The sequence below is a fragment of the Pseudomonas sp. NFX71 genome, from assembly GCF_048079215.1.
GTDB lineage: Bacteria > Pseudomonadota > Gammaproteobacteria > Pseudomonadales > Pseudomonadaceae > Aquipseudomonas > Aquipseudomonas fluorescens_B.
Window position 1 is genome coordinate 1,852,198 of the sequence record NZ_CP182230.1, and the last position, 56,987, is coordinate 1,909,184.

Consider the following 56,987-nt stretch of genomic DNA (forward strand, 5'->3'; position numbering starts at 1 on the left):
GTGGAAAGAACTCCACAATGGCGCCGAGGCCCTGGTGATCTTTGCCGGCGCCGACGCGTATGTCAGCCCCGGTTTTTATCCGAGCAAAGCCGAGCACGGCAAAGTCGTGCCGACCTGGAACTACGTCGCCGTACACGCGTACGGCACCGCAGAGGTTTTCACCGACGCCGACCGTCTGCTCAACCTGGTCAGTGCGTTGACCGATCGCCATGAAACCGGTCGCGCCCAACCATGGGCAGTCACCGATGCACCCGCCGATTACATCGACGGCATGCTCAAGGCCATCGTCGGGTTTGCCCTGCCGATCCAGCGCCTGGAAGGCAAACGCAAACTCAGCCAGAACCGCAGCACCACAGACATCGCCGGTGTGCGCGAAGGGCTCGCCGCCAGCCCCGATGTGCACGACCAGGCCCTTGCCCACTTGATGCGATAAGGATTGAACATGAGTCAGATTGAAATCCGCCAGGTCACCGCTGACGATCACGCTGCGTGGCTGCCTCTGTGGCAAGCCTACCTGCGCTTCTACAACACCGAACTGCCCGAGGCCGTCACCCAAAGCACCTGGCAACGCATGCTCGACTCGAATGAACCGACTCATTCAGCGTTGGCGTGGGTCGACGGCAAAGCGGTCGGCATGGTGAACTTCATCTACCATCGCTCGAACTGGAGCATCGAAAACTCCTGCTACCTGCAAGACTTGCTGGTGACGCCCGAAACCCGCGGCACTGGCGTTGGCCGCAAGCTGATCGAATTCGTCTACGCCACCGCCGAAGCGGACGGTTGCTGCAAAGTGCACTGGCTGACCCACGAAACCAACGCCACCGCGATCCAGCTCTACGAGCGTATCGCCGAACGCCCCGGTTACATCCAGTTTCGCAAAGCCATTTAAGGTTCAAGGAGAACAGCATGTCGACTTCACTCGCGGACTGGAAAGGTGTCCCGGCACCGTCCGTTAAAACCATCGAAGGTCGTTTCATCCGTCTGGAAAAACTCGACCCGGCGCGTCACGCCGACGGCTTGTGGAAAGCCCTGCAAGGCCCCGGCTCCGACCCAAAACTGTGGGATTACCTGCCTTACGGTCCATTCCCGGAGCGCAGCGCTTTCAACGACTGGCTGAACAACCACGCAGCCAACAGCGACCCGTATTTCTTCACTGTGATCGACCGGGCCAGCGGCGACGTGCAAGGCATTCTCAGTCTGATGTCGATCGTTCCGTCTCAGGGCCGCATCGAGATCGGCCACGTGACCTTCGGCGCGCCGATGCAGCGCTCGCCGAAAAGTACCGAAGCGGTTTATCTGCTGGCCAAGGAATCCTTTGCCCTGGGTTACCGGCGCCTGGAGTGGAAATGCAACAACGGCAACGCCCGCTCCAAGTACGCGGCGGAGCGGTTGGGGTTCAGTTTTGAAGGGGTGTTCCGTCAGCACATGGTGGTGAAGGGGCAGAACCGGGATACGGCCTGGTATTCGATTCTGGATTCGGAATGGCCGGCGATTGGCGCGGGGTTTGAGCGCTGGTTGAGCGATGAGAATCAGTCGGAGTCGGGACAGGTGAAAACGCTGGCTGAGTGTCGCGGGTAGATCAGCGGCGTCTGGACGAACGCCTTCGTCGAAAGGCCGCCGGAGCCAGCTCCGGGCGGCGTTCGACGATTGGCTTCACACTAATTTCTGGGCCAACACCGCAATATGCTCCGGCCCAATCCCGCAGCACCCGCCCAAATGGCTGGCGCCGCGCTTCTGCCAATCGGCCGCCCAATGCAGATAACCCGGCGGATCAAGGTCCTCACGCAACGGGTCCAGACCATCATTGGCGGTCGCCTCTTTCGGTTGCGGCGGGAAGGCATTGGCATACGCGCCGATGTGAATCTTCACCCCCAAACGCTCGAAGGTTTCCCGCGCGGCATCAATCGCCGCACCGATCACTTCCGGCTGGCTGCAGTTGAACAGCAACGTCTCGACGCCCAGCTCGGCAGCCACCGCAGCTGCTTCAGCCACAGGCTCACCGGAGCGTAAACGCGGGACTTCGTCCGTGTCTTCATCCTTCAGGGTAAACGACAGCCAGAACGGCTTGCCGTCTTTGGGCAGACCGGCGTGAATCGCTCGCGCTTCAACGATCGAACCCTGGGTTTCCGCCAGCCACACATCAACATGGGGCGCCAGGCCCTTTACCAGCGGCGTCAGCAGTTCAGCTACCCGACTGGCGTCGAACAGGTCTGGGCGGTAAGAGCCAAACAGCGGCGGCAGTGAACCCGCCACGCGGACCGGTTTGCCCGAGGCATCAACCGCGCGCCGTGCCAGCTCTCCGGCCAGCGCTGCAAGCGCCTGCCCCTCAGCAGCAAATCGCTCTTCACCAATGTGAAACGGCACCACCGCGTAACTGTTGCTGGTGATCACGTTCGCACCGCTTTCGATATAAGCCGCGTGCACCGCCTCCACGGCCTGCGGCGCTTCGCTCAAGGCCAGCGCCGACCATTCGGGCTGCCTGAATGGCGCACCTCGACGCTGCAACTCACGTCCCATGCCGCCATCCAGAATCACCGTGCTTTTTGCGCCCATATGCTTTTCACTCATATGCTTATGAAAATAACTCACTACCGGAGCCGTACTTATAACTATTTAATACGCACCATTCGGTGAATAACAACCCATTTTTATCAGGGATCGACTGTGAAACTTCAACCACTCCTGGCCTTGGGCCTGACGATTCTGACTGCCTCAACCCAAGCCTTCGGTGGCGCCACGCTGGACCGCATCGAGCAAAAGAAAGAACTGGTCGGCGTGCTGATGGAAAGCTATCCACCCTTCTCGTTCCTCAATGACCAGAACCAACTCGACGGCTTCGACGTTGATGTGGCCAAAGCCGTGGCGAACAAACTCGGGGTCAAACTGCGCCTCGAAACGCCATCCTGGGACGTGATTGCCGCCGGCCGCTGGAGCGGCCGCTACGACATTTGCATCTGCTCCATGACCCCGAGCAAGGCCCGCGCCGAAGTCTTCGACTTCCCGGTCGAGTATTACGCCTCACCTGCGGTGATCGTGGTCAACGCCAAGGACGACAGCATCCACAGTGCCAAGGATTTGAGCGGCAAGAAAGTCGGCCTCACCAGCGCTTCCAGCTATGAAAGCTACCTGAACAAAAACCTGGTGATCGAAGGCGCCGAAGACACGCAATTGCAGTACCCATTCGAGAATGTGCAAATCGCCCCGTATGACACCGACAACGTGGCGTTCCAGGACTTGGGGCTGGGTGCCGGCGTACGACTGGATGCGGTCCTTACCAACCTGGTTACCGCGCAGCCGCGACTGACCGAAGACAAACGCTTCAAGCTCGCCGGCGAACCGCTGTACTCGGAGCCAAACTCGGTGGCCATCGAAAAAGGCGACGCACAATGGGACGCCAAGGTGCGTGACGTCTTCGCGCAACTGAGACAGGACGGCACCCTGAGCAAGCTCTCGCAAAAATGGATCGGCGCCGACATCAGCAAATGACTTCCTTTCCCAACCCACCTCAGCCGCCACAACCGGCGGCTGAGTCTCGGCTGCAACGGATCTTCGGTTTTCGCACGCGGCTGTACCTGACCTGGGCGGCAATGCTGGGTCTGTTCGCCAGCTTCTTCCTGAGCTTCGACCTGAAGTTCTCGATCATCCTCGACAAACTGCCCAACCTGATCGGCCTGCACTTGGCGCCGAACGGTTTTCTGCAGGGCGCGGCGCTGACACTGTTTTTGTGCCTGTGCTCGATCCTCGCGTCGTCGCTGCTGGGCTTCATCACTGCCATTGCACGGCTGTCGAAAAGTGCTGTGGCCTTCGGGATTGCGAGTTTTTACGCCTCGTTCTTTCGCGGCACCCCTTTGCTGATCCAGATCCTGTTGATCTATCTGGGTCTGCCGCAACTCGGCATTGTGCCGGGCGCCGTCGCCGCCGGCATCATCGCCCTGTCACTGAACTACGGCGCCTACCTGAGCGAAATCTTCCGCGCCGGCATCCTCGGCGTACCCCATGGCCAACGCGAAGCCTCACTGGCGCTGGGCATGCGCGAAACCGTGATCTTCTGGCGCGTTACCCTGCCACAAGCCATGCGCACCATCATCCCGCCGACTACCAACCAATTCATCTCGATGCTCAAAGACTCGTCACTGATCTCGGTAATGGGCGTTTGGGAAGTGATGTTCCTGGCGCAATCGTATGGGCGCTCGAGCTATCGCTACATCGAAATGCTGACGACGGCGGCGGTAATTTACTGGGTGATGTCGATTGGCTTGGAGCTGATTCAGGCGCGGATGGAACGGCATTACGGGAAGGCGTATTTGAGTCGTAGCTAGGGAGGGGTTGCAGCTATCCAACCTTGCAGGAGCCCGCTTGCTGGCAATGGTGATCTCACGGACGCCATCGCCGGCAAGCCGGCCTCCTGCATGAGCTCTCGGACATTCACTGCGAATCTCTGTAAGAAAAAGCGCCTCAGCAAAAACGATAAATACAGCCACTCCCATTCGACTGTTCTTTTTCCGTTCAATCATCCGACGCCGCCCGCAATAGCTACCGGAAGCAGCCGACATCGGCGCCTGTACCCTCCCTTTTAGAGTTTGGTCTCCTGTCAACAGAGGCCAAAATCAATGCCCGTTCAACACAAATACCGACCAAAACATCTCGCCTTGGCCATAGCGCTCGCCTTGGGTTGCGCTGAGTTTTCGATTGCCGACGACAGCATTGCCGCTGCATTTGCGACACCGGTAGAAACACCGAAAGAACTGATTGCCACCCTCGACGCTTTCATGAGCGCTACCGACACTCACCCGTCCTCGATCAGGAAAGTATCTGAATGGAGCGACCTGAACCTGGACGAGCGCAATGATTTGGTCTCGGTACTGACTAAAGGGGTTTTCAAGAAGCCAGTGAATGGGGGTGCGGGCGACAACGTCCTGCAACTCAATGCAGCCAAAGGTGGCTCTGTGACTGAAACCCGGAACTTCAAGGCGCTGGAAGTCAAACAGGGTCATTGGACTGTCAGTGGTGCTGGCGCTTTCGACATCGGCACGCTGATCCGTCCCGAGGCAACGCTCATCAATAATGGACACATCATTGGCGGAGCAATCACCCAAGGCACGTTGATCAATAACCACTCGATTGGCGGCAACGTCTTCGTGGAAGAAATGGGTACATTCAGTGGCAACGGAATCGTCGGTTCGCTGAACGTGAATGGCCAGCTTATAGTCAATCGTTTGGTGGGCGCCCCAACGGTCAAGGGTGATATGAGCCTTACCAGCACTGCCGTACTGGCCTATGAGGTCAACCCTGATGGCCGTGGTGAAACGATCAAAGTCGATGGCATTGCCAGCCTTGACGATGCGACCCTGAAAATCGTCGCAGCGGGTGAATTTCCGCAAAGCAGCCAATACACACTCATTGAGGCAGGCAAAGTCGTGGGCCGTTTCGGAGACATTCAAGACAACCTGGTTTTCATGACGCCGGCATTAAATTACGACGACGAGAAAACTGTCGTCCTGACTTATGCGCGCAATGGGGTGTCTTTCGGCAGCATTGCGCCGAGCGGAAACGCTGAACGCTTTGCCGACAGCATAGAAGAACCGGCTGCCAGCCCAACCAGAGAGCAACCATCCAGCACGACAAATTCCGCCATCACCGCCCTGCTCGGCTCCGATAGGGCCACCGCCGCCTACGCCCTCGAAATTCTGGCCGGCGACAGCAACGCCAACCTCGCCAAGGCGACCTTGAACAGTGACGGTCCGATAACGGCCACTCTGCTCTCGGCTATGCGTCAGCTGGACAACGCCAGATTTTCTCACAATCAGAACAGGGCACCTCGCCTCGCCGCTGGCACCGAAACCAATGGCCGAGTCTGGCTACAGGCGTTGGGACACAGCGGAAAACTGGATCGCGACTATGACCCGTTGCAGCATTCCACCCAAGGATTGGTATTGGGCACCGACTGGCAAATCAATGAGCAGTGGCGTTTGGGCGTAATGGGGGGGCAATCCCGTACCCGCCAGAAGAGCAACGAACTCGACGGCGATCTGGACAGCTGGCACCTAGGGGCTTACGCCCTGCGCCAGAACGGACCGATGTCCCTGCGTTTGGGAGCGACACATAACAGCCACGACGGAAGCAGTGCGCGCAGGGTGGAGTTTTATGGCTTCAAGGATCGCCCCAAAGGTCGTTACGATGCCAACACCCAACAAGCCTTCGCGGAGGTGGGTTACAACTTTGGCCGCGCCAACGTCAGCATCGAACCGTTCGCCACTCTTGGATACCAACGTTACCAGCGCGACAGTTTTGCGGAAAAAGGCGGCGATGCTTCCCTGAAAGTCCACGATCAATCCGAGGAAAACGTCAACAGCACATTCGGCCTGCGTCTGGCCAAGCTCAATACGTTGCATAACGGTATGCAACTGACGCCGCGCTTGAGCGCTGGCTGGAAACACACGTATGGCAAGGTCTACACCGAAACCCGGCAACGCCTTGTCAGCGGGGGCAACGACTACAGCGTATACAGTGCGCCGCTGGATCGGAACAAACTGATGGTCGACGCGGGCATAGACCTCAGGCTTTCTGCACGCAATACACTTGGCGTGGGCGTTACGGGTGAAATGGGTAACGACACCCGAAACCACGGTATCACCGGCCAATGGCAAATGACTTTCTAACCCTCACAAACACCGGGCGAAAAAAAAAGGGGAGCACATGCCCCCCCGAGGTTTAAAGCGGTATATCGAGGCTGTTAACTCAGCCTTCGATCTCGATCAGGATTTCGCCCGGGTTCACCCGGTCGCCCTTGGCTACGTGGATGGCGGTGATCTTGCCGGCGATGGCCGCCTGGACTTCGGTTTCCATCTTCATGGCTTCGGTGATCAACACAGCCTGTCCGGCTTTGACGGTGTCACCTTCCTTGACCAGCACGTCGACGATGTTGCCTGGCATGGTGGTGCTGACGTGGCCCGGTGCAGTGGCTTGCTTGCGCTTGCTGCTGCCGCCGCTAACGAATTCGTTGAGCGGCTCGAAGACCACTTCTTCCGGCATGCCGTCGATGGACAGGTAGAAGTGACGCTTGCCCTCAGCCTTGACGCCGACACCGGTGATGTCGACGCGGTAGGTTTCGCCGTGGACGTCGATGACGAACTCGGTCGGTACGCCTTCGCCGCCGGCCGAGGCCACGCCGCCCGCTTCGGGAATCGGCAACAGCACTTCCGGGGTGAGCGTGCCTGCAGCGCGTTCTTCGAGGAATTTTCGACCGATGTCCGGGAACATGGCGTAGGTCAGCACGTCTTCTTCAGACTTGGCCACGGCGCCGATTTCGGCACGCAGCTTGGCCATTTCCGGCTTGAGCAGGTCGGCAGGACGAACGTCGATCACTTCTTCGCTACCGATGGCCTGGCGACGCAGTTTTTCATTCACGATGCCCGGCGCCTTCCCATAGCCGCCTTGCAGGTAGAGCTTCACTTCGTTGGTGATGGTCTTGTAGCGCTCACCGGCCAGCACGTTGAAGAACGCCTGGGTGCCGACGATCTGCGAGGTCGGGGTCACCAGCGGCGGGAAGCCGAGGTCTTCACGAACGCGCGGGATTTCAGCGAGCACTTCGCCCATGCGGTTCAGCGCGCCCTGCTCTTTCAGCTGATTGGCCAGGTTGGAAATCATCCCGCCCGGCACCTGGTTGACTTGCACGCGGGTGTCGACGGCGGTGAATTCACTTTCGAACTGGTGGTACTTCTTGCGCACGGCGTAGAAGTACAGACCGATCTCTTGCAGCAGTTCCAGATTCAGGCCGGTGTCGAACTCGGTGCCTTTCAAGGCGGCAACCATCGACTCAGTGCCAGGGTGGCTGGTGCCAGAAGCGAAGCTGGAGATCGCGGTGTCGATGTGATCAGCGCCGTTTTCGATCGCCTTGAGTTGGCACATCGTGGCCAGACCCGCAGTGTCGTGGGAATGGATGAAGACCGGCAGCGACTGCTCGGACTTCAATGCCTTGACCAGTTCGCCCGTGGCATACGGAGTCAGCAAGCCAGCCATGTCCTTGATCGCGACCGAGTCGCAACCCATCGCTTCCATTTGCTTGGCCTGGGCCACGAACGCGTCGATGGTGTGCACCGGGCTGGTGGTGTAGGCGATGGTGCCCTGGGCGTGTTTACCGGCGGCCTTCACCGCTTCGATGGCCACGCGCAGGTTACGCACGTCGTTCATCGCATCGAAAATACGGAACACGTCGATACCATTGACCGCAGCCTTGGCCACGAACGCCTTGACCACATCGTCACTGTAGTGGCGATAGCCCAGCAGGTTCTGGCCACGCAGGAGCATTTGCAGACGCGTATTAGGCAACGCCGCGCGCAGTTGGCGCAGACGCTCCCACGGGTCTTCTTTCAGAAAGCGTACGCAGGCGTCGAAGGTTGCGCCGCCCCAGCATTCCAGCGACCAGTAGCCGACTTTGTCGAGCTTGTCGCAGATCGGCAGCATGTCTTCGGTGCGCATGCGGGTGGCGAGCAGCGATTGGTGGGCGTCGCGCAGGATTGTGTCGGTAACGTGGATTTTCTTGGTCATTGGAATATTCCTCACAGGCCTGCGTGGGCGGCGATGGCGGCGGCGATGGCCAGGGCCAGCTCTTCGGGTTTGCGCTTGATCGAGTAGTTGGTCAGTTCAGGGTGGCTTTCAACGAAGCTGGTATTGAACTGGCCGCTGCGGAATTCCGGGTTGCGCAGGATTTCCTGGTAGTACGCGGCAGTGGTCTTGACCCCTTGCAGACGCATGTCGTCGAGGGCGCGCAAGCCACGGTCCATCGCTTCTTCCCAGGTCAACGCCCACACCACCAGCTTCAGGCACATGGAGTCGTAGAACGGCGGGATGGTGTAGCCGGTGTAGATCGCCGTGTCAGTGCGCACACCGGGGCCGCCGGGCGCGTAGTAACGGGTGATCTTGCCGAAGCTCGGCAGGAAGTTGTTTTTCGGGTCTTCGGCGTTGATCCGGAATTGCAGCGCGAAACCGCGGTGCTGAATGTCTTCCTGTTTCACCGAAAGCGGCAGGTTGGACGCGATGCGGATCTGCTCACGCACGATGTCGATGCCGGTGATTTCTTCGGTGATAGTGTGTTCCACCTGCACCCGGGTGTTCATCTCCATGAAGTACACCTCGCCCTCGGCGAGCAGGAACTCCACGGTGCCGGCGTTCTCGTAACCCACTGCCTTGGCCGCACGCACCGACAGGTCGCCGATGTAGGCGCGCTGTTCCGGGGTCAGTTGCGGGCTCGGGGCGATTTCGATGAGCTTCTGGTTACGGCGCTGGATCGAGCAGTCACGCTCGAACAGGTGCACCACGTTGCCAAAGCTGTCGCCGAGGATCTGCGCTTCGATGTGTTTCGGATTGACGATGCATTTTTCCAGGAACACTTCCGCCGAACCGAACGCCTTGGTGGCTTCGGAGATCACGCGGGGGAAAGCCTGTTCGAGTTCTTCGCGGCTGTTGCAGCGACGGATGCCGCGGCCGCCACCACCGGAAGTGGCCTTTAGCATCACGGGGTAACCGATGCGGTCGCCTTCGGTCAGGGCTTCGGCGATGTCCGCGACGTTGCCTTCGGTGCCCGGAGTGACTGGCACGCCGGCCTTGATCATGCTGCGGCGCGCTTCGGTCTTGTCGCCCATGCGGCGAATCACTTCAGCCGATGGACCAATGAATTTGATACCGCGCTCTGCACAAATGTCCGCCAGCTCGGCGTTCTCCGAGAGAAAACCGTAGCCAGGGTGCAACGCATCGCAACCGGTTTCCACGGCCAGGTTCACCAGCTTGCGCGGGTTCAGGTAACCGGCCAGCGGATCGGCACCGATGCTGTGGGCTTCATCCGCACGCTTCACGTGCAAGGCATGGCGGTCGGCGTCGGAATAGACCGCGACCGAGCGAATGCCCATCTCGGCGCAGGCGCGCACGATTCGTACGGCAATCTCACCACGGTTGGCGATCAGGATCTTTGTTATCACTTGGAGTTTCCCTTGAGCCGGTGATACCCACGACCTGCTAGACCAGGTCGACGCGTGACTAAATGTTTCGATTTAGTCGCAGCCCCACACTAGCCCTCGCAAGGGATTAACAAAAATGATTAATTATTGGGTTAGGCATAAGCAAAGACTTATAGTTGACCCATCAGCCTGGGGCGAGAGCGTGTAGAAAATGCGTAAGTCATTGATGCGTATGACATTGCGTCAATTGCAGATTTTCAATGAAGTCTGTGATTTGCGATCCTACAGCCGCGCAGCGGACGAAATGTCGCTCACGCAACCTGCCGTGAGCCTGCAGATTCGTCAACTTGAGGAGCTGATTGGTCAGCCACTGTTCGATTACGTCGGCAAAAAACTCTACATGACGGAGGCCGCCGAAGCCCTTCAACGTGCCAGCCGGGACATTTTCGGGCGCCTGGAAAACCTCGACATGCAGCTCTCGGACATGCAGGGATCATTGCAGGGCCAGTTGAAACTGGCGGTGGAATCCAGCGCCAAGTATTTCGTGCCGCACCTGTTTGCCGCGTTCAAACGCCAGCATCCCGAGGTAAACCTGCAACTGACCGTGGTTAACCGTGGGCAGGTGATTCGGCGCCTTTCCGACAACCGTGACGACCTGGTCATCATGTCCATGGTCCCGCAGGACATGGGGCTGGAGTTTCTGCCATTCCTCAACAACCCGATCGTGGCCGTCGCGCCACCGGACCATCCGCTGTGCCACATGGGGCCGCTGCGCTTGCAGGATCTCGAACCCTACACGCTGTTGCTGCGCGAACCCGGTTCGGGAACCCGACTGGCGTGCGAAGAGTATTTCAAGGAAAAACGTGTGCACTTCAACCAGACCCAGGAGGTCGCATCGGCCGAAGCGCAGCGTGAATGTGTGTTGGCGGGTCTGGGCGTTGCGCTGTTGACGCGCCACGCCCTGAACCTTGAATTGGCGACCGGTGGGTTGATCGAGCTACCGGTCGAAGAACTGCCGCTGTTTCGCAGCTGGTGCCTGGTGCAGGCCAAGGCCAAGCGGCTGTCGCCGGTGGCCCACGCATTCCTTGCGTTTATCCGCAGCGAGCGGGTGCAGATCAGCGCCCTGGTTGAGCGTTTCGACGGGAAGTTGCGGGCGCTGCCTGCCAGTAATTGAGTTCCAGGTCGGGAAAATCCCCGATCTCGGCCAGCAGCTGGCGGCGTTCGCAGCGATCTTCGATGGCGCGGCGAAATTCCATGCGGCGCTGGTCTTCTTGCTGACGACGGGTTTTGACGGCGCTGTTGCGTTCTTCGTAGGGCTGGGCCATTTCGAGTCTCCCAAGGCGAGTACGGGAGTTACAGGATGGGCGCGAGGGATGACGGTTTGGCGGCGAGCGGGTTACAAAATGATGAAGCTCACAGACTGGCGGCGAGCGCTGTGGCGAGGGAGCTTGCTCCCACTGGGCTGCGAAGCGGCCCCAAAATCATTCACAGCAACGTTCGACCCGTCGCACTGGCTCATTTACGACTGCTGCGCAGCCGAGCGGGAGCAAGCTCCCTCGCCACAGAGCCCGTGTCATCTTGAATCAATCGTCGAGCGCTTTCACCGACTTGGGTGACAGCCGCAAGCTGCGCAGGCTGCGCTTGACGCTCTTGAGGTGGTTGACCAGGCTCGGCCCGCGCGCCATGGCCACGCCCATCGCCAACACGTCGATCACCACCAGGTGGGCGATGCGCGAGGTCAGGGGCGTATAGATTTCAGTGTCTTCGTGCACATCGATCGCGAGGTTGACAGTCGACAGCTCAGCCAACGGCGTCTGGCTCGGGCACAAGGTGATCAGCGACGCGCCGCTTTCGCGCACCAGGTTGGCCGTGATCAACAAGTCCTTGGAGCGCCCGGACTGCGAAATGCAGATCGCCACGTCGGTTGGCTTCAGCGTTACCGCCGACATCGCCTGCATGTGGGGATCGGAATACGCCGCGGCCGTCAGCAGCAAGCGGAAGAATTTGTGCTGGGCATCCGCCGCCACGGCACCCGAGGCACCAAAGCCATAAAACTCGACACGCTGAGCCTGGGACATCAGCGACACCGCCCGCTGCAACTCCACCGGATCGAGCTTCTCGCGAACCTCCATCAGGGTGTGCAGGGTGGTGTCGAAGATTTTCAGGCTGTAGTCGGCGACCGAATCGTCTTCATGGATCGCAAACTGGCCAAAGCTCGCACCCGCCGCGAGGCTCTGTGCCAGTTTCAATTTCAGATCCTGAAACCCGGAACAACCGATGGCGCGGCAGAACCGCACGATGGTCGGTTCGCTGATGCCCACGCTGTGGGCCAGGTCGGCCATGGAGCTGTGCATCACCGCCGCTGGATCAAGCAGCACGTGGTCGGCGACCTTCAGCTCCGACTTGCGTAACAGGTGGCGTGACTGGGCGATGTGTTGCAGCAGATTCAAGGGGCTGGACTCTTTGTTATTGGCAGGCGCCGGGGATGTAGCAAGCTTGTAGTTATACTACATGAATTGGCTTTTTGCCTGCTCAATGCGTAACCGAATCCCTCGTTTTCAGGCGTGCGCGCTTCATGTAGCACCCATTTTCAGCGCTCCAGCGCAAACCGCAGTACACCCTTGAGACTGACAAGCCCCCCTGATCGGCCTCCTCGAAACCTTCGGAACTTAGTTACCCAAACAACAAATTTATTAAACACTCAAACTTACAAATACAACTAAGAACCTTCTTCCAAAAACAACTCCACCTAGTTACTTTGATCGTGCAGGACGCAATCAAACTTAATTACAGGAGTTACACACTATGACCATTAAAACCAAAAACTGGACCGCACAGATCGACCGCATGCCTGGCGCAGCTTCTTTCCGCGCCTCCGGTACCGTAACCGTTGCACACACGGGCATTACCCCTAAACTGGTGATGACTGCGATGCAGGATAAGTCCTTTGACTTGCGATTGGAGTTGCTTCTTGAAAACTCCAGCGAAGTTTCGCTGCAAGTTGAAACAGACAAAGTTGTCGAATATAAATCGCTGGGCAATTCCAATGTTTCGGGTGTGAGCATCTTCTATAAAGGTGAAAAAATTCACCACATCGACGACGTTCTGATTACAAACTAAGTCTATAAATACCTTCCCGTCACTTTGCGTGGCGGGAAGGTTGGATTGAGCGGCGTATTTTCAGTCGACGGATTGCGCGCGCAGCAGGTCCGCCAACCCACCCGCTTCTATCGGGCGACTGATCAGATACCCCTGCACTTCATCACAACGCTCAGCCTTCAAGAATTCAAGCTGCTCCGGCCGCTCCACACCTTCGGCGACTACCTTCAACGACAACCCGTGAGCCATCGCAATGATCGCCCGGGTGATCGCGGCATCCACACTGCCCTCCCCCAGACCGCGGATAAACGCCTGATCGATCTTCACGTAATCCACCGGAATACGCTTGAGGTAGCTCAGGGATGAATACCCGGTGCCAAAATCGTCGATGGCCAGTTTCACCCCAAGATCACGCAACTGCTGGAAGGTAGCGATGATATGTTCGACGCTGTCCAGCAACTGGCTTTCCGTGAGTTCCAGTTCGAGGTAGTGCGGCGCCAGGCCGGTTTCCTCCAAGACCTGACGCACCAGGCTGACCAGCTTGCCCTGCCGCAACTGATGCACCGACAAATTGACCGACACCCGAATCGGTTCCAGCCCCTGACGCTGCCATTCGCAGGCCTGCCAGCATGCCTGGCGCAACACAAACTCGCCGATCGGGCCGATCAGGCCGGTCTCCTCGGCCAGGCCGATAAAATCTCCTGGCGGCACGCTGCCCATGGTCGGATGATCCCAGCGCACCAAGGCCTCGGCCGCATTCAGCCGGCCCGTGGCGAGGCAAAGCTTGGGTTGATAAAACACCTTCAGCTGTTTCTCTTCGATGGCTTTACGCAACTGGTTTTCCAGCTGCAAGCGCTCGAGCGTGCTGGCTTGCAGGCTATCGGTGTAGAACTGGAAATTGTTGCCGCCCAGGTGTTTGGCATGTTGCATGGCCATGTTCGACTGGCTCACCAGCGCAGAGATTTCCCGGGCGTTGTCCGGCAACATGCTGATGCCCATGGAGGCACTGACGACCAACTCATGCCCTTCAACGGTCACCGGCACACGCAATTTGGACGACAGTCGCGTCGCCACTCGCGCCAGGCTTGAGAGGCTGCCGTAAGCATCGAACAACACCGCGAACTCATCGCCGGACAATCGCGCAATGGTGTCTGCTTCCGGCAAAGCATTGACCAGCCGTCGAGCCATCTTCTGCAACAACTGGTCGGCAATTTCATGACCCAGGCTGTCGTTGAGTAACTTGAAACGGTCCAGGTTGATGTGCAACAACGCCAGACTGCGCCCGCCCTGGCGCACGCGCTGATGGGCTTCACGCAACCGTTCGCGGAACAACGAACGATTGGCCAGGCCGGTCAGTTCGTCGTAGTGGGTCAGGTAGCGCATGCGCTCCTCGGATTCGCGCCGCGCCGATAGATCGGCGAAGAAACCGACGATATGGCTGACATTTCCCCGCATATCGCGCACGGCGTTCAATTGCAGCCATTGCGGATACAGCTCGCCGTTCTTGCGGGTTTCCACCAGTTCGCCCTGCCAACTGCCGTGCTGCTCCAGGGCCTGATGAATCGCCCCATAGTGGCGGCGGGCGTCGCGACTGCACGGCAACTCCACCACATTGCGCCCGAGCATGTCGTCGATGTCATAACCCGTTAAGCGGCTGAACGCTTGATTGACCGCGATGAGTGCGTAATTCGGATCGAAAATCATGATGCCTTCACTGGCCGCCTCGAACACCGTCGCCGCCAATTGCTGTTGCGCTTCCTGGCTCTTGCTGGCACTGATGTCGCGCCGGGTGCCGACCATGCGGAGCACCCGGCCGCTTTCGCTGCGCTCAACCGCTCGACCGCGGTCCTCGATCCAGACCCAATGACCATCGCCATGGCGCACGCGGTACTCAATCTGATAGTCCTCGCTACGCCCCTTCAGATGCTCGACCAGCGCGCGCTTCAGCGACGGTAAATCCTCGGGATGCAGGCGCGGCTTGAGGTGCCGCAGCATGGCCGTCACGAATTCCGGCTCCAGGCCGAACAATTCCTGAATATGGGTGTGATGGACTTCGTCGGTCTGCAGGTTCCAGTCCCATAGCCCCAGCTCACTGGCCTTCAACGCCAGTGCCAGGCGCGCCTCGCTTTTGCTCAAGGCCTGATTGGCCGCATCCAGCTCCAGGCTGCGCTGGGCGACGCGGCTTTCCAGCCCGATCTGAATTTCTCGCAACTCGTCTTCGGCACGACGGCGCTGATCGATTTCTTTAGCCAGATCGTGGTTCAGCTGGTCGCTACGGCTCTGAGCCTGCTGCAAGTGTTCGATCAGTGCCTGATTCTGGAAGCGGCGCAACAACCCGCGGTCAATCAGCCGATTGACCTGCCAGGCGACCACGCTCAACGCCCCCAGCAAAATCAGCCCGAACCAGCCCCAGCCCTGCTCTTGCGTGTCGCCGCCCCAGAACAGATAGGCGATGGCGGGCAACAGACAGGGCAAGGTAAAGGATAGAAACGCCGGCAGACTGACCGCGTAGGCCACGCTGGCCGAGAGGGCTGCCGCGCCGATCAGGCCGAACACCCAGGCTTGCTGGATGAAATTGTCGGCCGGCACCAGCGCAATGCCGGCGCCGGCCAGGGTCAGGCCGGTCATGGCCGAACCCAGCAAAAACATGCGTCGCCAGACCGGATGCGCCTGGCGATTGGGGATGGCGGAATCGAAGGCCGCGACCTGGATCACCCGCAATGCTACCAGCGACAACAACCATATCAGCCAGATGCTGACCAGAAAGTAGCGCCGCGGACTCCAGAGTAATCCCGCGCACACCAGGCCATTGATCAGCATGAACAGCGTCGGCAGCAGCGAGCCCTGGTAAAGCAGGCGCGTGCGCTCGACCGCCATTTCCATGGCGTACTGTTTGCGGATAACCCGGGGCTCCACGGAAGGGCCCGACAGGTCGGAGCTGAGGGTCATAGGCAATGTTCTTGTTCTTATAATGATGAGCATGAGCCCGAAACGTGAACGGAGCATACACAAGCCAATGCCCTTACCAAACTGCTCCAGATCATAATTTTTACGAAAGCCCGGACCCCTTTTGCCCCCTGAAAACGCTGGAAGCGAGCCCCGCCAGCGCTTGCAGCCAGTGACCGACCGGTCGTCTTGCGCGTATCTTTCATCGGCTAAAGCAAAGCGGGGTTTGCCCGGTGTGACCTGGCCCCCTAGAATGCCCCGATGCGCGATGATCTCTCCCTTCTGCTGAACTCCCTCAACGATGCCCAACGCCAGGCCGTAGCTGCCTCCGTGGGTCGTCAGTTGGTCCTGGCCGGTGCTGGTTCCGGTAAAACCCGAGTGCTGGTGCACCGTATCGCCTGGTTGATCCAGGTCGAGAACGCCTCGCCCCACTCAATCCTGTCGGTGACCTTTACCAACAAGGCCGCTGCCGAGATGCGTCATCGCATCGAGCAACTGATGGGTATCAACCCGGCCGGCATGTGGGTTGGCACCTTCCACGGCCTGGCGCACCGCTTGCTGCGGGCGCACTGGCAGGAGGCCGGCCTGAGCCAGACCTTCCAGATTCTCGACAGCGACGACCAGCAACGACTGGTCAAGCGGGTGATCCGCGAGCTGGGCCTGGACGAGCAACGCTGGCCAGCCCGTCAGGCCCAGTGGTTCATCAACGGGCAGAAAGACGAAGGCCTGCGCCCGCAACACATTCAAGCCAGCGGCGATCTGTTCCTGGCGACCATGCGCAGCATTTATGAAGCTTATGAAGCCGCGTGCCTGCGCGCCGGTGTCATCGACTTCTCCGAACTGCTGCTGCGTGCCCTTGATCTGTGGCGCGATCACCCTGGCCTGCTGGCGCACTATCAGAAGCGCTTCCGGCACATTCTGGTGGACGAGTTCCAGGACACCAACGCCGTGCAGTACGCCTGGTTGCGTCTACTGGCCAAGGGCGGCGACAGCCTGATGGTGGTCGGCGACGACGATCAGTCGATCTACGGCTGGCGCGGCGCGAAAATCGAGAACATCTACCAGTACTCCGACGACTTCCCGGACGCCGAGACCATCCGCCTGGAGCAGAACTACCGCTCCACTGCCGGCATCCTCAAAGCCGCCAACGCCCTGATCGCCAACAACACCGGGCGCATGGGCAAAGAGCTGTGGACCGATGGCGGCGAAGGCGAAGCCATCAACCTGTACGCCGCGTTCAACGAACACGACGAGGCACGCTACGTGGTGGAAACCATCGAAAGCGCGCTGAAAACCGGCCTGGCTCGCAGCGATATCGCGATTTTGTACCGCTCCAACGCCCAATCGCGCGTTTTGGAAGAAGCCTTGCTGCGCGAGCGCATTCCGTACCGCATCTATGGCGGTCAGCGCTTCTTCGAGCGGGCAGAAATCAAAAACGCCATGGCTTACCTGCGTTTGCTGGAAGGCCGTGGCAACGATGCAGCGCTGGAGCGGGTGATCAACGTTCCGGCCCGTGGCATCGGTGAGAAAACCGTTGAAGCGATTCGGGACCATGCGCGCCACAGCGATGTGTCGATGTGGGAAGCGATGCGCCTGCTGGTCGCGAATAAAGGACTGACCGGCCGTGCCGCCGGTGCACTTGGCGCGTTTATCGAGCTGATCGAGAACCTCGCCGCCAAGTGCACGGAAATGCCACTGCACCTGATGACCCAGACCGTCATCGAGCAGTCTGGACTGATTGCCTATCACGAAGCGGAAAAAGGCGAGAAAGGACAAGCCCGGGTAGAAAACCTTGAGGAATTGGTCAGCGCTGCGCGCAACTTCGAAAACTCGGAAGAGGATGAAGACCTGACGCCACTGGCGGCATTCCTCGGTCACGCGTCGCTGGAAGCTGGCGATACTCAGGCCGACGAGCACGAAGACAGCATTCAGTTGATGACCCTGCACAGCGCCAAAGGCCTGGAATTTCCCTACGTGTTCCTGGTGGGCATGGAAGAGGGTCTATTCCCGCACAAGATGAGCCTGGAAGAGCCTGGCCGTCTTGAAGAGGAACGGCGCCTGGCTTATGTCGGTATCACCCGCGCCATGCAGAACCTGGTGATGACCTACGCGGAAACCCGACGCCTGTATGGTAGTGAGACCTACAACAAGGTGTCGCGTTTCGTACGTGAAGTGCCGAAAGGCCTGATCCAGGAAGTACGGCTTTCCAACAGTGTCAGCCGTCCGTTTGGCGGTGGTCAGCAGCAGAGTTCCAGCAGCCTGTTTGGCGGCAGCGAGATTCCCGACACCGGGTTCAGTCTCGGCCAGGCTGTCCGGCATTCGGTGTTTGGCGATGGCGTGATCCTGAACTTCGAAGGCGCCGGGGCTCAGGCGCGGGTGCAGGTGAACTTCAGCGAAGGCAGCAAGTGGCTGATGCTCGGTTACGCCAAGCTGGAAGCGATCTGACGCTCCTGTACGGCTTTCTGTAGGCGCGAGCTCGCGCCTACAGAGGCCATTGCTACCGAACTAAATCCCGAATCCTACAGACCAAAGTTAACTGGCCTTATTGCGCTGACTGAAGCTGAACGCAACCTGTCAGGCAAAAGCCCGAAACACTCTGCCGCTAGCCAGTAACACTTCAGCTGTGCAACATGGCGCGCGTGCCTTCCACAAATGGGAATTCCCTTTATGAAACGTTTTCTTAGCATCGCCATGGCGTTGTGCATCGGCCTGACGATGAGCCTCGACGCCAACGCCAAGCGCTTTGGTGGCGGCAAGAGCTCCGGCGCTGCGCCGACTCACCAGACCAGCCAAATGGCTCCTTCTTCAGCTGCAGGTGGCGCTGCAGCCACTGCGGGCGCGGCGGGTGCCGCTGGCGCTGCCGCCAAGGCCGGCGGTGCTTCGCGCTGGCTCGGCCCTCTGGCCGGCATCGCTGCCGGTGGCCTGCTGGCCTCCATGTTCATGGGCGGCGGCTTCCAGGGCATGCAGATCTTCGACATCCTGATCATGGCGGTCATCGCCTTCCTGGTCTTCCGTTTCATCGCCGCTCGTCGTCGCAAGCAGCAGGAGCACCTGGCGCCAGCCGGCGCGCCGATGCAACGTGAAGTGTTCGAGCAGAAGCCTGCTGGCATGGGTTCGATCTTCGGTGGTTCGGCCGCTCCGGTTGCCGCTCGTCCGGTCATCAATGCGCCAGCCTGGTTCAATGAAAAGAACTTCATTGAAGCGGCCCGCAACCACTTCCAGTCCCTGCAGCAACACTGGGACGCCAATGAAATGGACAAGATCGCCGAGTTCGTGACCCCGCAACTGCTCGAGTTCCTCAAGCGCGAACGTGCCGACCTGGGTGAAGGTTTCCAGTCCACCTACATTGATAACCTCAATGTACAACTGGACGGCGTCGACGATCGTGCCGACAAGACCATCGCCACCCTGACCTTCAGCGGTGTGTCGAAGACCTCGCGTTTCGACCAGGGCGAAGTGTTCAGCGAAAGCTGGAACATGGAACGTCCGCAGGGCGAAAACCAGCCTTGGCTGGTCGCCGGTATCCGCCAGAACGGTTGAACCGACCCGCGTTAAATGTGTCGCAACAAAACCCCGGCCTCGGCCGGGGTTTTCTATTTCGCGGTTGCATCTATAGCGAGCTACTGTATAAACCGCCCCAACTGAACCGCGCCATCAAGCAAGAGGATCCCGGACGTGGAAGAAATCATCGAACAACTGCGTGAAGCCAACGAACCGGTACCGGTCCCCTTGGAGTTGCCCGACGAAGATCTGCTGGTCGAAATCGAAGAACAACTGTTCATCGACATCCCGTTTGTCTTCAGAGAATTTCTGCTGACCGTCAGCGACGTGGTCTACGGCAGCCTGGAGCCGGTGACCGTCACCGACCCGCAATCCCACACCTACCTGCCGGACGTTGCCGCCAACGCCTGGGATGCCGGCGTTGATCGCAGCATGATTCCGATCTGCCAGGACGGCGACAACTACTACCTGGTCGAAGAAGACGGCACCGTAGTGTTGTGGCTGGCCGAGGAAGAACTGATCGCCGAAGAGACCTGGGAATCGGTGTGGCACTGGGCGCGGGACGTCTGGCTGGAAAGCTGAGCCGTCTGACGCACCGCGTGGTCAATGCCCGGACGATTCCTTGTGGTTGTCCAGGGTTTCCAGCAAGGCCACCTGCATCCGCGTGTGCACGCGGATGAACCAGCGCCAGAGCAGCGCTGCCACGGCGGCCGCGACCACGACAATCAGTACCAGCAACTTGTTGGTCGGCAGAATACTGGCCGACAAGGCTGCCAACAGCAGGAAGATCACCAGCAGCGAGAGGATCGGGATCACTTCGGCGATCACCCGACGCACTCGCTGCGTGTGGCGGCCGGCCATCTCCGGTTTCACGCCCATCTCCGCCAACAGCATCGACAGCGCCTTGAGCTTGCGATAGGCGGCGATCAGGAACGGCAGCGACAACAGCAACGCCCCGCCCCAGATCAATGCTTTCTGCCAGCTGGGGTCGCTGATCCAGTCTTGCAGGTAAGCCGACATTCGCTCGGCGAAATAAGCACCCGAGAAGAAGATCGCAATCACCAGCGCCAGATTGACGCCCACCTGTAACAGAATCCGCCTAATCATCGACGCCAGTAGCGCGCCCTCGCCTTGTGGCTGGATGCTGCGCAGCCATTCGCCGTACATCCCCAGCACGCGACCCAGCCGCTGCGGCATCACGCCAGCCAGTTTGATCGACAGCGGATCAGCGGCACGGATCAGATAAGGCGTCAGCAGCGTCGTAATCACCGACACCGCCACGGCGACCGGATAGAGGAAGTTGCTGGTGACCTGCAGGGTCATGCCCAACGCCGCAATGATGAAAGAAAATTCGCCAATCTGTGAAAGCCCCATTCCCACGCGCAGTGAGGTGCGTCCGTCATTACCGGCGATAAAGGCGCCGAGACCGCAGGACAACATCTTGCCGAGTACGACGGCCACGGTTATTACCGCAATCGGCCACGCGTACTGCAGCAATATCATCGGATCGAGCATCAGCCCGATGGCCACAAAGAAGATCGCACTGAACAGGTCACGAACCGGCTCGATCAAGCGTTCAATCTTCAGCAACTGCCGGGATTCAGCCATGATCGCGCCGATCAGGAACGCGCCGAGCACCATGCTGTATTCGAGCTTGACCACCAGCAGACAGAAGCCGAAACACAGGCCCAGCACGGTGATCAACAGCATCTCGTTGCTTTCGAATTTGGCCACGTAGGCCAGCAGCCGTGGCACCAGCAAAATCCCGATGACCAGCGCGACGATCATGAACAACGACAGCTTGCCGACCGTGGAAAACACTTCGCCGGAACTGACCGTGCCGCTGACCGCGATGCTCGACAGCAAGGCAATGATGCCGATGCCAAGGATGTCCTCGACAATCAACACACCGAAGATCAACTGCGCGAAGCGCTCGTTCTTCATCTTCAGGTCATTGAGTGCCTTGACGATGATGGTGGTCGAGGAGATCGCCAGGATCGCGCCGAGGAACAGCGAGTCCATGGTGTTCCAGTCGAACCATCGACCGATTTCGTAGCCGATCCAGATCATCAGCACGATTTCCAGGAACGCCGCGATAAACGCCGTGGCGCCGACCTTGAACAGTTTGCGCAGGCTGAACTCCAGGCCCAGGCAGAACATCAGGAAGATCACCCCGAGTTCGGCGAGGGTCTTGATCGTTTCTTCGTCGTGGATCAAACCGAACGGTGGCGTGTGCGGGCCGATGATGAAGCCGGCGACGATATAGCCAAGCACCACCGGTTGCTTGAAGCGATGGAACAGCACGGTCACCACACCCGCGACCAACATGATCACTGCCAGATCCTGAATAAAACTGATGGCATGCATGGTGTGGGGCTCCTTGAGTGACATTGCTCACGCGCCAGACGCGGGAAAGGTCTGATCGAGCAGAGTAAAAATCCGCTTTCCGCGTAGGAATTGCCCTTGGGGTGGGCTTTTTGAAGGGTAACACCGCGACTTCCGGCAGAAAGGCGGTGCAATATATGGAAACAGATCGATCCGGCGTGACGACGACCACCCGCCCGGCGTCCCGATAACTGTGGTTTGAAAAAACCGACCAGGCACCCACAGAGGTGCACTCCTCCGAAACCTGCCTTGAACCGTGAGAACGCTATGGAACCCGGAAACGCCCAGCTGTCGATGACGGTATTGATGACCCCCGACATGGCCAACTTCTCTGGCAATGTCCACGGCGGCACGTTGCTCAAGTACCTCGACGAAGTCGCCTACGCCTGCGCCAGCCGTTATGCCGGCCGCTACGTGGTGACCCTGTCGGTGGATCAGGTGATTTTTCGCGAGCCGATTCATGTCGGCGAACTGGTGACCTTTCTGGCTTCGGTCAATTACACCGGCAACACCTCCATGGAGGTGGGCATCAAGGTGGTGACCGAAAACATCCGCGAACGCTCGGTGCGTCACACCAACAGCTGTTTCTTCACCATGGTGGCGGTGGACGACGATCGCAAACCGGCTGCCGTCCCGCCGTTGCAACCGCAGAACAGCGAGGACAAACGCCGTTTCATGCAGGCCCAGCAGCGTCGTCAGATTCGTCAGGAACTGGAAAAGCGCTATCAGGAGATCAAGGGCGACGCCTGAGCTGGCCAGACAGTTTCAGGGTGTTCTTCAGACAGCTTTCGCGAGCAAGCCCGCTCCATGCACTCATTCTTCATTGAACACAAAGTTTGTGTCCGACAAAGATCCGATGTGGGGGCGGGCTTGCTTGCGAATGGGTTCAACGTCGAACTCAGAGACTGATCGCCGTCGCTTCAAACCGCACCCGCGGATGCGCAATCCGGTCCTGAGCCCGCACCAACTCCAGTTCATAGCTGGCGCACGCCTGGGTTTCCAGCAGCACCTCATGCACCGCCGATGCCGCAAACTCGAACGCCGCCACCAGGCTATCGCCCAGCAGCACACGCGCCAGAAACAGCCCGGAAGTCAGGTCGCCAACGCCCACCGGCTGACGCGGAAACGCCAGCATCGGACGTCGCAGGTGCCAGCTTCCTTCGCTCGTCACCAGCAACATTTCAAACGCATCCTCCGGTTTGCCGGGATAGGCCAGATGCTTGACCAGCACCGCTTTCGGGCCGCGCGCCAGCAACGCGCGCGCCATGGCCAGGCAATCGAACAGCGACTGCGGCTTGCGCCCTGAGAAGCTGTCCAGCTCCAGCTGGTTCGGGCACATGAAGTCCGCCACGGCAGCGGCTTCTTCCAGCAGGAAATCGCTGACTTCTGCCGGCACGCTGCAGCCTTTCTCCGGATGGCCCATTACCGGGTCACACAGATACAGCGCCTTTGGATTCATCGATTTGATCCGCGCCACGCCCGTCAGAATCGCCCGGCCCTGGGCCGCACTGCCGAGGTAACCGGACAATACGGCATCGCAATTGCCCAACTCTCCGATCGCCGCAATGCCTTCGACCAATTCGGGAATCTGGTGTGGCGACAGCACCTCGCCCGCCCACTGCCCGTACTGAGTGTGGTTGGAGAACTGCACGGTGTTGAGCGGCCAGACATTCACCCCGACCCGCTGCATCGGGAAAACCGCGGCGCTGTTGCCAGCGTGGCCGAACACCACGTGGGACTGGATGGCGAGCAGATGGGGCGTACGTTTCATGCGGTGAGTTCCGTAAAACGATTGAAATTCGAGCCGCGCAGTATGCGACTAAACGCAGCCTGTACGACAGACCGGCGACGCAGTTAAGCTGGCACTATCTTGTTGGAGCACCCTGTTGATGCTGACCCTCGGAAATATCTTCGTGCTGATGCTGCTCGCCACCGCTGGCGCGTGGCTATGGCACAACCATGGCTTGCGCGAGCGCGCGCTGGAGCGGGTCAAGCAGCATTGCAGCAATCTCGGGATCGAGTTGCTGGATGGCAACGTGGCGCTGAAAAAAATTGCATTCATCAAGGATGCCAATGGTCGGCGACGTCTGGCCCGTGTGTATAACTTCGAATTCACGGTGACCGGCGAAACCCGCCATAACGGCACCATCACCCAGTTCGGCGCCCACAGCGCGCAGATCGAACTGGCCCCCTACCCGATGCCCTTCGACGACACGCCTCCGGTGGTCGACGTGGTGAAGCCGCGGGCAGAAGTGATTGAGCTTAGTCAGTGGCGGCAAGAACACACCAAATGGCGTCCATAAATCAAAAGATCGCAGCCTGCGATCTTTTGATCTTTAATTCGAACGACAGCCTGCCAAATCTCTTTGCAGCCACTCAACATTCTGCGGCTCGCTGAATATCAGCTCAATCCGTGAATCGCGGCGCCATTCGCTGGGCTGCCACTCCAACGCCGAGTTATCCAGTGCATTCGCCGAAACCCACCCGTCGGCGCTGTGGATAACCAGCTTCGCTCGCCGCCAGCCAAGGCTTTCCAGCCACCGGCCAATTCGCGCTGAATCGAACCTCTGGCTCGGATGCCAGCGCCAGCCGATGCTCCAGCCGCCGTCCTGTTCCTGACTCAGGCAAATCGGTAACGCGGGATCTGTCCAGACGGCCGGCAACTGCGCGACTCCATTGGGTGCGATGAAGTTATCCACACCCGCCACAGCCTGCACCTCAAGGCCGGGTAACGCTTTCAAAGGAAGGATGGCCTGCTGCGTCCAGTACAAGGGACGTGATGGCAAGTGCGCGACAACCTGCTGCCGATCAGCCTCCCCGAGATGTTCAGACTTGTTCAACAGCAACAACCCTGCGCCACTCAACGCCTCCTGCTGCGTCACAGGAAGCGGTTGGCCAGCGGCGAGCGCTTGGGCATCCAGCACCATCACGCAGGGCTGAACCGCCAGCACGCCGACCCAAGGCGCCTCATTCAACTGTCTGAGCAACTGCGCAGGATGGCCGAGCCCTGACGGCTCGATAAACAACCGATCCGGCCGCGCCTTGCGCAGTAAACGCCCGAGGCCGATCTGAAACGGCGCACCATTGACGCAACACAAACAGCCCCCGGCCACCTCACCCAGTGCGATACCATCGGCGTCCCGGGTCAGCAACGCAGCATCGATGCCAATCTGGCCGAACTCGTTGATTAGCACCGCCCAACGCTCGTTCGCCGGCCGCTGGGCCAGCAGGTGCTTGATCAAACTGGTCTTGCCTGCGCCCAATGGGCCGGCAATGACGTGGGTGGGAATGTTCTGCAACATGGTCGGTGTTTTCTGAGGAGGTAAACGATGCGGTTGATCGGCTGGACGTTGCTCTTGGCCCTGGTTTCCGGCGAAGCACTGGCCCAGGCTTGTGTGGTACATAGCACGGCTGAGCGACTGGACGTGAAAGTCTGTCAGCAGAACCGAAACATCCCGGAAAAACTCTTCGCCGATGGCTTCTGTCAGCCGAACCTTCCTGGCCAGAAAGTCGAGGTTCAATACGTCGACCAATGCCCCGGCGGCGCATTCGGCGTGTGCAGCAACGCTCAAGTCGCCAATATGCCTTACCGGCAGGATATTCACTATTACGGCGTGGCCACCGACGCGGCGTACCTGAAGCCGTTTTGCGAAGGCCAGAGCCAGGGCAACTGGCTCAAGCCATGAGCCGCTAACCCAGCCAATCGAGGGTCAGGATCAAACGACGCTCGCCCGGCGCGAGCTGCGGCGAGCGGTGAATCAAGCCAAAGCCTTCGTTGCCGTGCCATTTCTCGCCCTTGAGCAAGGCGACGGCGCCGCTGCCGATTTGCTGGATCAGCGAGTTGTCCGTAGGTTCGGCTTCGGGTTGGCTCAACTGGCGACGATCCATCCCCCCTTCTTTCAGCCACTGACTGCCAACACCCGCATACGTGGTAATCAAGCGCACCGGCACATGATCGACGTGAAAGCGCGGGCACATGGCTTTGTCCAAAACCCGCAGACGTACGCCGATACGCTGGGCCCCCAACAGACAGGCGAATGCACTGACCAGCCAGGAAACGTCGGCGATAAAGCCTTCATAGCCCTCGAGATCGCGCAAGCCCGAGGCCAATCCGCGGAGGTTGGGTTCAGTGTCTTCGTTGGCGATTTCCAGCGACAACGACTCGGCCATTGGCTCGTTCAAGGACAGCAGCAGGCTGCCAAAATCGGCGATGTGTACCGGGAGTTGGCGCTGCCAGACGGCGAGGTTTACGCCATCATCGAGAATCCCGGCGAGCGCTTGCGGCGTCTCGCCCTGAACCTGAGACATGGCCGGCCGAGGCTTCAAGGTCGGTGCCAACATCACGCCGCTTCCTCTTCATGCCAGGGTCCGAACGGATCAGGCAGCAATCGCCAACCCTCGACGCCGGAGACCATTTCTTCATCGGTCAGCAGGCAATCGTCCAGCTCTGCGGTGAGTCGAGTGAAATCGATGTTCTGGCCGATGAACACCAGTTCCTGGCGGCAATCACCGGTGGCGGCGGTCCAGTTTTCCATGATTGCGGCGGTGCTTTCTTCGTCCTGCGGCCATTGGTCTTTCGGCACGAAACGCCACCAGCGTCCGGCAAAACCATGGCGCATCAAACCGCCCGCCTGGGACCAGCTGCCCGCGTCCATCGGCTTGCTCGCCAGCCAGAAAAACCCTTTGGAGCGCAGCAGTTTTCCGTTCACCCATGGCCGGTCGATGAAGCTGAAAAAGCGTTGCGGGTGAAAGGGTCTGCGTGCTCGATAGGCCGTGGAAGCGATGCCGTACTCCTCGGTTTCCGGCACGTGCTCGCCGCGCAGCTCCTGCAACCAGCCCGGTGCCTGCGCCGCTTTTTCGAAGTCGAAACGACCGGTATTGAGGATTTTCTGCAGGGGGATCTCACCCATGACCATCGGGATGATCTCGGTTTGCGCATTCAATCGCTCGAGGATCGCGATCAGCTCCTGACGCTCGCGACTGCTGATCAGGTCGATCTTGCTGATCAGGATCACGTCGGCGAATTCGATCTGCTCGATCAACAGATCAGTGATCGAGCGTTCGTCTTCCTCGCCGAGGGTTTCGCCACGAGAAGCGAGGCTTTCGGCGGCCTGATAGTCGAGCAGGAAGTTCATGCCGTCGACCACGGTGACCATGGTGTCGAGCCGTGCGATGTCGGCCAGGCTTTGCCCTTCTTCGTCACGGAAAGTGAAAGTTTCCGCCACGGGCAGCGGCTCGGAGATGCCGGTGGATTCGATCAGCAAGTAATCGAAGCGGCCATCCCTGGCGAGTTTGCCGACCTCTTCAAGCAGGTCTTCACGCAAGGTGCAGCAGATGCAGCCGTTGCTCATTTCCACGAGTTTTTCTTCGGCGCGGTTCAGGGTGACGTCACGCTGAACTTCGCTGCCATCAATGTTGATCTCGCTCATATCGTTGACGATCACCGCGACTCGCAGGCCTTCGCGGTTACGCAGCACATAGTTGAGCAGCGTGCTTTTTCCGGCGCCGAGAAAGCCCGACAGGACAGTCACGGGGAGACGATTGGGCATCAGGTAGTCCTCACATTAGATGCCCGGTCGCAGCGTCGGGCTTAGCTAAATGTTACAGTATAACAATGCAATTAAACCACTCCCCTCTTGCCGACCGTGACAAAGGACAGGATGCTGGAGCCCGTTCGTCCTGTGAGAAATCCCATGCGCATTGCCCTGAAATTAACGCTGATGAGCTTTTCGCTGCTGCTCGCCGTAGACACCTGGGCGCAAGTCCCGAGTCTTGCAACATGCACTCGCAGCGCCAACCTGCTGGCCTGCGTGGATGCCGACGGTAACGCTTACAGCGTCAACACTGTCGGCAGCACGATCTACTTGCGCGGCTTCGAACGGGCCAGCAAGCGCTATTGGGCGCAAACCAACAGTCGCTACGGGCAACTGACATTCTTCACCGGGATCGCTTCCGACGGCGAAGCCTGGGTGGGCTATAACCGTCGGGTCGGCTGGACCACCATCAATCGGTTTTCCAGCTCCGGCGGCAGCAGCGCCAGGTTCACCTGCAGCCGGATTACTGGCTGCTAGGCCTGCGCTTTTTGCTGTGCCTGTTGCCAGGCGACGTAGCTGTTGACCGGCGGATTCTTCTGAAAGTAACGCTGTAATCCTTCGAACAAGCCGTCAGCCACGGCCTGCTGATGCCGCGCCGTGACCAGCCGCTGACTGTCGCGAGCGTTGGAAATGAAGCCTGTTTCCACCAGGATCGACGGCACGTCCGGTGACTTCAGCACAGCAAATCCCGCCTGCTCCACACGCTTTTGATGCAGCGTGGTAATGCCCGCCAGACTGCCGAGCACGGTGTTGCCCAACTGCAAACTCGCGGCGAGGGTGGCGTTCATCGACATGTCGAGAATCACCCCGGCAAGCATCGGGTCCTTGTCCTTGAGATTGAGCAGACGGGTGGCACCCAACAGGTCCGCGCCGTTCTCTCGCTGCGCCATGAAGCGCGCCGTGGCCGACGTCGCTCCGCCCTCGGACAAGCAATACACCGAGGCGCCAGAAGCAGTAAGACGCGGTGCTGCATCGGCATGCACCGAGATGAACATGTCGGCGTTGTGCTTGCGGGCAATCTCCACGCGCTTGCGCAGCGGGACGAAGACGTCGTCGTTGCGCACCAGCTTTACGTCGAAGCCTTTCTCGCGCTTCAGCCGTTTGGCCAACAGTTGTGCGATGGCCAGCACCACGTCTTTCTCGCGCTCACCCTTGGCACCGACGGCGCCGGGATCTTTGCCGCCATGGCCGGGGTCGACCACCACGATGATGTCCCGCTTGGGGTGAGCTTTGTCGACGGCTACCTCGGTCGCAGCTGCGATGTGTAGCGGCGCGGCTGACTTCAGATCGAGCACCAGTCGATGGCCTTGTCCATCCTGCGGCGGCAACAGGAAGCTGTTGAGCTGCACCGGAGCATTGAGATCGAGGACGATCCGCGTATCACCCTGACCAAAATGCCCGGAGCGGATCGAACGAATGACCGTATTGCCGAGGGCCAATTGACTGAAGTCACCACTGAGGTTGGCCCCGCTCAGATCGATGATCAACCGCTCGGGTGCACTCAGGGAAAAGGTCTTGTAGCGAACCGGCCCGCTCAGATCGAACACCAGGCGCAATTTGTCATCCGAACGCCAAAGCCGCGCGTTGCGAATTTGCGTGGCGCCAACACTGAAGGGCAATGCAAAGGCCGCGCTGGCCAGGATCAGGTTGAGCAATTGACGTCTGTGCATGGTGAAAGCCGCTCGTGAAAAAAGGCATAGTCGATTTTAATGTAATAACATAACATGTCGATCCGACTTCCACGATGGACCTGCTCATGAATGCGTTGACTCTGCCGGATATCGCCGCGCAGGCCTCACGCCAAGCCCTGCCACTTGAATGGGTGGGCATGTGCGGCATTGCTCTTCCCATTTTGTTCGATGGCCAACGATTGAGTGCAAAGGCCGACGCGGGCGTCAGCCTCGACGATGGAGAGGCCCGGGGCATTCATATGTCGCGACTGTACCTGGCGCTGGAAATGCTCGAGCAGGAAAGCCTGACGCCAGCCCTGTTGCGGTGTGTCTTGCAGCGATTTTTAGACTCGCACGAAGGTCTATCCAATAGCGCCTACCTGAACATTCACGCTGATTTACTGCTCAAACGGCCGGCGCTTATCAGTCCGTTGTCCGGGTGGAAGAACTATCCGGTTAGCATCGAAGCGCGTTTGAAAAACGCGATGTTCCACGTGGAACTAAAAATCGACATCCCTTATTCCTCAACCTGTCCCTGTTCAGCCGCGCTGTCACGGCAGTTGATTCAACAGCAATTCATCGATGACTTCGCCAACAAGTCACTGCAACACGCCGATGTTTTAGCCTGGCTTGGCTCCACAAAAGGCATCGTTGCGACGCCTCATAGCCAACGCAGCAACGCGCAGCTAAAGCTTCGTCTTGACGACTATCTGGATGACCTGCCACTGATCGCATTGATCAACGATGCCGAAGCCGCCCTCGGCACCGCCGTGCAAACCGCCGTGAAGCGCGCCGACGAACAAGCCTTCGCCCTGGCCAATGGGCAGAACCTGATGTTCTGCGAAGATGCTGTTCGACGCTTGAATCTGGCGTTGAAACGCTCTCCCGGCATCAACGCCTTCCACCTGAAAGTCGTCCACGCAGAAAGCCTTCACGCCCACGACGCCGTCGCCGAAAGTCGATGGAACTGGGAGGCCGCATGATTCGCTGCAAGGCTTTGAGCTGGGGAGCACCCGGACAACCGCTCACACCTACGCTGGATTTCGAATTGGCCAAGGGCAGCCTGACAGCGGTCATCGGTGCCAACGGTTCGGGAAAAAGCAGTTTGCTGAAAGTCATCGCCGGCCTGCAAAAACCACTGACAGGCAAAGTGACCCTTGACGTTCCCCGCAAAGGCTCACTCTCATTCCTCCCTCAGCAACAACACCTCGACCGGCAATTTCCGATCAGCTTGCAAGAGTTGGTGGCCGCCGGTTTCTGGGGCAGCAGACAAACACCCGAAGTCCGGAGCCAACGTCTCAAGGCCGCGCTGGAAAAATGGTGCCTGACCGGTCTGGAACAGCGCCCGTTGATGGCCCTCTCCGGCGGCGAATTGCAGCGTGCCCTGCTCGCTCGTTTAAGCCTCGCAGAAGCCCCCTTGCTGTTACTCGACGAACCCCACGCCGCCCTCGATGAACTCGGTCAGTCACTGCTGTGGAAACACCTCCACGCCTGGCACGCTGAAGGCCGAACCCTGGTGGTCGTGTGTCACGACCTGGCCGCTGTTCGCCAACACATTCCTCAAACGCTGCTGATCAAAAGTAGCGGTTGCGTCCTCGGCCCAAGCGTCGACCTGATCCGCCAACAACCCCAAACGCAGGTGGCCTGATGCTCGCTGCCACTCAACTTTGGCAACCCTTCCACGAGTTCGTGTTCATGCGCCGGGCGCTGCTCGGTGGATTGGTGCTGGCATGCAGCACGGCACCGCTCGGGGTATTTCTGATTCTGCGGCGCATGAGCCTGATCGGCGATGCCGTCGCCCACGGCATCCTGCCCGGCGCTGCGCTTGGCTTCTGGTTTGCCGGACTGAGTCTGCCAGCGCTGACGCTCGGCGGTCTCGGCGCCGGCCTGAGCATGGCCGGTCTCGCCGCGTGGATCACTCGCCGCACCGGGCTGCGAGAAGACGCGAGCCTCGCGGCGATCTACCCGATTTCCCTCGCCAGCGGTGTGCTGATCCTCGGCATCGCGGGCAAACGTCTGGACCTGCTGCACCTGTTGTTTGGCTCGGCGCTGGCGGTCGACGGGCCCACGTTGACCGGCATGTTATGGGTCTCAGGATTCAGCCTGATCGCCATGGTGCTTATCTACAAACCGTTGTTGCTGGACACCCTCGACCCACTCTTCCTGCAAACCGTCAGCCGGCTCGGTCCGTTGGCCCATGGCGTGTTTCTGACGCTGGTGGTGCTGAACCTGGTGATTGGTTTTCAGGCCATCGGCGCGCTGATGGTCGTCGGCCTGATGATGCTGCCCGCCGCCGCTTCACGCTTCTGGAGCCGTCGCTTGCCCATGTTGATGGGCATCTCCGCCCTGCTCGGCTGCCTCTCGGTCTGGCTCGGATTGTTGCTGTCGTTCTACTACTCACTGCCCAGCGGCCCGGCCATCGTCCTGGTGGCTGGCGGTCTGTATCTGCTGTCCGTGGTGTTCGGACCGGTGCACGGTTTGCTGCGCCGCCCGCCTTTGCTCACATCCCAATGAGGTGTTGCCCGATGCGCGCTTTACTCATGCTGTTCAGTTTGATGCTGTCGATGTCACTGTCCGCTGCGGAAAAACTGCAGGTGGTCACCAGCTTCAGCATCCTCGCCGACATGACTCATCAAGTCGGCGGCGAGCATATCCAGATCACCAACATGGTTGGCCCCGATACCGATGCCCACACGTACGAGCCGACACCGGACGACGCCAAGGCGCTACTGAAAGCCAGCCTGATCATCAAAAACGGCCTGGGTTTCGAGCCATGGCTGGACCGCCTGGTCAGCAGCACCGAGACCAAAGCTCCCGTCATCAGCGCGAGCCACGGTGTCATTCCACGCTCGCTGGATGAAGACGGCGAAACCGTTCCCGACCCTCACGCCTGGCACAATCTGGCGAACACCGAGCTGTATATCAGCAACATTACCAAGGCGTTGATCGCCGCCGACCCAGCGAACAAAGCCGACTATAAACGCAACAGCCAGGCCTACCTGAAACAGATCTACGCGCTACTCGCCGAAGCCAAAGCCAAGCTCGGTTCGCTGCCACCGGGCAACCGCAAGATCGTGACATCCCATGATGCTTTCGGTTATCTCGGTCAGGCCTATGGCATCGACTTCATGGCGCCACAAGGCCTGTCCACCGAGCGCGAGCCGTCGGCCGCCGAAGTCGCTGCGTTGATCACCCAGATTCGTCAGGCCAACGTCAAAGCGGTGTTCATGGAAAACATCAAGGACGCACGGCTGCTCAAGCAGATCGCCGATGAAAGCGGTGCGCACATTGGCGGCACCTTGTACTCCGATGCGCTCTCCGCAAGCGGTCCAGCCAGCACTTTCGCCGGGCTGTTCGAGTACAACCTCAACACCCTGTACGAGGCGTTGAGCAAACCATGATCCGCAAGAACCCTTCAGGCGATTTACCGCTGATTGCCGAATCTGCGTATGTGGATAAAACCGCGATCATCTGCGGCAAAGTGGTGATCGGCGAGAACGTTTTCGTCGGCCCCTACGCCGTGATCCGCGCCGATGAAGTAGACGATTCCGGCACGATGGAGCCGATCACCATTGGCGCCAATTCGAACATCCAGGATGGCGTGGTGATTCACTCCAAGTCTGGAGCAGCGGTCACCATCGGCGAGTTCAGTTCGATTGCTCACCGTTCGATCGTTCATGGTCCGTGCACGGTGGGCGACCGGGTGTTTATCGGCTTCAACAGCGTGCTGTTCAATTGCTCGGTGGGTGATGGCTGCGTGGTGCGGCACAACTCGGTGGTCGACGGCCGCGACTTGCCCACGGATTTCTATGTGCCCTCCACTACTCGCATCGGCCCCAACACCGACCTGTCGCAGTTCCCGCCAGTCAGCGTCAGCGCCTCGGAATTTTCCGAGGATGTGGCGCGCACCAATGTCGATCTGGTGCGTGGCTACAAAGCCCTGCAAAACGAGTTCTGACTTATGAGCAGCGTGCTGATTCGCAATGCCCGACTGGTGAATGAAGGTCGTGAATCTGACGGTGATCTGCTGGTCAGCCATGGCCGCATCGTCAAGATCGCCGCTAGCATCGACGGTGAAAATGCGACTGTGGAAATCGACGCTGACGGCCAGTGGCTGTTGCCCGGAATGATCGATGACCAGGTGCACTTCCGCGATCCAGGATCGCCTGACAAAGGCAGTTTCTACACCGAATCCCGAGCTGCGGTGGCCGGGGGTATCACCAGTTTCATGGACATGCCCAACACCAATCCACCGACATTGAGTCTGGGAGCACTTGCCGACAAGAAGCGTCGAGCAGCTATCAATTCGGTGGCCAACTACGGCTTTCACTTCGGCGTGAGCAACGACAACCTCGACACCGTCGCCGCACTCAATCCTTGCGAAGTGGCCGGGGTAAAAGTGTTCATGGGTGCGTCCACCGGCAACATGCTGGTGGACGATCCGAGGGTTCTCGAGCGGCTGTTCGCCGAGGTGCCGACGATTCTGTTGGCCCATTGCGAACACACGCCCAGCATCGACGCCAACGCTGCAAATCTGCGAACGCTGTTTGGCGAACACATTCCCGCCGCCGCGCACCCGGTAATCCGCAATGCCGAGGCCTGCTTTCGCTCGTCCTCAATGGCGGTGGATCTGGCCAGGCGCCACGGCACGCGACTTCACGTTCTGCACCTGACCACTGCACGCGAACTGGCGTTGTTCGAAGACAAACCGCTGTCGCAGAAACACATCAGCGCCGAAGTCTGCCTGCACCACTTGCTCTTCGATGATCGCGATTACGCAGACCTTGGCAACCAGATCAAATGCAACCCGGCGATCAAGACTCAGGCTGACCGCGATGCCTTGCGCAACGCCTTGCTGAGCCATCGACTGGACGTCATCGGCAGCGATCATGCGCCGCACACCTGGGCCGAAAAGCAACGCGCCTACGGTCAGTCGCCCTCCGGTCTACCGCTGGTGCAGCACGCCCTCCCCGCGTTGCTGGAGTTGGTGGCGGACAAGGTGTTGCCGATCACTGTGCTCGTGGCCAAGACCAGTCACCGTGTTGCTGATCTGTTTGCTATTCCCGACCGAGGCTATTTGCGCGAAGGTTATTGGGCAGACCTGGTGCTGATCAAACCCGAGCCTGACGGCATTGCCGTCTCCCAGCAGCCAATTCTGTCTCAATGCGGCTGGACGCCCTTTGCCCGACGACGCTTTCGCCACAGCGTCAGCACCACGCTGGTGTCCGGACAAATCGCATGGCGAGACAAATGTCTTAATGACAACTGTCAGGGTTTACCACTACGGTTTATGCGCTAGCACTCGAGAGCACCGACATGATTCAAATCACCCTGAGCGATGGTTCATTGCGTGAATACGACCAACCGTTGTCGGTGTACGAGTTCGCCGCGAGCATCGGTCCCGGTCTGGCCAAGGCAGCTGTCGCCGGGCGGGTTGATGGTGTTCTGGTCGATTGTGAATTCATGATCGGAGCGGATGCCCGGGTCAACATCGTCACGCCGCAAGAGCCAGACGGGCTGGAGATCCTTCGCCGGTCCTGCGCCTTGGTGTTGGGGATGGCCGTGAAACAGCTTTATCCAAAAGCGCATTTGCAGACGGGAGCGGCGTTGGGTGACGGCTTCTTTCATGAGTTCGAGTTAGAGCAGCATTTGAACCTGGTCGACCTTGCCAGCATCGAAGCGCGAATGAAGACATTGGCGGCTACCAATCATTCGATCCGTCGCCGCGCGACGCATACCAAACAGTTATCGTCCTACCTTCTGGGAGACTTCGAGTGTGTGTCGACGGGTCCGCATGTTCCCGCAACCCGAGTGTTGCAGGCCTTCGCCCTTGATCACATCAGCGGTACATCACCACAGCGGGTCTATGGCACCTGTTGGTCCTGCCAGGAGGAACTGGACAACTGGCGGGCGCCGCCGCACGTGATGATCATCAGCATGGATGATCGTCAGGCGGAATACGCACAATCGGTGACTGAAGCGTTGCGTCGGAGTGGCGTGCGGGCTCGTGCCGATTTGCGCAACGAGAAAGTCCGCCACAAGATTCGCGAGCATAGTCAGCAAGTGCCGTATCTGGTCGTGATCGGGGAGAAAGAAAAAGAAGGCGGGTTTGTCAGTGTGCGCAGTCACACCGGGGAGGATTTTGGCAGGATGGCGGTTGATGCGGTGTGCAGTTGGCTGCGATCAACAGGGATTGCGGGTGTGTGAATAGACGCCTCGCGAGCAGGCTCGCTCCCACAGTGTGTGCATCATTCCTGTGGGAGCGACGTGTTTAAGCTCTCGGCTTAACAGTCCCGCAATCCTGCCCCAACCAGACCGCGCGAGTATCAAGGCTACCCTTTTGCTGAATGCCGGTAGCGTTGAAAGTGCCATTCACCTTGGTGGTGAACTCACGATCGCTCAAGAAAGTCGCCACACCCGCCCCTTGCGCTTTCGGGCAGCTGAAGCGGAATTTCCACTGGTTGCCGGTGCGCTCGGTGATTTCCTGTTTGCAGCCCGATTGCGGGTCCGTCAGCGGGATGTTGTCGCTCTTCACTTGCTCCGGCGTCAGGCAAGCGCGAATCCCCTTGCCGCCCATCGTGATGCCCTGTTTCTCCAGCTGCGCCCGCTGTTCAGGGGTGATCTGGCTCTGTATCTGGCCAAGGATCAATTGCAGGTCCGGCAGGTTCTGGTCATCGACCTTCATGTTACTCGAGGTCAATTCCCACAAGCCCGGCTGAAGCATCTGCGCCTGAGCAGCCACAGGAAGAGCCAAACCAAAAGCGACGGCCAAACCCAGCAGACGAACGTTCATCGTGTAACTCCTGATCAGTAGTGGCCGTTAGACGTCAGCCACAGGCTTCGGTTCATGGGCCAATTAAATAGCGACATTCTGCACGGAACATGGTCTGTTAAGCATTGAATCTTCAGGAGCAAGGCTGCCCCATGGATTATTTTGGACCGCATGTTTTCGGTTATCTGATCGCCCTGTTGCACTCGTTAGGGCTGATTGCCGCCATCCATGCCGTATTGACCGTTCGAACCGCCCAGGGCTCGATCGCCTGGGCCCTGTCGTTGCTGTTCATTCCCTACCTCACGCTTATCCCGTACCTGGTCTTCGGCCGCAGCACCTTCGATGGTTACATCAAGGCGCGGCGACAGGCCAACGAGGAAATGCGCAAGGCCATCTCTGAGTTGAACTGGCGACCGTGGGTAGAAGAAGCCCTGACGGCACGCGCCTCCAACGCTTACGCTTCATTAAGGGCAATGCCGAAGCTGGGGCGCATGCCGTGCCTGGCGAATAATGAGGTCCGCCTGCTGATCAATGGTCCGGCCACTTTCGAGGCGATCTTCGAAGCCATCAGCCATGCCAGGGAAGCCGTGCTGATCCAGTTTTTCATCCTCCACGACGACCGCCTCGGCCAGCGCCTGCAAACCCTGCTGTTGAAAAAAGCGGCGGAAGGCGTTGCCGTTTATCTGCTGTACGACCGCATCGGCAGCCACTCCCTGCCCCACAGTTACGTGCAGCCGTTGCGCGATGCGGGTGTCGAGGTCAAAGCGTTCGCGACGCGTAGCGGCTGGCTCAATCGCTTCCAGGTCAACTTTCGTAACCACCGCAAGATCGTCGTGGTCGACGGTGTGCTCGGCTTCGTCGGCGGACACAACGTCGGCGACGAGTACATGGGCGAAAAACCACCTCTGGCACCCTGGCGCGACACCCACGTCCGCGTGCGCGGGCCGGTGGTGGCCTGCATGCAGGAGTCTTTCGCCGAAGACTGGTTCTGGGCGGCGCGGTCGTTACCGCCGCTGATACTGCCGGACGTTTATCCGGACGACGGCGTGCTCTGCCAATTGCTCGCCAGCGGCCCGGCAGATTCCTACGAAACCTGTTCGCTATTCTTCGTCGAAGCCATCCATGCGGCGACAGAACGAGTGTGGATCACCAGCCCTTATTTCATCCCCGACGAAGCGGTGTTCGCGGCGTTGCGACTGGCGGTGCTGCGGGGTGTCGATGTGCGCATTCTGCTGCCGTCGCGGCCCGACCACCGGATCGTCTACGCCGCCTCCAGCCTGTACGCCTTCGAAGCGGTACGCGCCGGCGTGCGGGTGTTCCGCTACGAACCCGGTTTCCTGCATCAGAAAGTGGTATTGATCGACAGCGAAATCAGCGCCATCGGCAGCGCCAATCTGGACAACCGTTCGTTCCGCCTGAATTTCGAAGTGATGTTGCTGACGGTCGACAGCGTGTTTGCCGGCGAAGTGGAACAGATGCTCAACGACGATTTCGCGCAGGCCCATGAAGTCGCCAAAGAAGAAAGCCGGGAGACCCACCGCCTGCAACAGGTCGGCATGCGGATCGCCCGGCTCATTTCCCCGATACTTTAAGGGGTGTAGATGTCGTCGCGGGTCCATGGCAGTTCATGGCTGCCATCGGGGTGTGTTTTCACCGCGAGGATCTGGTGCAGGTTGATCCAGCCCTTGGCGAATGCATAAGCGCATCCCGCCAGGTACAGCCGCCAGATGCGCAACGCCTGCTCAGGGACGAGCTTGCCAGCGGCTTCCAGATTGTCTTCCAGACGCTCACTCCAGTGGTCCAGGGTGCGTGCGTAGTGCAGGCGCAGACTCTCGACATCGACGATCTCCAGCCCCGCTTCGCTGATCTCGGCAGAAATCATCGACAGGTGCGGCAGCTCGCCGTTGGGGAACACGTACTTCTCGATGAAATCCCCGGCACCGCGCCCCACCGGACGGCCATCGGTGTGCTTGGCGGTGATGCCGTGGTTCATCACCAGACCGCCCTCTTTCACCGCGCCGAACAACGTCTTGCAGTACTCGGCCAGATTCGCGTGGCCGACGTGTTCGAACATGCCGACACTGACCACCTTGTCGAAGCGCCCGTCCTGAGGCAAATCGCGGTAGTCGAGCAGTTGCAGTTCGATCTGATCGTCCAGGCCTTCAGCGGTCACTCGCTCACGGGCCAGCGCCAGTTGCTCTTTGCTGAGCGTGATCCCGAACACTTTCGCGCCAAACTCCCGCGCCGCATAACGCGCCAGCCCGCCCCAACCGCAACCGACATCCAGCAGATATTCGCCGGGTTGCAGCCGCAACTTGCGACACAGATGGCGGAATTTGGCTTGCTGGGCCTGTTCCAGGGTTTCACTGCCGGTCTCGAAATAGGCGCAGGAATACGCCATGTCACTGTCGAGCCACAGCTGATAAAACGCGTTGGAAAGGTCGTAGTGATAGGAAATCGCCTTGGCGTCGGTTTCCTTGTCGTGGACGGTGCGCACAGGTTGACTGTCGTCGTCCTCGCTCATCAATGCCTGGCTCCATTCATCGCAGACGCGGATCACGTCGCTGATGGAACCTTCAAGCTCGAGTTTACCCTCGACAAACGCCGCTCCGAGCGCGTCCAGGCTTGGATGAGTGAACTGGGTAACCATTTGTGGGTCCTTGACCACAATCGTGACGCTGGGCGTCGGCCCCAGATTGAATTCATGGCCGTCCCAGAGTCGCAGGCGTAACGGTAGCTGCAGATTCTGTAAGGCCGGTGGAAGTTGCGCGAGCATGGAATATCCCCCCTTGTTTCAGACGTCTGCTGTGAGGTTAGACCATCCTTGAAAAATAGCAGGCTATCGATTTCATAGCCCTTTTCTATGACCCGCACCGTTCAAACCAACACGTCGCAAAACTCACAGAAGTGATTGCCCTTACCTTAGATGACTACAAATCAGGCGACCAGTTCTGAAAAGTTGAAACCCCTCAAATTTCGTCCTTCAGCTTGAGCAATGGCTCCTGAAAGCGCAGCAACCGTCCGGCGTTACCCAGCACCAGCAAGGTACTCAGGTTATGCAGCAACGCCGCGATCATCGCCCCTGCCGCGCCAAGCCAGCCGAATGCGGCGAAGGCCACTATTGCCAGCGTCCAGCCCAGACCGATGATCACGTTGACCTGCAACGTGTTCCGGCACTGGCGACTCAAACGCACGCAGGTGCCAAGCCGTCGCAGGTCACTGCCGATCAGCACGATGTCAGCGGACGCCAAGGCAATGTCGGCCCCGCCGGCCCCCATGGCAACGCCGACCACGCCCGCCTTGAGTGCCAGCGAATCATTGATGCCGTCACCGACGACCATCGGCCGGAAGCCGCTGTCGATCTCCTTGAGCACGCGATTGAGTTTGTCCTCGGGCAACGCCTGGGCCTCGACATCGACGATCCCGACGTCCCCAGCCAAGCTATCTGCGACACTTTGGCGATCACCCGTGAGCAATAGCTGCCGGCCCAGTCCGAGCTCTCGCAACTCGTTCAAGGCAAACCGCGCTTCAGGTTTGACGCTGTCCGCCAGCAAGAGCCAGGCGAGAAATTCACCATCGAGGGCCAGCCCGGCAATCGGGCCATCGTGTTCGGGGACTGCTGAAACGGGAATGCCTAATTGAGCAAACAACTCTGGACGGCCAAGCGCCGCTTCGCCCCGCTCCGTCATCGCCACCACGCCCAACCCTTGCCGTTCGTGAATGTTCGAGAGCAGCAGAAAATGTTCCTGAGTGACCAACCCGGCGAGTGCGCGACTGACCGGGTGACTGCTGGCGGAGCCGAGGCTGGCGGCGAGTTTCAATACGTGGCTGCGATCTTCCAGCGGACTGTCGATGGATTGCAGGCGCAAGGTGCCGAAGGTCAGCGTCCCGGTCTTGTCCACCACCAGCGATGTCAGGTCTGCCAGCTCTTCGAGAAACGCCGAACTGCGAATCAGAATTCCATGGCGAGCGGCAACCGCCACCCCGGCAATCGCCGTGGCCGGTGCCGACAACACCAACGCACATGGACAGGCCGCCACCAACACCGCAAGCATTGCCTGCGCATCGTTGGTGATGAACCAGGTGACGGCGGCCAGCAGCAACACCAACACCATGTAGCTGCCAGCGTAGCGTTCGAGCAATCGGGTGATCGGCGGTTTGGATCGTTCGGCACTTTGCATCAGCGCAATGACTTTGCCGAGTGTCGATTCGCTGCCCGTGCGCGTCACTTCGATACGCAGCAGGCCGTCGAGGTTGATCGCCCCACCGAACACGGACATGCCGACACCCGCCTCAACCGGCACCGACTCACCGGTGATCGACGCCGTGTCGAGACTTGCCTGACCGCCGAGCACGCGGCCATCGGCCGGGACTCGGTCGCCGGCGCGAACTTCCACCCGGTCACCGGCCTTGAGTGTGCCGTTGTCGACTTCGACGATGGAGCCGTCTGCCTGAACCTTGCGCGCATGGCTGCGCGTCAATTTGCCCAGCGCGTGAATCGCTTCCTGAGAACCGATTACGCTGCGCTCTTCCAGCACGTGGCCGAAGATCATGATGATCGGCAGCAACGCAGCGGTCAGCAGATCGCCGGTCGCCCAGGCACCGAGCATGGCCAACGCGATCAGTTGATCGGTGATCCCGTGCAAGCTCGGATAACGCAAGCTGTACCAGGCCGAGCGCATCACCGGCACCGCCACCAGCAATGAGGCAAACCCCAACAGCAATTGACTGACACCGGTTTGCTCCGGCGACCACCAGCGCCAGATCAAACCCAGCGCCAACAAACCCAATGCGAGCATGGCCAGGGTCAACTGGCGAGCGGCGCTGCGTTGTTCGGCCGAGGACAACAGGCTCGGTGCGGCGGCGGTTTGTGCGCTCATTGTGCAGCTCCCTGAATGATCAGGCGGGAATCGTCTTTCGGATTGACCGTGGTCACCGAGCCGGCCTGACCGAGAATTTTCGGCATGCGCTCGCGGTAGAGGCGCAGCAGCATTTGCGGGTCGGTGCCCTGTTGTTGCGCCTTGGCCAGACTCAACACGGTGGCCGTGTCGGCGGACGCTTTGGCCAGCCGTTCACTCGCTTGAGCGTGGGCAACCTGCAACGTACGGTCGGCTTGTTCGTTGGCGGTTTGGGTGAGTTTCTCGGCTTCGGTGCGTGCGTTTGCCACGGCTTTATCGGCTTGCTGACTCGCCGTCAGCACTGCGTTGAAGGCGTTGACCGCCGGTCCCGGCAGACTCGATTGCACATCGACGCGCGCCACTTCGATACCCAGTCCCTGGCCGGTGGCCGTGAGATCCGCCAGTCGCTGATTGATGCCTTGCACCAGATCGCCGCGCAAGCGTTCCCGTCTTTCGGCCGCCTGGCTACCCGCGCCGATTAGCTCCGGTCGCGCTACCAGGATGGTGTCCAGGTCACGGGCAGCCGTCAGCGCCACGGCGCTGCGAGTCACAAGGCGATCCAGTGCCGGCAGCACATGTTCACCTTGAAGCACGTACGCATAGGGTTCGGTGACTTTGTAAAACACCCGAACATCCAGTTGCACCACGCCGGCGTCACCGGTCAGCAAATAACCGGACCCGGCGAGGGCATCACTGAGCGGCGTGGCGAATGTGGCGACTCGGTCCGCCTGCAACGCGGCATCGCTGCGCAACAGATTGTCGACCCGACGCTCAATCACCCGATCGGCCGCCGGTAACAGGATGACCTGCTCGAACGGTCGCGGCCACGCCAACAGCAGGCCGGCATTCTGAATGCGATCCAGCGCGCCAAAGTGCAACACCACCGCACGATTCTGCGGATCGATTTGCCGAACATTGGAAAATGCCCACGCCAACGCGGCCAGCACCGTCACCGCATACAGCGCGAGAAACGCCAATCGCCCGGCCTGAATCCAGGGGCTGCTCAACTCATTTGTTCCACGTGGAACCAAACTCATGGCTGCGACCCGGACTTGATATCGAGCGTCGGCGGACCGTCAACCAGCACTCGAAACGGCGCAGCATCGGTGCGCAGAATCAGTTTGGTTCCCGGCGTAACGATGGTGCCCAAGGTGTCGAGAGAGCGCAGCAAGTTATACAGCTGCGGCGATCCGGCGTAGGCACGTCCGTAAATCTGCGCAGCTTCGACGCGGGACTGGGCTTCAATGTCGGCAGATTTAACGGTGGCATCGGCCTGAACGATTCGCGCATCCCGCTCGGCGGCGGAGCGGATTTGCGCCGCTTCGCGTTTGCCGATCGCCGTGCGTTCGGTGGCAATTGTTTCACGCTCGGCGCGCATGCGATCGACGGTGGCAGTCAGGGTTACCGACGGCAAGGTCAAACGCTCGATGCCAACTTGCAGCACGCGAACGCCATACGTGGTCAGCAATTGCTGATCGATTTGCTGGCGCAGTTGCGCTTCAAAGTCAGCAATGTGCACCTGGTTGGCATCGGTGTTCACCAGATTGGCCAGATCGAAACTGCTGGCCGTGGTTTCCAGCGCCGAGCCGACAAAGGTGCGAATCTGCCGCGCCGCTTCGTCCGGCTGATTCTGCACGGCGCGCATGAAGCGCTGCACATTGTCCGGATCACCTTGCACCTGCCACGCCACGTAAGCCTGAACGATGATGCGCAAACCGTCGCGCGTGCCCACATCCTGCAAACCACTCGACGTGGTACGCAGACGCAAATCAACAGGAATCGCCGCTTCAAAAGGTGCGGGCCAACGCCAGCCCAGCCCCGGCTCCAGCAACACCCGCGACGGATTGCCAAAGCGCGTGATGACCGTGGCTTCGCCGGAACGTACTTGCACCAGGCTCGCCGCCGCGATGGCAAACGCTACCAGCAACGCAGCCCAACCCATGCGCCGCCACGGGAAGGGACCGGCTTCTTGTGGGTCTCCGTGGTGATGATGGTGATGCCCGTGGTGATGCCCGCCGTGGCCGTGATCGTGCCCGGCGTGGTCAGCATGATCGTGAGTGTGCGACTGGCTCATTTGGCAGCTCCTGGCTGAGCAGTTGGACGCGACGGCGCGGGATCAGCCGGCAGCGTGAACGTTCGGAGGTCGATGGTCGGCGCGTTGTTGCTGCCGCCCAAGCGATGGTCGAGAACCAGCAACCGGGTATTGGCCAGTCCTTGGGAAAGCTGGCTGAAATACTGCTCCAGCACGAAAGCCTGGCCAGCGCTGGCATAGGCTTTTCGCTCGGCGCTGAATTTCAGATCGGCTGCTTGCGCAGCTGCATTGATTTCACGAGCGTTGGCCGTCGCCTGATCACGAGCGATGCTGGCCTGTAATTGCGCCTGATTGGTCGCCTCTGCCGCTGCACCGCGTTCGCGTGAGATCAGCGTCTGTGCGCCAATCTGTGCCGCTTGCACGCCGTGATAAGCGTTGGCGGCGCCGGCCGGTGGATGAATCGCTTCGACCACGGTCGCGAGAATCTCCACGCCACTGCCAAGTGTTTGCAAGTCCGCCTGTACGGCGCGGCCTATCTCTTCGGCAAGCCCTACCCGGTCCTCACCGAGCAAACCGTCGAGGGTTCGCGAGGCGAAATCATGAACCAGAATCCGGCTGGCAGTGCTGCGGATCAGCGCCGGGACATCGGCATTGTTGTAGGTTGCGGCCAACGCGGCTTGATCCGACAGGCCGATGCGGTAAACGAACCGCACGTCCATGTTGACGATCTGGAAGCTCTGCTTGTCGGCACGGCTGCTGGCGATGACCTGGGATTTGTCATTCACATGGCTGGCGTCCCACAAGCGATTGGCAACTGCGGGCGCCGGACCTTCAGCGGGTGCCGGCGCAATGGGGGCCGCCGCTTCGCCGACACTCGTGGCCAACTCATGGACCACGCCATTCTCGACACTCAGCACTCGGCCCAGCGGCCACGGCAGGCCCGCGTGCAAGCCGGGACCGAACACCTCCACCGGTTTGCCGAAGCGCTCATAGATGCCCCGCCCTTGCAGGGGTATTTCGTGAATGCCGGTCAGCGACCAACCGACAAGGGTGACCACCGCCAGCACCGGCACAAACGCGCGACGCATGTAGGTGAACGCCCAGATTTGCCGCAGATCGATGCCGAAGCGGTTATGCAATTCATGCTGCAACGCCAACAGCGGTTGTGGTGGCCAGCGCAGCATGTCGGCGACGAAGCTTCGGGCGAGCAAGGCAGGTTCCAGTTGTTCGCGTCGGGGACTGAACAATGACAGCGCGGCTCGCAGCAACAGTTCCACCGCGACGAGCCCCGGCAGTAGCCCGACCAGCACCGCCAGTCGCACCGGCCAGACGGAAACCTCGCTGCTGAACAACAGACACAACGCGCTCAACACCAGACTGATGATTGCCACGCGAGTCAGCTGGGCCAACTGCCCTGCTTCAGGCCACTGGCCCACGTTTTCCTGAGAAAACTGCCGCTCCAGTACCAGCAAACCGAAGGCCAGCAGCAATGACAGCGCAGCACCGACATTGGCCGAAAAGCCTGGCGCGGCAGAGGGTAGCGCAAGATTCCAGACCTGGTTGATGCTGAACAGCGCCAACAACGCCCAGCCGCCGAGCCACAGCGTCGGGGCGCCGATCTGCGCCAGCATCCGTGTCCATCGTTGGCTGATACGCTCCAGCAGCTGTTCATACCAGCCCACCGGAGCGTCAACGACTTCGATCTCCACCGGCAGCGCTGGGGGATTCATCGCCCGTGCGCGCCATTGCGTCACCCACCACGCCGATTGCAGCCCGGCAATCAGCACCAGCAGACCGGCGCTCTGATTGACCAGCAACGCTGCCCAAAGCGACTGTGGCGCAAACAGCCCTGCAAAAACCGCCAGCACCAGCCCTGTCGCCACGAGTGCGCCGAGACCGATTGCCAACTGCCGCAATCGTCGCCCTTGAAAGACTGCCTGCTGAAAGCGCGGCAGCCCGGCTACCGCTGTTCCCTCAATTTCGAGATCGACTTGCATACCACCCCAGTGTTTTCTTTGCCCAAGTCGCAATTCGTTACGATATAACGAAAGTCGTGAAATTTTTGTACTAATCGCTCTATCTGAAGATGCCCAACCTGTCGCTTGGCTGAAGCCTTGACCGAAACATCGAGGAGCGCACATATTACGCTCGTAATTTTATCTGCGGACTACGTTTATCCAGCCCGATTCCCATTTAATCCAGGAGCAAATCCATGAGCAGCTATGACATCGTGATTCTGGGCGGAGGCCCCGGCGGTTACAACGCGGCAATCCGCGCCGGCCAGCTGGGCCTGAAAGCCGCTTGCGTCGAAGGCCGCGCGACCCTCGGCGGCACCTGCCTGAACGTCGGATGCATGCCGTCCAAGGCGCTGTTGCATGCTTCCGAACTGTACGACGCAGCCATGGGTGCGGAATTCGCCAACCTGGGGATCGAGGTCAAACCCACGCTCAACCTTGCGCAAATGATGAAGCAGAAGGATGAAAGCGTGACCGGGCTGACCAAGGGCATCGAGTTCCTGTTTCGTAAAAACAAGGTCGACTGGATCAAGGGATGGGGGCATATCGACGGCCCGGGGAAAGTCACGGTAACGGATAGCCAGGGTGGCAAGACCGAATTGAGCGCCAAGGACATCATCATTGCCACCGGGTCCGAGCCCACTCCCCTGCCCGGCGTAGAGATCGACAACCAACGCATCCTTGATTCCACAGGTGCGCTGTCTTTATCCGAAGTGCCAAAACATCTGGTGGTGATTGGCGCTGGCGTCATCGGCCTGGAGTTGGGTTCGGTGTGGCGGCGCTTGGGCGCACAAGTGACGGTGGTCGAATTTCTCGACCGGATCTGCCCCGGCGTGGACGGTGAAGCGGGCAAAACGCTGCAGCGTTCGTTGAGCAAGCAAGGCATCAACTTCAAGTTGAGTTCGAAAGTCACCAGCGCCACTACCTCGGCAAATGGCGTGCAACTCAGCGTTGAACCGGCGGCCGGTGGCACTGCCGAAGGGCTGGAAGCCGATTACGTGCTGGTGGCCATCGGGCGTCGGCCTTACACCCAGGGCTTGGGGCTGGAGAACGTCGGACTCACTACGGATAAGCGCGGCATGCTTGCCAACAAGGGCCACCGGACTGAAGCGGCCGGCGTGTGGGTAATTGGCGATGTCACCTCCGGGCCGATGCTTGCGCACAAGGCTGAAGATGAAGCCATGGCCTGCGTCGAGCAGATCGTCGGCAAAGCCGGCGAGGTCAATTACAACCTGATTCCCAACGTCATTTACACCCGACCGGAGCTGGCCAGCGTCGGCAAGACCGAAGAGCAACTCAAGGCTGAAGGCCGGGCCTACAAGGTCGGTAAATTCCCGTTCACCGCCAACAGCCGGGCGAAGATCAACCACGAGACCGAAGGCTTCGCCAAAGTGCTGGCCGACGAGCGCACCGACGAAATTCTCGGTGTGCACCTGGTCGGCCCGAGTGTCAGTGAAATGATTGGCGAATACTGCGTGGCCATGGAGTTCAGCGCCTCGGCAGAAGACATCGCACTGACGTGTCATCCACACCCGACGCGTTCCGAGGCGTTGCGTCAGGCGGCGATGAATGTGGAGGGGATGGCGACTCAGATGTAGCAAATATCAAAAAAGATCGCAGCCTTCGGCAGCTCCTACAGGATATGAGTACGACAGTAGGAGCTGCCGAAGGCTGCGATCTTTGCGTTCAAGTTGGCAAATGCTCCAGCGGCAACGCCCCCGGTGTTTTCACCGTGTGAATCGCAAAGTTGCTGCGGATATCGCTCACGCCCGGCAATTTCAGCAATCGTCCGGTGAGAAAGCGGTCGTACGCACGCAGATCCGGCACCACCACCTGCAGCAAAAAATCCGATTCCCCTGATACCAGAAACGCCGAAATCACTTCGGGCAACGCTGTCACGGCCAGACGGAAAGACTCGGCCTGCTCGTCGTTGTGACGCTCAACCTTGACCCCGACAAACACCGTCAGCCCAAGCCCGACTTCATCGCGATCCAGATTGGCCTGATAGCCGCGAATCACCCCGGCCTCTTCAAGCATTCGTACCCGACGCAAGCAAGGCGACGCGGACAGACCGATCTCGTCAGCCAGTTGCACGTTGCTCAGCCGACCATCCCGTTGCAGGGCTGCGAGAATCTTGCGGTCGTAGGCGTCCAGTTTCATTTTTGGCAGATCCTGATGGCTGAGTGATCATTCAATGGCAGGTTATGCCAACCCAAGACGATTGAGAAGCAAACTACGCAACCACCTGCCCTGACTTTCCGCCCTAGACTGACCTACCGAATCAACAACGAATGGGGTGCATCGTGGCAGGACTCTGGCTGTTTTTCATGGCGCTGGCGGTGGTTTACCTGTTGCCGGGCCCGGACATGATTCTGCTGCTGCAGACTGGCGCACGCCAAGGCAGAGGGGCGGCGCTGGCGACAGCAGTGGGCTTGGGCATCGCACGGGGTTGCCACGTGTTACTGGCGGCATTGGGGCTGGCGGCACTGTTCAAGGCTGCGCCCTGGACCTTCGACGTCGTGCGCCTGGCGGGGGCCGCGTACCTGTTATGGATCGGCATTCAGTGCTTGCGAACCACGATGCTGCCCAACCTGGACGACGCGGGTGCAGCCTGTGGAAAACCACGTTGGCGCGAAGCGATCCAGCGCGGTCTACTGACTAACCTGCTTAACCCCAAGGCGCTGTTGTTCTGCTCGGTGCTGTTGCCGCAGTTCATCAATCCGCACGCAGGGTCGGTGCTCGCACAATTCGCGACCCTGGGTGTTGTGCTGGTCGGCGTCGGTTTGTTGTTCGACAGCGCCTACGCCTTGGCTGGCGCCGCGCTTGGCCGCTGGCTGCAACGCAGTCCTTCGGCCCAGCGCTTCCAGCAATGGCTGTTTGGCAGCCTGTTGATCGGTTTTGCGGTGCGACTGACTTTTGTTCAACAGGCCTGATTACTGGCGCGCCTTACGCTTGTGACGATTGACCAGCAACAGCGCGAGCGCGGTAAACACCAATATACCGCCCACTTCCAGCCACTTTTTGTACGGCCGTAGCGTCGCCCGGATCGGACTCAACGCCTGGGTGACGTAACGTTTGTCTGCGTTCTGGAAGTCCGGATAAGGGCATCGCTCGCCGAAGAATAGTGCCCAATCCACGTAGGGGCCTTCTTTGACGTAGCGTTGATAGAAGGCACTTTTCTGCTCCTGATCAGTGTTCCACCCTGTCGCCGCACACAACACCGCCGCAAAGGCCTGACTGGTATGAGGCAGGTGATCGGCAGCGCGGCTGGCCAAGGCATTGGCGACATAACGGTAGTGGAAACGCTGATCGGGCTGAGCAGCGCTGGCGTGCTGACGCTTGACCTCCTCTTCCGCCACCAGGGGGCCGACCTTGAGTTCGGTGCTTTCAAGGCTGTAGTTACCACCGAACGTGGCATAGTCCGGCGCCATTTCGTATCCCAGGATATCCATCCCCCACTCGCGAGCGATCTTCGCAGCGTTGAACAAAGCCTCGGCACGACGGGTTGGCCACCAAGCGGACTCGGCTTCCTGGCGCAACTGACCATAAGCCTTTGCCTTGTTTTGCAGTTCAGCATCGCCGAAGTACGCCGGCGCTTCATCGTAACGCTCTTCACGCAGCAATCGCCGCCCCAGCAAGTTGCGCAACTTCGCCGCCACCGGCAACGGCACATAGTTGTCGCGATCCTGCTGAGTCAGCGCCGGCGGTGCGGGCACCTGAGTGTCGACGTAATGCTTGAGCTCATCGACAGTCAACACACGCTCGGCGACGGTCGCGGCGTCGAACCAGTAAATGTCGTTGCTGCGATAAAGCTGATCGAACGCTTGCAGATAATCCCCGCGTTGCAACGCCAGGATTGCGCTTTCGCCTTCGACCCGGCACTTGGGCTGAAGCGTTTCAAAGTCCCAGTCAGGCGTTCGCCGCTCACCCCAGGATTCATTCTGCGCAAAGGCCTGGGCCGCTTTGGCGTATGCCGCGGCGGCGGTTTTATCGCCCTCGCGCATCGCCAGTTTCGCCCGCAGCCACCACGCCAGGCCACCGTCGCCGGCGTGTTCCAGAAAAGCTTTGGCGCTGGCGTAGTCGCCCTGTTGATAATTCACCGCCGCCAGTCGATCGGCGTTATCCAGGCTGCCGCGGGTGCTGGCTTGCAGCAGCTTGATCAGTTTTTGTTCGTTCGGCGGTTGATCACCAAATGACCAACCCAACCGGCTGATCAGAGACGCCGTGATCAGTTGCTGTACCGGTTTGCCTTCAAGCAATGCGGCCAGTTGCTCGTCAGGCATCGCCGCCAGATCCGCCACCAACAGTTTCAGCGAGGTGTAACCCACCGCCGAACCGTGGAGGTTTTGCGTGGCATAGAGCTCAATGGCTCGGTTCCAGTCACCCGCCGTGCGCGCCACGCGTGCTTCTTCGCCGAGGCTGGCAACGCCCAGTTCCAACGGGTCGCTGAAACCGTCAATGCTCAGTTGCCGAGCCTGCTCGAACGCTTTGCGCGATGGCGTCAGCAGGTCGGGCTTCGCGTCCGCTTCGGCGCTCATGACAAACAGCGCGCGGCCCAGCGAATACGCGGCCCAGGTGCTGCGTAACGCGCGCTGATCCGCAGGTAGCGCCAGCACTTTCTGGAAGTACTCGGCGGCCAATCCAGGGTCACCCGCGTTGAACGCCACGGCGCCCGCGAGATAGAGCACGAGTTCAGTCGGCAGACTCGCGCCCTGTGCTTCTACCTGATGAGCATCGGTCAAACTGCGCAACTGTTTGACCTGCGCTTGCTGTTCCACGGTCAAACCAGCCTGCTCGGCCTTGTCCCGCTGCTCGGCATAGTCGGTCGCGTCCAAGCTGTTGTAGACGACTTCGGTGACGTTCTTCAGACCCGCAATCGCATGCCCGAGACGATTGATCTCGAACCGGAAGTTGCCTTCCGGCAACTCCGCCAGCGACTGGCCCCGGTTGTCGAGCAGACGCATGGGGAAATCCGGCCCGCAGGCCAATGCCGAACCCAGCGGCAAGCTGAGGCTCAGGCAGAGCAAATGGCGGGGCCAGTTACGGGTGAACATTTGAACCTCCTTGATCAATGTGGGTGCAACGCGCCCAACCGATGGCGCGCTCCCCGCCGGCAGGTATTCGCCCGTCGCGCAGGCGGGTGAAGGTAAGCAGATCCGGGCTCTGTTGCAACGCATAACCGGCCAGGGCGTCGGCACCCTCACAACCTCGCACCGCGAGCGTCAGACGCTCGGGCCAGACACCGTCGAGGTTGCCTTGATTGCTGATGCTGACGTCATAGAGGCCATCCTGCGCCGAGAGTTTCAGCATCAGGCGACTGTCGAGGATGTCGCCGCGGGCCACGGCGCCCAAGGTGGTCAGGCTCCAGGCCCGACGATCCTGGGCCAGGGGCAAGCGAAACCAGATCAGGCCGGCCAGATGCACCGGCGGATCGTTGCGTAATTCAGTGGCCAGTGTGCGCAGTTGCTGTGGATCGGCCAGCAATTCCCGACGCTCGCCGCCACGTTCCACCGGCACTTCGCTCTCCACCAGCGGTGCGCCGTCGGTCTGCGGTAACAACGCCACGCCATAAGCCGGCAGCGCCAGGTAAAAAGGTTTCGACGTGATGTGGCCCCACGCCTTCGCCCATGTTTGCGCCTGTTCCGGGTCAAACAAGCCCCTGCGCGGATCGCTCACCGCATGCACCTGCAACACGCTGCTATCGACTGTGGATAACAATGCCGGCAGTTCGCGGCTGCCGAGCCAGGCGGGTAATGCCGTAATACTAAGCGGCATGGAGGCCGGAAGACTTCCGCGCAACGCTGTGAGAAATTCCCGATACGCCGGTAGCCGGGCGTTGCCAGCATCGTGGTCGATTTCCACACCGGTGACGATCAGCCCTTGCGCTTGCCAATCATCAAGCACCTGGCCGATCTGCGCGGTCACTTCGTCCTGGTCCAGCGACTTGAGCTGGCCATCGAGGCGAATCACCGCAATCAGCGGCCGGCCATCCTGTTTGAGCAGCGCCGCATCGATTCGCGCCCGACTCCAACCCGCCCGGGGGAAGGCCTGCAACGCCAACACTCGCAGCGTGGAAAAGTCCGCACGACTGTCTTTGAGTGCGGCTTCGTGGCCGGGCGTCCATTGCCGTTGCCAAACGTAGAGTTGTTGATCAAGCGGCGGCGCGTCCTGTCGTTCGCAACCGGCAAGCAACGCCACCATCACCAGCAAGCCCGACAGGCGAGCGAGAAAAACCATAAAGCATCCTTTGTATCTGCTGAAGGCAGCGTCCGTGAGATGCTACAGGTCGAGCACCAAAGGCTGCGAGCCCTGCGCCGGAATCGCACAACAAATCAGGACGCTTCCTTCATCCGGCACTTCCGCTGGCGGCTGTGGATAATTCACCTGGCCGCTGATCAGGCGGGTCTTGCAGGTCCCACAGGAGCCGCCGCGGCAACTGAATTCCGGACGCAAGCCACGGCTTTCCGCCAACTCCAGCAAACTGCCGCCATCGGGTTGCCAGCGGGCTTCTTTGGCCGAGCGCTGGAACACCACCGGCACCGAGGTGGTTGCGCCGGGCGGTTGCTCGATGACCACCGCGTCGGGGTCCGGCTGGCGACGCAAGGTCGACGGGCCGAAGGTTTCGGCGTGAATCCTGCTGTCACGGATGTCCAGTCCCCGAAGGCTGTCGTACAGCCCTTGGGTAAAACTGCCCGGGCCGCAGAGGACAAAGTCCAGCTGATCGTAGTCCTCCTCTTCAAGGATGGACTGGAGCAAAGCCGTGTCGATCCGTCCGGTCAAATCAAAGTCTTCGCCCTCGTGAGCATCGGCCTCCGGCTGACTGAGCAGACGCAGCACCCGCACCGCGCCACCCGCACTCTCGAGCAGGCGATCGAGCTCGGGTCGAAACGGTTGATCGGCCAACGTGCGCGAACTCTGGAAAAACCATGTCGGACGAATGTGCCGGGTGCGCAGGCCTTGATACACCACCTCCCGCACCATCGACAGCAGCGGCGTAATGCCTACCCCGGCAGCCAACAACACCAGCGGCCGACGTTCATGGGCTGCCACGGTGAAATGCCCCTGCGGTGCGCGGGCTTCCAGCAGATCACCGACACGAACCTGCTCATGCAGGTACGACGACACCAGCCCTTCACGTTTTACGCTGATGCGGAAAAAATCATCGGACGGCGCGCTCGACAAGCTGTAAGTGCGGATATGCACCTCATCGCCAATGTTGAACCGCAGTGGCAAATGCTGCCCCGCCTGAAATACCGGCAACCCTGCGTCATCGGCGGGCTCCAGATAGATTGAGCGGATGTTGTGGCTTTCCGCTTCGATCCGCGCCACTCGCAGCGGCCGCCAACGATCACCCAGGGCCTGGGCTTGCAGACGGGCGCTGGCCTGTTCCCAGGTGCCGGTCAGCAGACTGGTGGGTGAAACGCCATCGAAGCGCCAACGCAAAGCCAACGCGGCCGGCCGGCGCACCACCTGCTCCACCTCGAATGTCCACAGACGCTCGGCGCCTTGAAAGGCTTCGACCTGCGGGCCTTCAAGGATGACTTCGGTACGACCACTGAGGTGCAGCAAGTCGCCCGAGTTGAAATCGATAAACAGCAAACCTGCCCGGGGATTGATCAGCAGATTGCCCAAGGTATTGAAGAACAGGTTGCCGGCGAAGTCCGGGATGGTGAGGCGATTACCTTCCACCCGTACGAAACCGGATTGGCCGCCGCGGTGGGAAACGTCCACTGAGCGCTGGCCATCAATATCCACATAACTCGCGACGAACAACGTGTCGGCGTCGGCGATCATGGCTTTGGCCGCGTCATCCAGGCCATTCAGGTGTTGCGCAATGCGCGTCGCCGGATCCGCCAGCGGCACCGAGCGAAACTGGCGCAATTGAATGTATTGCGGACAGTTGCCGAAGGACTGTTCGACCGTGACAGCAAAACCCTCTGCCGTTACGGCGCCGACGCGACCATTGAGGCGGTTGCGCCGCCGTGTATGCAATTCGATTCCCAGCAATCCGATCGCCGCGCCATCACGCAATTGCGCAGGGTCATCCGCCCCCGGCAGGCTGTTGAACTGCAACGCATCCGGCTCGGGCGAGTGGGCGAAACCCGGTGGCCCTTCGAGAATGCTGGCCCAAGGATTACCGTCGGCGTCCACCGCGCCGTACAGCATGAACGGCAGTTGCTCATAGAATGTACGGTGCTGGTCCGGCATCTCGGTGCGAACCACCCTACGCCCCAACGTCTCCATTCGCTCGGCAACACCGACGTGTGCCTGCATCTGTTTCTCGCCAGCGTGCCAAGGTGAACGGTCCATAACGGCTTCTCCCCGCGCCATGAGCGCAGTGTGGACGGCCCGACAAGGTCGGGCCGCAGCATCAGGCAGTTTTTTGCAGGCCGACGACGGTGCGCGGCATACCAACAAAACCAGGCAAGGCTTCGATACGCGCGAGCCAGGCTCGTACATTGGCGTAGTTTTCGAGCGAGACATTGCCTTCGGGCGCATGGGCGATGTAGCTGTAGGCCGCGACGTCGGCAATGGTCGGTTCGGTGCCAACCAGATAAGGCGAAGCCGCCAGTTCCTGATCGATCTGTTTGAGCCAGATGTGAGAGTAGGCAATCACCTCTTCAGCGTTATATGCCGCACCAAACACAGTGATCAGCCTTGCCCTGGCCGGACCAAAGGCAATCGGGCCGGCCGCCACAGACAACCAGCGTTGCACCTTCGCCGCGCCAACCGGGTCGGCCGGCAACCAGCGACCGTTGCCATATTTTTGCGCCAGATAAACCAGGATTGCGTTGGAGTCGGCCAGCACCACGCCTTGATCCTCAATGGCCGGAACCTGCCCGAAAGGATTAATCGCCAGGTAATCCGGCTGTTTGTGCGCACCTTTGGCCAGATCAACCAGGATAAGCTCGGTCGGCAGTTGCAGCAGGGACAGCATCAGTTCCACACGGTGAGCATGGCCGGAGCGCGGGAAGTTATAGAGTTTGATCGCTTGCATGGTCGACTCCACTGGGGTGATGGTGCCGTCCAGGACAGATCAGCACCGATGGCCGCTATCTTCCACCCGCAACCAAAACAACAGAATAGCCAGCAAGTGCAATCCATTATTTCACCCAGTGAAATAAACCATCAGCCCTGCAAGTCCGGGTGTTCCCGCAAGGCCTTCACCGTGAAGTCCACAAAACTGCGAATCCGCGCGGGGGCGTTACGCCCGCCCTGGTAAACGACATGGATGGGCAGCGGCGGCAGTTCGAAGTCAGCCAAAACGATTTCCAGCTCTGCGGACGCGACTTTGCTGGCGACCTGATAAGACAGGACGCGGGTGAATCCCAACCCCAGGCACGCGGCCGTAATGGCGGCCTGATTCGCCGTCACCACCAGGCGTGGTTCCGGTCGAACATTCAGTGGCGCTCCGGCGTCAAGAAAGGGCCAGCTTTTCATTTGACCGATAGCGGACGTCGCAATAACCGCTGCGCGGGTCAGATCCTGAGGATGGGTCGGCCTGCCATGCGCCTCAAGAAATTGCGGAGAAGCACAAATCACCCGGCGCACTTCACCGACGCGAATCGCATGCTGATTACTATCGGGCAGCTCACCGATACGCACCGCCACATCGATCCCCTCTTCGACCATGCTCACCACTCGATCGACCAGCAACCCATTGATGCAGACCTCAGGAAACTGTGTCAGATAACTCACCATCACCGGCGTGACAAACAAATCGCCAAACAGTACTGGCGCCGTAATCGTCAGTTGCCCGCGAGGTTCTGCGTGACTGCCCGCCGCCGAGTCCTCCGCTTCCTGCACCTCAGCGAGAATTCTCCGACAGTCTTCCAGATACCGCTGACCTGCCTCGCTCAAATGCACACTGCGGGTGGTGCGCGTCAGCAGCAACGTGCCAATGCGTTTTTCCAGCGCGGCCACTGCACGGGTGACACTGGCCGCCGACATACCCAAACGCCGCGCCGCCGCCGAGAAACCTTGGTCCTGGGCTACAGCGGCGAAAACCTGCATTTCCTGGAATCGGTCCACTGGGCATGTCCTCCATTCAGATAAAAATCGCAACCGTCAGGCTGCGATTTTGAGCGCGACGTCGAAAACGACCTAGTCTGACATCACCGGGAAAAGAGTGAGGGCTTGGTCATGGCGAAGAACAAGAAGCGGGCACAAAAGCAGCCAATGGCTGACAGCTCGAAAATGAACAACAAAGACTACCTGAAAGCACTGCGCGAACTGCACGTCGAAACCGTCAAGCTGCAGGAGTGGGTGCGACACAAAGGCATCAAGGTGTGCATCGTTTTTGAGGGTCGCGACGGGGCTGGCAAGGGCGGCACCATCAAGGCGTTGACCGAGCGGGTGAGCCCGCGTGTCTTCCGGGTGATAGCGCTAACCGCACCTACCGAACGCGAGAAAAGTCAGATGTATGTGCAGCGCTACCTGCCGCATCTGCCGGCGGCTGGCGAAGTGGTGATCTTTGATCGCAGTTGGTACAACCGCGCCGGCGTGGAGCGGGTGATGGGGTTCTGCACCCAGGAACAAGTGGATAGCTTCCTGAAGGCCATCCCTCTAGTCGAGCGCGCGATCGTCGATTCAGGTGTCATTCTGATCAAGTACTGGCTGGAAGTGAGTCCGGAGGAGCAGACACGACGGCTTCAGGCTCGCATCAAGGACGGACGCAAAATCTGGAAACTCACCGGCATGGACCTCAAGTCCTACAGCCGCTGGTATGACTATTCACGGGCACGTGACGACATGTTCAAGATGACCGACACCGACCATGCACCGTGGTTGGTGGCCAACTCGAACGACAAGCGACGGGCGCGCCTGAACATCATCACCGACCTGCTCAGTCGCATTCCCTATGAGGATGTTCCGAGGGAAACCGTGAAGTTGCCCAAACGCCAGAAGCCGGGCGGCTATCGAGAACCGGATTACCCACTGCGGTTGATTGCGGAAAAATTCTGAGCTGAATGTAAAAGGGGCAAGATCCTGTCAATGACAGCGACCTCGCCCCTTGTTTCAGCTGTGGATAACTTATTCCACCGTCACCGATTTCGCCAGGTTACGCGGCTGGTCAACGTCCGTGCCTTTCAATACCGCGACGTAGTACGACAGCAACTGCAGCGGAATGGTGTAGAGGATCGGCGACAGGATGTCGTGGATGTGCGGCATGTGCACAACATGGGTGCCTTCGCCGTTGGTCATGCCGGCCTGCTCGTCGGCGAAGACGATCAGTTGGCCGCCACGGGCGCGGACTTCCTGAAGGTTGGACTTCAACTTCTCCAGCAGTTCGTTGTTCGGCGCCACGGTCACCACAGGCATGTCGTTATCCACAAGCGCCAACGGCCCGTGTTTCAGCTCGCCAGCCGGATAGGCTTCGGCGTGGATGTAGGAGATTTCCTTGAGTTTCAAGGCACCTTCCATCGCCACCGGGAACTGCGCGCCACGACCGAGGAACAGCGTGTGATGCTTCTCGGCGAACAACTCGGCGATTTTTTCCACGGTGCTGTTCATCGCCAGAGCTTCGCCAAGACGTGTTGGCAGGCGACGCAGTTCTTCGACCAGTGTGGCTTCGACGCCTTTAGCCAATGTGCCGCGAACCTGACCCAGGGACAGGGTCAACAACAGCAAGCCGACCAGTTGAGTAGTAAACGCTTTGGTCGATGCGACACCGATTTCGCGACCGGCATGCGTCAGCAGAGTCAGGTCGGACTCACGCACCAGCGAGCTGATGCCGACGTTGCAGATAGCCAGGCTGGCGAGGAAACCCAGTTCCTTGGCGTTGCGCAGCGCAGCCAGCGTGTCGGCGGTTTCGCCGGACTGGGAAATGGTCACGAACAGGGTGTCGGGCTGCACCACCACTTTGCGGTAGCGGAATTCACTGGCGACTTCGACCTGGCACGGAATGCCGGCCAGTTCTTCGAGCCAGTAACGGGCAACCATGCCGGCGTGATAACTGGTGCCGCAAGCGACGATCTGCACGTTACGCACTTTGGCGAACAACTCGGCGGCCTGAGGGCCGAACGCCTGCACCAGCACGCCGTTCGGGCTCAGACGACCTTCGAGGGTGCGTTGCACAACAGCCGGTTGTTCGTGGATTTCCTTGAGCATGAAGTGACGGA

At 59.9% G+C, this 56,987-nt stretch carries 51 protein-coding genes (2 of these 51 only partly in view); 26 read left to right on the plus strand and 25 right to left on the minus strand.

All coding sequences use genetic code 11. From position 1 onward, the window contains the following. The 3 genes in view from ACM1ZW_RS08575 to ACM1ZW_RS08585 are tightly spaced (at most 17 nt apart) and all read left to right on the plus strand, a layout consistent with a single transcriptional unit that may run on beyond the window. On the plus strand, positions 1-433 hold the 3' portion of the coding sequence (locus tag ACM1ZW_RS08575; RefSeq protein WP_414880355.1) for an FMN-binding negative transcriptional regulator. 191 nt of this gene lie to the left of the window's left edge; only the last 433 of its 624 coding nucleotides appear in the window; its start codon lies beyond the left edge, outside the window; the stop codon is at positions 431-433. A gap of 9 nt (positions 434-442) precedes the next feature. Then, positions 443-889: a GNAT family N-acetyltransferase gene (locus ACM1ZW_RS08580; protein WP_416740413.1), complete on the plus strand. Its 447-nt coding sequence runs from the start codon at positions 443-445 to the stop codon at positions 887-889. A 17-nt stretch (positions 890-906) separates the two neighbouring features. After that, complete coding sequence (locus tag ACM1ZW_RS08585; protein ID WP_414880353.1) at positions 907-1,578, plus strand: GNAT family N-acetyltransferase; 672 nt, start codon at positions 907-909, stop codon at positions 1,576-1,578. Between the two features lie 75 nt (positions 1,579-1,653). Here the strand turns inward: ACM1ZW_RS08585 and ACM1ZW_RS08590 are convergent, their stop codons facing one another. Further along, positions 1,654-2,553 carry a homocysteine S-methyltransferase family protein gene (locus ACM1ZW_RS08590; protein ID WP_017341581.1) on the minus strand — a complete coding sequence of 300 codons (900 nt, stop codon included), beginning with the start codon at positions 2,551-2,553 and terminating at the stop codon, positions 1,654-1,656. Positions 2,554-2,664: 111 nt separating this feature from the next. Between ACM1ZW_RS08590 and ACM1ZW_RS08595 the strand changes: the two genes are divergently transcribed. From ACM1ZW_RS08595 to ACM1ZW_RS08605, 3 genes are all read left to right on the plus strand, one after another. Continuing rightward, on the plus strand, positions 2,665-3,486 hold the full coding sequence (locus tag ACM1ZW_RS08595) for an ABC transporter substrate-binding protein (protein WP_017341582.1): 822 nt from the start codon (positions 2,665-2,667) through the stop codon (positions 3,484-3,486). Further along, positions 3,483-4,319 (plus strand): amino acid ABC transporter permease, encoded by an 837-nt coding sequence (locus ACM1ZW_RS08600; protein ID WP_017341583.1) that lies wholly within the window; start codon positions 3,483-3,485, stop codon positions 4,317-4,319. Before ACM1ZW_RS08595 ends, ACM1ZW_RS08600 begins: the two co-directional genes overlap by 4 nt. 291 nt (positions 4,320-4,610) lie before the next feature. Further along, the gene (locus tag ACM1ZW_RS08605; RefSeq protein ID WP_017341584.1) at positions 4,611-6,659 is read left to right on the plus strand and encodes an autotransporter outer membrane beta-barrel domain-containing protein; all 2,049 of its coding nucleotides are present in this window, start codon (positions 4,611-4,613) and stop codon (positions 6,657-6,659) included. Between the two features lie 79 nt (positions 6,660-6,738). On the opposite strand, the gene oadA is transcribed toward ACM1ZW_RS08605, so the two are convergent. Together oadA and ACM1ZW_RS08615 are read right to left on the minus strand one after the other, a co-directional pair. After that, positions 6,739-8,547 carry a sodium-extruding oxaloacetate decarboxylase subunit alpha gene (gene oadA / locus ACM1ZW_RS08610; RefSeq protein WP_017341585.1) on the minus strand — a complete coding sequence of 603 codons (1,809 nt, stop codon included), beginning with the start codon at positions 8,545-8,547 and terminating at the stop codon, positions 6,739-6,741. An 11-nt stretch (positions 8,548-8,558) separates the two neighbouring features. Beyond that, the gene (locus tag ACM1ZW_RS08615) at positions 8,559-9,974 is read right to left on the minus strand and encodes an acetyl-CoA carboxylase biotin carboxylase subunit (RefSeq protein WP_017341586.1); all 1,416 of its coding nucleotides are present in this window, start codon (positions 9,972-9,974) and stop codon (positions 8,559-8,561) included. Between the two features lie 190 nt (positions 9,975-10,164). On the opposite strand from ACM1ZW_RS08615, the gene ACM1ZW_RS08620 reads away from it, so the two are divergent. Further along, positions 10,165-11,127: a LysR family transcriptional regulator gene (locus ACM1ZW_RS08620; protein WP_017341587.1), complete on the plus strand. Its 963-nt coding sequence runs from the start codon at positions 10,165-10,167 to the stop codon at positions 11,125-11,127. On the opposite strand, the gene ACM1ZW_RS08625 is transcribed toward ACM1ZW_RS08620, so the two are convergent. Then, positions 11,069-11,278: a PA3496 family putative envelope integrity protein gene (locus tag ACM1ZW_RS08625; protein WP_017341588.1), complete on the minus strand. Its 210-nt coding sequence runs from the start codon at positions 11,276-11,278 to the stop codon at positions 11,069-11,071. The genes ACM1ZW_RS08620 and ACM1ZW_RS08625 overlap by 59 nt on opposite strands. Before the next feature lie 258 nt (positions 11,279-11,536). Then, on the minus strand, positions 11,537-12,403 hold the full coding sequence (gene hexR, locus ACM1ZW_RS08630; protein WP_008027445.1) for a transcriptional regulator HexR: 867 nt from the start codon (positions 12,401-12,403) through the stop codon (positions 11,537-11,539). A 355-nt stretch (positions 12,404-12,758) separates the two neighbouring features. On the opposite strand from hexR, the gene ACM1ZW_RS08635 reads away from it, so the two are divergent. Further along, positions 12,759-13,073, plus strand: coding sequence for a hypothetical protein (locus tag ACM1ZW_RS08635; RefSeq protein ID WP_414884805.1), 315 nt, complete (start codon positions 12,759-12,761; stop codon positions 13,071-13,073). Positions 13,074-13,133: 60 nt separating this feature from the next. On the opposite strand, the gene ACM1ZW_RS08640 is transcribed toward ACM1ZW_RS08635, so the two are convergent. Further along, on the minus strand, positions 13,134-16,001 hold the full coding sequence (locus ACM1ZW_RS08640; protein WP_031319185.1) for an EAL domain-containing protein: 2,868 nt from the start codon (positions 15,999-16,001) through the stop codon (positions 13,134-13,136). A gap of 258 nt (positions 16,002-16,259) precedes the next feature. Between ACM1ZW_RS08640 and uvrD the strand changes: the two genes are divergently transcribed. The 3 genes from uvrD (at position 16,260) to ACM1ZW_RS08655 (ending at position 20,081) form a co-directional block, all read left to right on the plus strand. Next, positions 16,260-18,443: a DNA helicase II gene (gene uvrD / locus ACM1ZW_RS08645; RefSeq protein ID WP_017341590.1), complete on the plus strand. Its 2,184-nt coding sequence runs from the start codon at positions 16,260-16,262 to the stop codon at positions 18,441-18,443. Positions 18,444-18,665: 222 nt separating this feature from the next. Continuing rightward, positions 18,666-19,538: a Tim44 domain-containing protein gene (locus ACM1ZW_RS08650; protein WP_017341591.1), complete on the plus strand. Its 873-nt coding sequence runs from the start codon at positions 18,666-18,668 to the stop codon at positions 19,536-19,538. 135 nt (positions 19,539-19,673) lie between these two features. Next, positions 19,674-20,081, plus strand: a complete 408-nt coding sequence (locus tag ACM1ZW_RS08655; protein ID WP_017341592.1) for an SMI1/KNR4 family protein — start codon at positions 19,674-19,676, stop codon at positions 20,079-20,081. A gap of 21 nt (positions 20,082-20,102) precedes the next feature. Here ACM1ZW_RS08655 and ACM1ZW_RS08660 read toward each other — a convergent pair whose 3' ends face one another. Further along, entirely contained in the window at positions 20,103-21,866 is a 1,764-nt protein-coding gene (locus ACM1ZW_RS08660) for a cation:proton antiporter (RefSeq protein ID WP_414880350.1), read from the minus strand. A 285-nt stretch (positions 21,867-22,151) separates the two neighbouring features. On the opposite strand from ACM1ZW_RS08660, the gene ACM1ZW_RS08665 reads away from it, so the two are divergent. Further along, positions 22,152-22,634 carry an acyl-CoA thioesterase gene (locus ACM1ZW_RS08665; RefSeq protein ID WP_010465381.1) on the plus strand — a complete coding sequence of 161 codons (483 nt, stop codon included), beginning with the start codon at positions 22,152-22,154 and terminating at the stop codon, positions 22,632-22,634. 148 nt (positions 22,635-22,782) lie between these two features. On the opposite strand, the gene pdxY is transcribed toward ACM1ZW_RS08665, so the two are convergent. Beyond that, on the minus strand, positions 22,783-23,655 hold the full coding sequence (pdxY, locus tag ACM1ZW_RS08670; RefSeq protein WP_017341594.1) for a pyridoxal kinase PdxY: 873 nt from the start codon (positions 23,653-23,655) through the stop codon (positions 22,783-22,785). Between the two features lie 118 nt (positions 23,656-23,773). Here pdxY and ACM1ZW_RS08675 point away from each other — a divergent pair, with 118 nt between their 5' ends. Next, positions 23,774-24,187 carry a DUF3301 domain-containing protein gene (locus tag ACM1ZW_RS08675; protein WP_017341595.1) on the plus strand — a complete coding sequence of 138 codons (414 nt, stop codon included), beginning with the start codon at positions 23,774-23,776 and terminating at the stop codon, positions 24,185-24,187. Positions 24,188-24,220: 33 nt separating this feature from the next. Here the strand turns inward: ACM1ZW_RS08675 and ACM1ZW_RS08680 are convergent, their stop codons facing one another. Further along, positions 24,221-25,186, minus strand: a complete 966-nt coding sequence (locus ACM1ZW_RS08680) for a CobW family GTP-binding protein (RefSeq protein WP_416740414.1) — start codon at positions 25,184-25,186, stop codon at positions 24,221-24,223. 27 nt (positions 25,187-25,213) lie between these two features. Between ACM1ZW_RS08680 and ACM1ZW_RS08685 the strand changes: the two genes are divergently transcribed. Beyond that, positions 25,214-25,570 carry an NADH:ubiquinone oxidoreductase gene (locus ACM1ZW_RS08685; protein WP_414880347.1) on the plus strand — a complete coding sequence of 119 codons (357 nt, stop codon included), beginning with the start codon at positions 25,214-25,216 and terminating at the stop codon, positions 25,568-25,570. Between the two features lie 4 nt (positions 25,571-25,574). Here the strand turns inward: ACM1ZW_RS08685 and ACM1ZW_RS08690 are convergent, their stop codons facing one another. Further along, positions 25,575-26,225, minus strand: a complete 651-nt coding sequence (locus ACM1ZW_RS08690; protein ID WP_416740415.1) for a DUF1826 domain-containing protein — start codon at positions 26,223-26,225, stop codon at positions 25,575-25,577. Continuing rightward, the gene (gene zigA / locus ACM1ZW_RS08695; protein WP_416740416.1) at positions 26,225-27,433 is read right to left on the minus strand and encodes a zinc metallochaperone GTPase ZigA; all 1,209 of its coding nucleotides are present in this window, start codon (positions 27,431-27,433) and stop codon (positions 26,225-26,227) included. Before zigA ends, ACM1ZW_RS08690 begins: the two co-directional genes overlap by 1 nt. Positions 27,434-27,577: 144 nt before the next feature. Here zigA and ACM1ZW_RS08700 point away from each other — a divergent pair, with 144 nt between their 5' ends. Next, the gene (locus ACM1ZW_RS08700) at positions 27,578-27,955 is read left to right on the plus strand and encodes a glutamine synthetase (RefSeq protein WP_414880346.1); all 378 of its coding nucleotides are present in this window, start codon (positions 27,578-27,580) and stop codon (positions 27,953-27,955) included. Here the strand turns inward: ACM1ZW_RS08700 and ACM1ZW_RS08705 are convergent. Then, positions 27,952-29,148, minus strand: a complete 1,197-nt coding sequence (locus tag ACM1ZW_RS08705; protein ID WP_416740417.1) for an N-acetylmuramoyl-L-alanine amidase — start codon at positions 29,146-29,148, stop codon at positions 27,952-27,954. The two genes, ACM1ZW_RS08700 and ACM1ZW_RS08705, sit on opposite strands and share 4 nt — an antisense overlap. Before the next feature lie 86 nt (positions 29,149-29,234). Between ACM1ZW_RS08705 and folE2 the strand changes: the two genes are divergently transcribed. From folE2 to ACM1ZW_RS08740, 7 genes are read left to right on the plus strand one after another with little or no spacing between them, the layout of a single operon-like run. Next, complete coding sequence (gene folE2 / locus ACM1ZW_RS08710; RefSeq protein ID WP_416740418.1) at positions 29,235-30,131, plus strand: GTP cyclohydrolase FolE2; 897 nt, start codon at positions 29,235-29,237, stop codon at positions 30,129-30,131. Beyond that, a complete protein-coding gene (locus ACM1ZW_RS08715; protein WP_416740419.1) occupies positions 30,128-30,796 on the plus strand; it encodes a metal ABC transporter ATP-binding protein in 669 nt (222 codons plus the stop codon). The genes folE2 and ACM1ZW_RS08715 overlap by 4 nt, the downstream gene beginning before the upstream one ends. Then, positions 30,796-31,662 carry a metal ABC transporter permease gene (locus ACM1ZW_RS08720; protein ID WP_017341604.1) on the plus strand — a complete coding sequence of 289 codons (867 nt, stop codon included), beginning with the start codon at positions 30,796-30,798 and terminating at the stop codon, positions 31,660-31,662. Before ACM1ZW_RS08715 ends, ACM1ZW_RS08720 begins: the two co-directional genes overlap by 1 nt. Before the next feature lie 11 nt (positions 31,663-31,673). Continuing rightward, positions 31,674-32,549, plus strand: coding sequence for a metal ABC transporter substrate-binding protein (locus ACM1ZW_RS08725; RefSeq protein ID WP_017341605.1), 876 nt, complete (start codon positions 31,674-31,676; stop codon positions 32,547-32,549). After that, positions 32,546-33,106 carry a DapH/DapD/GlmU-related protein gene (locus tag ACM1ZW_RS08730; protein WP_414884809.1) on the plus strand — a complete coding sequence of 187 codons (561 nt, stop codon included), beginning with the start codon at positions 32,546-32,548 and terminating at the stop codon, positions 33,104-33,106. The genes ACM1ZW_RS08725 and ACM1ZW_RS08730 overlap by 4 nt, the downstream gene beginning before the upstream one ends. A gap of 3 nt (positions 33,107-33,109) precedes the next feature. Continuing rightward, a complete protein-coding gene (locus ACM1ZW_RS08735) occupies positions 33,110-34,447 on the plus strand; it encodes a dihydroorotase (protein WP_017341607.1) in 1,338 nt (445 codons plus the stop codon). A gap of 17 nt (positions 34,448-34,464) precedes the next feature. Next, on the plus strand, positions 34,465-35,355 hold the full coding sequence (locus ACM1ZW_RS08740; RefSeq protein WP_017341608.1) for a His/Gly/Thr/Pro-type tRNA ligase C-terminal domain-containing protein: 891 nt from the start codon (positions 34,465-34,467) through the stop codon (positions 35,353-35,355). 64 nt (positions 35,356-35,419) lie between these two features. Here ACM1ZW_RS08740 and ACM1ZW_RS08745 read toward each other — a convergent pair whose 3' ends face one another. After that, positions 35,420-35,941 (minus strand): DUF3617 domain-containing protein, encoded by a 522-nt coding sequence (locus tag ACM1ZW_RS08745; protein WP_017341609.1) that lies wholly within the window; start codon positions 35,939-35,941, stop codon positions 35,420-35,422. A gap of 131 nt (positions 35,942-36,072) precedes the next feature. Here ACM1ZW_RS08745 and cls point away from each other — a divergent pair, with 131 nt between their 5' ends. Then, positions 36,073-37,512 (plus strand): cardiolipin synthase, encoded by a 1,440-nt coding sequence (gene cls, locus ACM1ZW_RS08750; protein WP_017341610.1) that lies wholly within the window; start codon positions 36,073-36,075, stop codon positions 37,510-37,512. On the opposite strand, the gene cfaB is transcribed toward cls, so the two are convergent. The 5 genes from cfaB to hflK (ACM1ZW_RS08775) all read right to left on the minus strand — a co-directional run bounded on the left by cfaB (position 37,509) and on the right by hflK (ACM1ZW_RS08775) (position 44,847). Then, positions 37,509-38,696 (minus strand): C17 cyclopropane fatty acid synthase CfaB, encoded by a 1,188-nt coding sequence (gene cfaB / locus ACM1ZW_RS08755; protein WP_017341611.1) that lies wholly within the window; start codon positions 38,694-38,696, stop codon positions 37,509-37,511. The two genes, cls and cfaB, sit on opposite strands and share 4 nt — an antisense overlap. 193 nt (positions 38,697-38,889) lie before the next feature. After that, positions 38,890-40,800 carry a heavy metal translocating P-type ATPase gene (locus ACM1ZW_RS08760; protein ID WP_017341612.1) on the minus strand — a complete coding sequence of 637 codons (1,911 nt, stop codon included), beginning with the start codon at positions 40,798-40,800 and terminating at the stop codon, positions 38,890-38,892. Continuing rightward, positions 40,797-41,855 carry a protease modulator HflK gene (gene hflK, locus ACM1ZW_RS08765; RefSeq protein ID WP_017341613.1) on the minus strand — a complete coding sequence of 353 codons (1,059 nt, stop codon included), beginning with the start codon at positions 41,853-41,855 and terminating at the stop codon, positions 40,797-40,799. The genes ACM1ZW_RS08760 and hflK (ACM1ZW_RS08765) overlap by 4 nt, the downstream gene beginning before the upstream one ends. Next, the gene (gene hflC, locus ACM1ZW_RS08770; protein WP_017341614.1) at positions 41,852-42,892 is read right to left on the minus strand and encodes a protease modulator HflC; all 1,041 of its coding nucleotides are present in this window, start codon (positions 42,890-42,892) and stop codon (positions 41,852-41,854) included. The genes hflK (ACM1ZW_RS08765) and hflC overlap by 4 nt, the downstream gene beginning before the upstream one ends. Further along, a complete protein-coding gene (hflK, locus tag ACM1ZW_RS08775) occupies positions 42,889-44,847 on the minus strand; it encodes a protease modulator HflK (protein ID WP_416740420.1) in 1,959 nt (652 codons plus the stop codon). Before hflK (ACM1ZW_RS08775) ends, hflC begins: the two co-directional genes overlap by 4 nt. Before the next feature lie 215 nt (positions 44,848-45,062). On the opposite strand from hflK (ACM1ZW_RS08775), the gene lpdA reads away from it, so the two are divergent. Continuing rightward, positions 45,063-46,463 carry a dihydrolipoyl dehydrogenase gene (lpdA, locus tag ACM1ZW_RS08780; protein ID WP_017341616.1) on the plus strand — a complete coding sequence of 467 codons (1,401 nt, stop codon included), beginning with the start codon at positions 45,063-45,065 and terminating at the stop codon, positions 46,461-46,463. Positions 46,464-46,551: 88 nt separating this feature from the next. On the opposite strand, the gene ACM1ZW_RS08785 is transcribed toward lpdA, so the two are convergent. Continuing rightward, complete coding sequence (locus ACM1ZW_RS08785; RefSeq protein WP_017341617.1) at positions 46,552-47,025, minus strand: Lrp/AsnC family transcriptional regulator; 474 nt, start codon at positions 47,023-47,025, stop codon at positions 46,552-46,554. A gap of 143 nt (positions 47,026-47,168) precedes the next feature. Between ACM1ZW_RS08785 and ACM1ZW_RS08790 the strand changes: the two genes are divergently transcribed. After that, on the plus strand, positions 47,169-47,798 hold the full coding sequence (locus ACM1ZW_RS08790; RefSeq protein WP_031319186.1) for a LysE family translocator: 630 nt from the start codon (positions 47,169-47,171) through the stop codon (positions 47,796-47,798). Here the strand turns inward: ACM1ZW_RS08790 and ACM1ZW_RS08795 are convergent, their stop codons facing one another. The 5 genes from ACM1ZW_RS08795 to ACM1ZW_RS08815 form a co-directional block, all read right to left on the minus strand. Beyond that, entirely contained in the window at positions 47,799-49,919 is a 2,121-nt protein-coding gene (locus tag ACM1ZW_RS08795) for a hypothetical protein (RefSeq protein ID WP_416740421.1), read from the minus strand. Beyond that, positions 49,906-51,102, minus strand: coding sequence for a DUF3142 domain-containing protein (locus tag ACM1ZW_RS08800; protein WP_017341620.1), 1,197 nt, complete (start codon positions 51,100-51,102; stop codon positions 49,906-49,908). Before ACM1ZW_RS08800 ends, ACM1ZW_RS08795 begins: the two co-directional genes overlap by 14 nt. Before the next feature lie 42 nt (positions 51,103-51,144). Next, complete coding sequence (locus tag ACM1ZW_RS08805; RefSeq protein ID WP_017341621.1) at positions 51,145-53,175, minus strand: pyridoxamine 5'-phosphate oxidase family protein; 2,031 nt, start codon at positions 53,173-53,175, stop codon at positions 51,145-51,147. Positions 53,176-53,236: 61 nt separating this feature from the next. Then, positions 53,237-53,863 (minus strand): glutathione S-transferase family protein, encoded by a 627-nt coding sequence (locus ACM1ZW_RS08810; protein WP_416740422.1) that lies wholly within the window; start codon positions 53,861-53,863, stop codon positions 53,237-53,239. A 131-nt stretch (positions 53,864-53,994) separates the two neighbouring features. Next, complete coding sequence (locus ACM1ZW_RS08815) at positions 53,995-54,897, minus strand: LysR family transcriptional regulator (RefSeq protein WP_416740423.1); 903 nt, start codon at positions 54,895-54,897, stop codon at positions 53,995-53,997. 111 nt (positions 54,898-55,008) lie between these two features. On the opposite strand from ACM1ZW_RS08815, the gene ppk2 reads away from it, so the two are divergent. Continuing rightward, the gene (ppk2, locus tag ACM1ZW_RS08820) at positions 55,009-55,830 is read left to right on the plus strand and encodes a polyphosphate kinase 2 (protein WP_017341624.1); all 822 of its coding nucleotides are present in this window, start codon (positions 55,009-55,011) and stop codon (positions 55,828-55,830) included. Positions 55,831-55,899: 69 nt separating this feature from the next. Here ppk2 and glmS read toward each other — a convergent pair whose 3' ends face one another. Beyond that, positions 55,900-56,987: the 3' portion of a glutamine--fructose-6-phosphate transaminase (isomerizing) gene (gene glmS / locus ACM1ZW_RS08825; protein ID WP_017341695.1), read on the minus strand. It continues 745 nt past the right edge of the window; 1,088 of the gene's 1,833 nt are visible here — the last part of the coding sequence; its start codon lies beyond the right edge, outside the window — the gene reads right to left on this strand; it ends in the stop codon at positions 55,900-55,902.

Bases quoted from the DNA above. Each gene is read 5' to 3' on its own strand.
- ACM1ZW_RS08795 (WP_416740421.1), bottom strand. From the start codon at position 49,919: ATGTTCACCCGTAACTGGCCCCGCCATTTGCTCTGCCTGAGCCTCAGC.
- oadA (WP_017341585.1), bottom strand. From the start codon at position 8,547: ATGACCAAGAAAATCCACGTTACCGACACAATCCTGCGCGACGCCCAC.
- ACM1ZW_RS08735 (WP_017341607.1), top strand. From the start codon at position 33,110: ATGAGCAGCGTGCTGATTCGCAATGCCCGACTGGTGAATGAAGGTCGT.
- hflK (WP_017341613.1), bottom strand. From the start codon at position 41,855: ATGAGTTTGGTTCCACGTGGAACAAATGAGTTGAGCAGCCCCTGGATT.
- ACM1ZW_RS08740 (WP_017341608.1), top strand. From the start codon at position 34,465: ATGATTCAAATCACCCTGAGCGATGGTTCATTGCGTGAATACGACCAA.
- ACM1ZW_RS08705 (WP_416740417.1), bottom strand. From the start codon at position 29,148: ATGCACAGACGTCAATTGCTCAACCTGATCCTGGCCAGCGCGGCCTTT.
- ACM1ZW_RS08745 (WP_017341609.1), bottom strand. From the start codon at position 35,941: ATGAACGTTCGTCTGCTGGGTTTGGCCGTCGCTTTTGGTTTGGCTCTT.
- hflC (WP_017341614.1), bottom strand. From the start codon at position 42,892: ATGAGCCAGTCGCACACTCACGATCATGCTGACCACGCCGGGCACGAT.
- ACM1ZW_RS08650 (WP_017341591.1), top strand. From the start codon at position 18,666: ATGAAACGTTTTCTTAGCATCGCCATGGCGTTGTGCATCGGCCTGACG.
- uvrD (WP_017341590.1), top strand. From the start codon at position 16,260: ATGCGCGATGATCTCTCCCTTCTGCTGAACTCCCTCAACGATGCCCAA.
- hflK (WP_416740420.1), bottom strand. From the start codon at position 44,847: ATGCAAGTCGATCTCGAAATTGAGGGAACAGCGGTAGCCGGGCTGCCG.
- ACM1ZW_RS08785 (WP_017341617.1), bottom strand. From the start codon at position 47,025: ATGAAACTGGACGCCTACGACCGCAAGATTCTCGCAGCCCTGCAACGG.
- ACM1ZW_RS08590 (WP_017341581.1), bottom strand. From the start codon at position 2,553: ATGGGCGCAAAAAGCACGGTGATTCTGGATGGCGGCATGGGACGTGAG.
- ACM1ZW_RS08760 (WP_017341612.1), bottom strand. From the start codon at position 40,800: ATGAGCGCACAAACCGCCGCCGCACCGAGCCTGTTGTCCTCGGCCGAA.
- ACM1ZW_RS08665 (WP_010465381.1), top strand. From the start codon at position 22,152: ATGGAACCCGGAAACGCCCAGCTGTCGATGACGGTATTGATGACCCCC.
- ACM1ZW_RS08715 (WP_416740419.1), top strand. From the start codon at position 30,128: ATGATTCGCTGCAAGGCTTTGAGCTGGGGAGCACCCGGACAACCGCTC.
- ACM1ZW_RS08810 (WP_416740422.1), bottom strand. From the start codon at position 53,863: ATGCAAGCGATCAAACTCTATAACTTCCCGCGCTCCGGCCATGCTCAC.
- cfaB (WP_017341611.1), bottom strand. From the start codon at position 38,696: ATGCTCGCGCAACTTCCACCGGCCTTACAGAATCTGCAGCTACCGTTA.
- ACM1ZW_RS08605 (WP_017341584.1), top strand. From the start codon at position 4,611: ATGCCCGTTCAACACAAATACCGACCAAAACATCTCGCCTTGGCCATA.
- cls (WP_017341610.1), top strand. From the start codon at position 36,073: ATGGATTATTTTGGACCGCATGTTTTCGGTTATCTGATCGCCCTGTTG.
- ACM1ZW_RS08680 (WP_416740414.1), bottom strand. From the start codon at position 25,186: ATGTTGCAGAACATTCCCACCCACGTCATTGCCGGCCCATTGGGCGCA.
- ACM1ZW_RS08585 (WP_414880353.1), top strand. From the start codon at position 907: ATGTCGACTTCACTCGCGGACTGGAAAGGTGTCCCGGCACCGTCCGTT.
- ACM1ZW_RS08725 (WP_017341605.1), top strand. From the start codon at position 31,674: ATGCGCGCTTTACTCATGCTGTTCAGTTTGATGCTGTCGATGTCACTG.
- ACM1ZW_RS08625 (WP_017341588.1), bottom strand. From the start codon at position 11,278: ATGGCCCAGCCCTACGAAGAACGCAACAGCGCCGTCAAAACCCGTCGT.
- ACM1ZW_RS08720 (WP_017341604.1), top strand. From the start codon at position 30,796: ATGCTCGCTGCCACTCAACTTTGGCAACCCTTCCACGAGTTCGTGTTC.
- zigA (WP_416740416.1), bottom strand. From the start codon at position 27,433: ATGCCCAATCGTCTCCCCGTGACTGTCCTGTCGGGCTTTCTCGGCGCC.
- ACM1ZW_RS08620 (WP_017341587.1), top strand. From the start codon at position 10,165: ATGCGTAAGTCATTGATGCGTATGACATTGCGTCAATTGCAGATTTTC.
- ACM1ZW_RS08640 (WP_031319185.1), bottom strand. From the start codon at position 16,001: ATGACCCTCAGCTCCGACCTGTCGGGCCCTTCCGTGGAGCCCCGGGTT.
- pdxY (WP_017341594.1), bottom strand. From the start codon at position 23,655: ATGAAACGTACGCCCCATCTGCTCGCCATCCAGTCCCACGTGGTGTTC.
- ACM1ZW_RS08635 (WP_414884805.1), top strand. From the start codon at position 12,759: ATGACCATTAAAACCAAAAACTGGACCGCACAGATCGACCGCATGCCT.
- ACM1ZW_RS08675 (WP_017341595.1), top strand. From the start codon at position 23,774: ATGCTGACCCTCGGAAATATCTTCGTGCTGATGCTGCTCGCCACCGCT.
- lpdA (WP_017341616.1), top strand. From the start codon at position 45,063: ATGAGCAGCTATGACATCGTGATTCTGGGCGGAGGCCCCGGCGGTTAC.
- ACM1ZW_RS08800 (WP_017341620.1), bottom strand. From the start codon at position 51,102: ATGGTTTTTCTCGCTCGCCTGTCGGGCTTGCTGGTGATGGTGGCGTTG.
- ACM1ZW_RS08700 (WP_414880346.1), top strand. From the start codon at position 27,578: ATGCGCATTGCCCTGAAATTAACGCTGATGAGCTTTTCGCTGCTGCTC.
- ACM1ZW_RS08600 (WP_017341583.1), top strand. From the start codon at position 3,483: ATGACTTCCTTTCCCAACCCACCTCAGCCGCCACAACCGGCGGCTGAG.
- ACM1ZW_RS08685 (WP_414880347.1), top strand. From the start codon at position 25,214: ATGCGGTTGATCGGCTGGACGTTGCTCTTGGCCCTGGTTTCCGGCGAA.
- ACM1ZW_RS08580 (WP_416740413.1), top strand. From the start codon at position 443: ATGAGTCAGATTGAAATCCGCCAGGTCACCGCTGACGATCACGCTGCG.
- folE2 (WP_416740418.1), top strand. From the start codon at position 29,235: ATGAATGCGTTGACTCTGCCGGATATCGCCGCGCAGGCCTCACGCCAA.
- ACM1ZW_RS08690 (WP_416740415.1), bottom strand. From the start codon at position 26,225: ATGTTGGCACCGACCTTGAAGCCTCGGCCGGCCATGTCTCAGGTTCAG.
- ppk2 (WP_017341624.1), top strand. From the start codon at position 55,009: ATGGCGAAGAACAAGAAGCGGGCACAAAAGCAGCCAATGGCTGACAGC.
- ACM1ZW_RS08660 (WP_414880350.1), bottom strand. From the start codon at position 21,866: ATGCATGCCATCAGTTTTATTCAGGATCTGGCAGTGATCATGTTGGTC.
- ACM1ZW_RS08805 (WP_017341621.1), bottom strand. From the start codon at position 53,175: ATGGACCGTTCACCTTGGCACGCTGGCGAGAAACAGATGCAGGCACAC.
- ACM1ZW_RS08730 (WP_414884809.1), top strand. From the start codon at position 32,546: ATGATCCGCAAGAACCCTTCAGGCGATTTACCGCTGATTGCCGAATCT.